Origin of the sequence: Shuttleworthella satelles DSM 14600 (assembly GCF_000160115.1) — a bacterium.
GTDB classification, from domain to species: Bacteria; Bacillota; Clostridia; order Lachnospirales; family Lachnospiraceae; genus Shuttleworthia; species Shuttleworthia satelles.
Genome location: NZ_GG665866.1, coordinates 1,313,868 through 1,371,538 on the forward strand (window position 1 = coordinate 1,313,868; position 57,671 = coordinate 1,371,538).

General features: G+C 52.1%; 47 protein-coding genes, 2 tRNA genes and 1 other annotated feature (2 of these 50 cut by a window edge). Of the genes, 3 read left to right on the forward strand and 46 right to left on the reverse strand.

Annotated features, from left to right (window positions below; all coding sequences use genetic code 11):
- From GCWU000342_RS05930 to GCWU000342_RS06015, 18 genes are all read right to left on the reverse strand, one after another.
- Positions 1–1,615, reverse strand: partial view of an amino acid ABC transporter ATP-binding/permease protein gene (locus GCWU000342_RS05930; protein ID WP_006906421.1) — the 5' portion only. The gene continues 38 nt to the left of window position 1, outside the view; 1,615 of the gene's 1,653 nt are visible here — the first part of the coding sequence; its start codon is at positions 1,613–1,615; its stop codon lies off the left edge, out of view.
- Positions 1,612–3,372, reverse strand: coding sequence for an ABC transporter ATP-binding protein/permease (locus GCWU000342_RS05935; RefSeq protein WP_006906422.1), 1,761 nt, complete (start codon positions 3,370–3,372; stop codon positions 1,612–1,614). Before GCWU000342_RS05935 ends, GCWU000342_RS05930 begins: the two co-directional genes overlap by 4 nt.
- A gap of 6 nt (positions 3,373–3,378) precedes the next feature.
- Entirely contained in the window at positions 3,379–3,864 is a 486-nt protein-coding gene (locus GCWU000342_RS05940; protein ID WP_006906423.1) for a YbaN family protein, read from the reverse strand.
- A 133-nt stretch (positions 3,865–3,997) separates the two neighbouring features.
- Positions 3,998–4,825, reverse strand: coding sequence for an Mrp/NBP35 family ATP-binding protein (locus GCWU000342_RS05945; protein ID WP_334290461.1), 828 nt, complete (start codon positions 4,823–4,825; stop codon positions 3,998–4,000).
- Between the two features lie 91 nt (positions 4,826–4,916).
- Positions 4,917–6,023, reverse strand: a complete 1,107-nt coding sequence (mtnA, locus tag GCWU000342_RS05950) for an S-methyl-5-thioribose-1-phosphate isomerase (RefSeq protein WP_006906426.1) — start codon at positions 6,021–6,023, stop codon at positions 4,917–4,919.
- A 57-nt stretch (positions 6,024–6,080) separates the two neighbouring features.
- Positions 6,081–7,097, reverse strand: coding sequence for a DUF3878 family protein (locus GCWU000342_RS05955; RefSeq protein ID WP_045000390.1), 1,017 nt, complete (start codon positions 7,095–7,097; stop codon positions 6,081–6,083).
- Positions 7,098–7,209: 112 nt separating this feature from the next.
- Entirely contained in the window at positions 7,210–8,271 is a 1,062-nt protein-coding gene (locus GCWU000342_RS05960; protein ID WP_006906428.1) for an electron transfer flavoprotein subunit alpha/FixB family protein, read from the reverse strand.
- 21 nt (positions 8,272–8,292) lie between these two features.
- Entirely contained in the window at positions 8,293–9,075 is a 783-nt protein-coding gene (locus tag GCWU000342_RS05965; RefSeq protein WP_006906429.1) for an electron transfer flavoprotein subunit beta/FixA family protein, read from the reverse strand.
- A 38-nt stretch (positions 9,076–9,113) separates the two neighbouring features.
- A complete protein-coding gene (locus tag GCWU000342_RS05970; protein WP_006906430.1) occupies positions 9,114–10,268 on the reverse strand; it encodes an acyl-CoA dehydrogenase in 1,155 nt (384 codons plus the stop codon).
- Positions 10,269–10,292: 24 nt separating this feature from the next.
- The gene (locus tag GCWU000342_RS05975; protein ID WP_006906431.1) at positions 10,293–11,132 is read right to left on the reverse strand and encodes a 3-hydroxyacyl-CoA dehydrogenase NAD-binding domain-containing protein; all 840 of its coding nucleotides are present in this window, start codon (positions 11,130–11,132) and stop codon (positions 10,293–10,295) included.
- A 215-nt stretch (positions 11,133–11,347) separates the two neighbouring features.
- Positions 11,348–12,547: an acetyl-CoA C-acetyltransferase gene (locus tag GCWU000342_RS05980; RefSeq protein ID WP_045000392.1), complete on the reverse strand. Its 1,200-nt coding sequence runs from the start codon at positions 12,545–12,547 to the stop codon at positions 11,348–11,350.
- A gap of 304 nt (positions 12,548–12,851) precedes the next feature.
- A complete protein-coding gene (locus GCWU000342_RS05985; RefSeq protein ID WP_006906433.1) occupies positions 12,852–14,234 on the reverse strand; it encodes a cell wall hydrolase in 1,383 nt (460 codons plus the stop codon).
- A 36-nt stretch (positions 14,235–14,270) separates the two neighbouring features.
- Positions 14,271–14,786, reverse strand: coding sequence for an acetolactate synthase small subunit (gene ilvN / locus GCWU000342_RS05990; RefSeq protein ID WP_006906434.1), 516 nt, complete (start codon positions 14,784–14,786; stop codon positions 14,271–14,273).
- A gap of 9 nt (positions 14,787–14,795) precedes the next feature.
- Positions 14,796–16,520: a biosynthetic-type acetolactate synthase large subunit gene (ilvB, locus tag GCWU000342_RS05995; RefSeq protein WP_006906435.1), complete on the reverse strand. Its 1,725-nt coding sequence runs from the start codon at positions 16,518–16,520 to the stop codon at positions 14,796–14,798.
- 229 nt (positions 16,521–16,749) lie between these two features.
- A complete protein-coding gene (locus tag GCWU000342_RS06000) occupies positions 16,750–17,241 on the reverse strand; it encodes a dihydrofolate reductase (protein WP_006906436.1) in 492 nt (163 codons plus the stop codon).
- A gap of 168 nt (positions 17,242–17,409) precedes the next feature.
- Positions 17,410–18,276, reverse strand: coding sequence for a thymidylate synthase (gene thyA / locus GCWU000342_RS06005; RefSeq protein ID WP_006906437.1), 867 nt, complete (start codon positions 18,274–18,276; stop codon positions 17,410–17,412).
- Positions 18,277–18,756: 480 nt separating this feature from the next.
- Positions 18,757–18,829: transfer RNA gene (locus tag GCWU000342_RS06010), tRNA-Gly, on the reverse strand.
- A 161-nt stretch (positions 18,830–18,990) separates the two neighbouring features.
- On the reverse strand, positions 18,991–20,373 hold the full coding sequence (locus GCWU000342_RS06015) for a hypothetical protein (RefSeq protein WP_006906438.1): 1,383 nt from the start codon (positions 20,371–20,373) through the stop codon (positions 18,991–18,993).
- A 230-nt stretch (positions 20,374–20,603) separates the two neighbouring features.
- On the opposite strand from GCWU000342_RS06015, the gene GCWU000342_RS06020 reads away from it, so the two are divergent.
- The gene (locus tag GCWU000342_RS06020) at positions 20,604–20,807 is read left to right on the forward strand and encodes a transposase (RefSeq protein WP_006906439.1); all 204 of its coding nucleotides are present in this window, start codon (positions 20,604–20,606) and stop codon (positions 20,805–20,807) included.
- Between the two features lie 94 nt (positions 20,808–20,901).
- Here the strand turns inward: GCWU000342_RS06020 and GCWU000342_RS06025 are convergent, their stop codons facing one another.
- The 3 genes from GCWU000342_RS06025 to GCWU000342_RS06035 are packed head-to-tail and all read right to left on the reverse strand — an operon-like array spanning position 20,902 to position 24,557.
- Positions 20,902–23,208 carry an ABC transporter permease gene (locus GCWU000342_RS06025; RefSeq protein ID WP_006906440.1) on the reverse strand — a complete coding sequence of 769 codons (2,307 nt, stop codon included), beginning with the start codon at positions 23,206–23,208 and terminating at the stop codon, positions 20,902–20,904.
- Complete coding sequence (locus tag GCWU000342_RS06030) at positions 23,208–23,909, reverse strand: ABC transporter ATP-binding protein (RefSeq protein WP_006906441.1); 702 nt, start codon at positions 23,907–23,909, stop codon at positions 23,208–23,210. The genes GCWU000342_RS06025 and GCWU000342_RS06030 overlap by 1 nt, the downstream gene beginning before the upstream one ends.
- A 60-nt stretch (positions 23,910–23,969) precedes the next feature.
- Positions 23,970–24,557, reverse strand: coding sequence for a TetR/AcrR family transcriptional regulator (locus GCWU000342_RS06035; RefSeq protein WP_006906442.1), 588 nt, complete (start codon positions 24,555–24,557; stop codon positions 23,970–23,972).
- A gap of 180 nt (positions 24,558–24,737) precedes the next feature.
- On the opposite strand from GCWU000342_RS06035, the gene GCWU000342_RS06040 reads away from it, so the two are divergent.
- Positions 24,738–25,949: an Mbeg1-like protein gene (locus tag GCWU000342_RS06040; RefSeq protein ID WP_049921580.1), complete on the forward strand. Its 1,212-nt coding sequence runs from the start codon at positions 24,738–24,740 to the stop codon at positions 25,947–25,949.
- Here the strand turns inward: GCWU000342_RS06040 and GCWU000342_RS06045 are convergent.
- The 17 genes from GCWU000342_RS06045 to mraZ form a co-directional block, all read right to left on the reverse strand.
- Complete coding sequence (locus tag GCWU000342_RS06045) at positions 25,946–26,740, reverse strand: ABC transporter ATP-binding protein (RefSeq protein ID WP_006906444.1); 795 nt, start codon at positions 26,738–26,740, stop codon at positions 25,946–25,948. The genes GCWU000342_RS06040 and GCWU000342_RS06045 overlap by 4 nt on opposite strands.
- Before the next feature lie 43 nt (positions 26,741–26,783).
- Complete coding sequence (locus GCWU000342_RS06050; RefSeq protein WP_006906445.1) at positions 26,784–27,845, reverse strand: FecCD family ABC transporter permease; 1,062 nt, start codon at positions 27,843–27,845, stop codon at positions 26,784–26,786.
- A 23-nt stretch (positions 27,846–27,868) separates the two neighbouring features.
- Complete coding sequence (locus GCWU000342_RS06055; protein ID WP_006906446.1) at positions 27,869–28,933, reverse strand: ABC transporter substrate-binding protein; 1,065 nt, start codon at positions 28,931–28,933, stop codon at positions 27,869–27,871.
- A gap of 439 nt (positions 28,934–29,372) precedes the next feature.
- Positions 29,373–29,445, reverse strand: a tRNA-Gly gene (locus GCWU000342_RS06060).
- Positions 29,446–29,520: 75 nt separating this feature from the next.
- The gene (locus GCWU000342_RS06065; protein ID WP_006906447.1) at positions 29,521–29,778 is read right to left on the reverse strand and encodes a hypothetical protein; all 258 of its coding nucleotides are present in this window, start codon (positions 29,776–29,778) and stop codon (positions 29,521–29,523) included.
- Between the two features lie 209 nt (positions 29,779–29,987).
- Complete coding sequence (locus GCWU000342_RS06070; protein ID WP_006906448.1) at positions 29,988–30,440, reverse strand: hypothetical protein; 453 nt, start codon at positions 30,438–30,440, stop codon at positions 29,988–29,990.
- Between the two features lie 12 nt (positions 30,441–30,452).
- Complete coding sequence (locus GCWU000342_RS06075) at positions 30,453–31,955, reverse strand: AAA family ATPase (protein ID WP_006906449.1); 1,503 nt, start codon at positions 31,953–31,955, stop codon at positions 30,453–30,455.
- Between the two features lie 89 nt (positions 31,956–32,044).
- Entirely contained in the window at positions 32,045–32,818 is a 774-nt protein-coding gene (locus GCWU000342_RS06080) for a hypothetical protein (RefSeq protein WP_006906450.1), read from the reverse strand.
- Between the two features lie 61 nt (positions 32,819–32,879).
- A complete protein-coding gene (ftsZ, locus tag GCWU000342_RS06085; RefSeq protein WP_006906451.1) occupies positions 32,880–34,049 on the reverse strand; it encodes a cell division protein FtsZ in 1,170 nt (389 codons plus the stop codon).
- Between the two features lie 168 nt (positions 34,050–34,217).
- Positions 34,218–35,099, reverse strand: a complete 882-nt coding sequence (locus tag GCWU000342_RS06090) for a cell division protein FtsQ/DivIB (RefSeq protein WP_006906453.1) — start codon at positions 35,097–35,099, stop codon at positions 34,218–34,220.
- Between the two features lie 17 nt (positions 35,100–35,116).
- Positions 35,117–36,298 (reverse strand): FtsW/RodA/SpoVE family cell cycle protein, encoded by a 1,182-nt coding sequence (locus GCWU000342_RS06095; RefSeq protein WP_006906454.1) that lies wholly within the window; start codon positions 36,296–36,298, stop codon positions 35,117–35,119.
- A gap of 9 nt (positions 36,299–36,307) precedes the next feature.
- Positions 36,308–37,663: a UDP-N-acetylmuramoyl-L-alanine--D-glutamate ligase gene (gene murD, locus GCWU000342_RS06100; protein ID WP_006906455.1), complete on the reverse strand. Its 1,356-nt coding sequence runs from the start codon at positions 37,661–37,663 to the stop codon at positions 36,308–36,310.
- Positions 37,664–37,718: 55 nt separating this feature from the next.
- Positions 37,719–38,681 (reverse strand): phospho-N-acetylmuramoyl-pentapeptide-transferase, encoded by a 963-nt coding sequence (gene mraY / locus GCWU000342_RS06105; RefSeq protein WP_044958439.1) that lies wholly within the window; start codon positions 38,679–38,681, stop codon positions 37,719–37,721.
- 22 nt (positions 38,682–38,703) lie between these two features.
- Entirely contained in the window at positions 38,704–40,743 is a 2,040-nt protein-coding gene (locus tag GCWU000342_RS06110) for a peptidoglycan D,D-transpeptidase FtsI family protein (protein WP_006906457.1), read from the reverse strand.
- A gap of 80 nt (positions 40,744–40,823) precedes the next feature.
- The gene (locus GCWU000342_RS06115) at positions 40,824–41,285 is read right to left on the reverse strand and encodes a hypothetical protein (RefSeq protein ID WP_006906458.1); all 462 of its coding nucleotides are present in this window, start codon (positions 41,283–41,285) and stop codon (positions 40,824–40,826) included.
- A 12-nt stretch (positions 41,286–41,297) separates the two neighbouring features.
- Complete coding sequence (rsmH, locus tag GCWU000342_RS06120; RefSeq protein WP_006906459.1) at positions 41,298–42,254, reverse strand: 16S rRNA (cytosine(1402)-N(4))-methyltransferase RsmH; 957 nt, start codon at positions 42,252–42,254, stop codon at positions 41,298–41,300.
- Positions 42,255–42,263: 9 nt separating this feature from the next.
- Positions 42,264–42,695, reverse strand: a complete 432-nt coding sequence (gene mraZ / locus GCWU000342_RS06125) for a division/cell wall cluster transcriptional repressor MraZ (protein ID WP_006906460.1) — start codon at positions 42,693–42,695, stop codon at positions 42,264–42,266.
- Between the two features lie 832 nt (positions 42,696–43,527).
- On the opposite strand from mraZ, the gene GCWU000342_RS06130 reads away from it, so the two are divergent.
- On the forward strand, positions 43,528–43,908 hold the full coding sequence (locus GCWU000342_RS06130) for a hypothetical protein (RefSeq protein ID WP_006906462.1): 381 nt from the start codon (positions 43,528–43,530) through the stop codon (positions 43,906–43,908).
- Positions 43,909–44,046: 138 nt separating this feature from the next.
- Here the strand turns inward: GCWU000342_RS06130 and lgt are convergent, their stop codons facing one another.
- The 8 genes from lgt to GCWU000342_RS06165 all read right to left on the reverse strand — a co-directional run.
- Positions 44,047–45,066 carry a prolipoprotein diacylglyceryl transferase gene (gene lgt, locus GCWU000342_RS06135; RefSeq protein WP_083790732.1) on the reverse strand — a complete coding sequence of 340 codons (1,020 nt, stop codon included), beginning with the start codon at positions 45,064–45,066 and terminating at the stop codon, positions 44,047–44,049.
- A gap of 66 nt (positions 45,067–45,132) precedes the next feature.
- The gene (locus GCWU000342_RS06140) at positions 45,133–46,851 is read right to left on the reverse strand and encodes a putative ABC exporter domain-containing protein (RefSeq protein WP_006906465.1); all 1,719 of its coding nucleotides are present in this window, start codon (positions 46,849–46,851) and stop codon (positions 45,133–45,135) included.
- Entirely contained in the window at positions 46,848–47,573 is a 726-nt protein-coding gene (locus GCWU000342_RS06145) for an ABC transporter ATP-binding protein (protein WP_006906466.1), read from the reverse strand. The genes GCWU000342_RS06140 and GCWU000342_RS06145 overlap by 4 nt, the downstream gene beginning before the upstream one ends.
- A 107-nt stretch (positions 47,574–47,680) precedes the next feature.
- Positions 47,681–47,854: a hypothetical protein gene (locus GCWU000342_RS10480; protein WP_006906467.1), complete on the reverse strand. Its 174-nt coding sequence runs from the start codon at positions 47,852–47,854 to the stop codon at positions 47,681–47,683.
- 32 nt (positions 47,855–47,886) lie between these two features.
- Positions 47,887–48,924, reverse strand: coding sequence for a tRNA preQ1(34) S-adenosylmethionine ribosyltransferase-isomerase QueA (gene queA / locus GCWU000342_RS06150; protein WP_006906468.1), 1,038 nt, complete (start codon positions 48,922–48,924; stop codon positions 47,887–47,889).
- A 112-nt stretch (positions 48,925–49,036) separates the two neighbouring features.
- Positions 49,037–51,457, reverse strand: a complete 2,421-nt coding sequence (gene pheT / locus GCWU000342_RS06155; protein ID WP_006906469.1) for a phenylalanine--tRNA ligase subunit beta — start codon at positions 51,455–51,457, stop codon at positions 49,037–49,039.
- Positions 51,458–51,661: 204 nt separating this feature from the next.
- Positions 51,662–52,681 (reverse strand): phenylalanine--tRNA ligase subunit alpha, encoded by a 1,020-nt coding sequence (pheS, locus tag GCWU000342_RS06160; RefSeq protein WP_045000773.1) that lies wholly within the window; start codon positions 52,679–52,681, stop codon positions 51,662–51,664.
- Positions 52,682–52,761: 80 nt separating this feature from the next.
- Positions 52,762–53,043 (reverse strand) — a binding site (T-box leader).
- A 134-nt stretch (positions 53,044–53,177) separates the two neighbouring features.
- On the reverse strand, positions 53,178–57,671 hold the 3' portion of the coding sequence (locus GCWU000342_RS06165; protein WP_006906472.1) for a glycosyl hydrolase family 95 catalytic domain-containing protein. The gene runs 375 nt beyond the window's last position; the window shows 4,494 of its 4,869 coding nt (coding positions 376–4,869); the start codon falls outside the window, past its right edge; its stop codon occupies positions 53,178–53,180.

Below are 57,671 nucleotides of genomic sequence, written 5' to 3' on the forward strand. Positions count from 1 at the left end.
CCGCGATAGCCAGGGTCGACTTGCGATGCGATACCAGAACAAGGGTCCGGCCACTGGCCTTGGCTTCCTCCTCTAAGGCCTTGAGAATCGCCCCTTCGTTGAGGCTGTCCAGGTTGCTGGTCGGCTCATCTAGGAGTAAGAGGGGAGCCCCGTGAAGAAATGCCCTCGCCAGACCGATGCGCTGCCTCTGGCCGCCGGAGAGATTGTCACCGAGCTCCTCGATTTTGCTCTCATAACCCCTGGGCAGGGTCATGATAAAGTCGTGGATGCTGGCCTTTTTGGCCGCCTCCTCAACCTCCGCGTCGCTGGCGTCTACCCGTCCGATGCGGATATTCTCCCGCACACTTGTCGCAAAGAGGTCCGTGTCCTGGACCATGTATGACTCCAGTTTCCTCAAATGATCGGTTTCAATCTCTCCGATATCAAGTCCCGAGACTCTGACCGTCCTCTCCGGTGCCTGCCAGAAGCGCATGATCAGCTTGAGCAGGGTTGACTTGCCGCTCCCGCTTCGCCCGGTGACCGCGACGATCTCACCGGGCGCAAAATCCGCGGACAGATCATGCAGGATTTCCTCCTCACCATAGGCAAAGGTCAAATGCCGGACAGAGGCGCCAGAGAAGTCCGGCCGAGCCCCCTTTGTCACGTCCGGGGTCACAGGCTCTTCCTCCAGAAGGGACAGGACGCGCTCGCCGGAGGCCAGAGTGGAATCCATTGCTGCAGACAGATTGGCCAGGGCTAAAACCGGCCCAAAGGAAGCCGCCAGCATTACTGTTGCCATGACAGTGGAGGCAAAGTCGAGCCGCAGGCAGACAGCTGCCAGAATCATCAGAATGGGCCAGAGCATGACAAGTCCTGCGGACCAGGCGGAGACCGCTCCGGCATGATGGGCGATCTGCATCTGCAGGTCATTGAGTTCCAGGGTCTTCTGACGAATCTCCGCCTCCTTCTTCTCTCCCATTCCAAACTGCAGGACATCACGAATCCCCCGCAGACTCTCGAGAAAGACATTGTTGAGGCTCCCCAGCTTGCTGCGCAGGTCCATGCCTCCTGACCGGCCCATACGGCTGCTGGCGAGCGGAAGGAAGAGCCCCAGGCTCAGATAGGCCGCAAGGGCCAGAAGACCAAGCAGGGGGTGGAAGCCCCCGATCAGCAGGCTCATGATCAGGCTTACAAGAAAGGCGATGCAGACGGGGGCAATGGTGTGGGCATAGAAAACCTCAAGCAATTCAATATCGCCGGTGATCAGAGCGATCAAATCCCCTCGTCCTCTCCCCTCCAGCTTGGCCGGCGCCAGCTTGCGCAGGGCGGCAAAGACCTTGTCCCGAATCACAGCCAATAGCTTAAAGGCGATGTAGTGGCCGCAGGTCTGCTCCCCATAGCGAAGGACGGCCCTGGCCAGGGCAATCACAAGCATAAGGGCGATCGTCGCCCCGAAGGAAATTTTCCAGGGACTCTCGCCGGTCAGCACCAGCAAAAGATGCGCCGCCAATACCGTGATAAAGATCGCGCAGAGATAGCCCAAAACGCCAAGGCTGATACAGGCCAGCATGACATGGGCCAGGGGGGACAGAAGGCGAATCAGGCCAGCCATGATTTTGATCCCGCTTCTTCTCATGCTCTGGCCTCCTCTCTCTGTCTCTTTGTCTTTTGCCCGAAGGTCTCCAGGCTCTCCTGCGCTCTGAAGAGCGCGGCATAGCCGGCGTCAGCTTCCATCAGTCGCGCGTGACTGCCCAGTTCCTTCAGATGGCCCGACTCCAGATAAGCGATGATATCAGAACCCACCACATTGGCCAGGCGATGAGAGATCAAAAGCACCGTGTGGCTGCCGTGCATGCCGTAAATGGCCTGCATGATCGCCTCCTCGCTCTCGGCATCGATGTTGCTGGTCGCCTCGTCAAAGATATAGACGGGGCTGTCCTTGAGCAGGGCCCTGGCCAAAGCCAGCCTCTGCCTCTGTCCTCCGGAGAGGTTCTCTCCCCGCTCTCTGAGCTGAAAGTCCAGGCCTCCCTGGCTCTCAATAAAGTCCCAGAGAGCGACCCGGCGCAGGGCGGCAATCATCTCGGCCTCCGAAGCATCTGCCTTTCCCTCGCGCAGGCTCTCGCGCACACTGCCCGCAAAGAGATAGGCCGCGGAGGGCACGACCGTCACAAGGGCACGCAGACTCTCTCGGCTGGCCCGCCGAAGATCCGTCTGCCCAAAGCGGATATCTCCCTCGTAGCCATCGCGAATTCCGGATAAGAGCGCCGCCAGAGTCGACTTGCCGCAGCCGGACGCGCCGACCAGAGAGACCAGGCTCCCCTTGGGAATCTCAAGACTGATATCAGACAGGGTTTCTTTCTGCCCGTCATAGGAGAAGGTCAGATGCCTGATAGAGATGCCCTCTCCCGCCAGCTCGCTTCCATCCTCCTTTTCCGGCAAATCCAAAAGACGGAAAATGCGCTCAGAAGCGGCGATTCCGTTCATGGCTGTGTGAAAGTAGCTGCCAAGAGCCCGCATGGCCAAAAAGAACTCGGCGGACAGCATGACCATGGCAATCGCCTGGCCGAAGTTGACCCGGCCGGCCCGGTAGGCCAGGGCCGTCAGAATGCAGCCGATCGCGCTGCCCCCGTAGGCCACGAAATCCATTATGGTGACGGAATTGAGCTGCATGGTCAGCACCTTCATGGTCACCTTGCGAAAGCGCTCTGACTCCGCGTTCATCTGCTCATGCCTCCTGGCATCTGCCCCGTAGACCTTGAGCGTTGTCAGGCCCTGCAGATTTTCCAGGAAACTGTCGCCAAGTTCCGCGTAAGCATCCCAGTAGCTGGACAGGAGCTTCTTGGCAAAGCGCTGCACCTTGGCGATCGCCAGAGGGATCAGGGGAACACAGAGAAAGAGAACCAGACCGGTCAGGGGTGACAGGGGCAAAAAGACGAGAAGCAGGGTCAGAGGGGCCAGCATGGCAAAAAAGAACTGGGGAATGTAGTTGCCGAAATAGGACTCCAGCTGCTCGACTCCCTCTCCCGCCAACTGCACCAGTTCCGCGGTCGGAAAAACATCCATATAGGATGGTCCCAGACGTCGTATTTTGGCGTAGATATCTGATCTCAGCTTAACCTTGACGCAGGAGGCCGCCCTCTGTCCCCGGTCCGCGATCCATCCGTTGAAAACAAAGCGCAGAAGGATGCAAAAGAGGGCAATCACAAGCAGAGTCGGCTCAATCGATGAGAGGCCGTTTCCTGTCCCCTTCTCCCGAATCAGCTGCAGCTGCCTTCCCAGGGCAAACCAGAGGACAATTCCGGCGACCAGACTCAACCAGTGACAGATCACCTTTTGTATCATGTATCTTCTGGCCTCGGGCACCAGGGCCAAGAGGCGCTTCTTGGGCATCATCTTTTATCAATCCTCCTGTATGATACTCTCGTTTGCTCTTTTCTCTTCATCCTGATCTGCCGGGCAGGTTCGGATCACCAGTCCAAAGGCAATCAGGTGAGCGACCCAGACCAGGCCCATAACAGAGGCTCCGATCAAGGCTCCCTTGGATCCTTTGATCAGGTAAGCTCGAATCATAAAGAATTCCGCAATTCCCATGATGAGGGTAACGCTTAAGATGATATGGCATTTGGCCGCCCTCGTCATGCCTTCTCCCCTCTTAAGACTCGCTAGATGGCTCTGGTAGAGGCGACTGGATTGGAACCAGGCATTGAGTCGATCTGAACTCCTGGCGAAAAAGAAAGCTGCCAGGAGGAGAAATGGCGTCGTCGGTAAAATAGGCAGGGCAATGCCAATCGCTCCCAGGCCGACGCAAAGGAGTCCCAGGAAGAGAAAAAGCCCCCGCAAGGGCCTTTTCCCCATGATCTTCTCGCTCTTTCGCTCTTGTCTCATATTTCTCTCAACTCTTCAGTAATTCTTCCTTGATTTTCCGTATTCCGTGATTTTTCGTATTCAGCGAGCTTTTCACATTCAGAGATCTTTTTCGTGCAGCTGGCAAAGCCCGTTTCCACACGACAGAAAGTGCTCACTTATCCAATGCCTTCAGCAGTTCTACGCCCTTGTCCAGGAAGTGATTCTGTATAGCAAAGACTCTCCCCTGGTCCACTGTCTCCGCATAGTCCGGATCAAGAGGGAGCTTGCCCAAAACGGGAATATGCAGCTCCTCTGCCACCTCATCGACATGGGACGGACCAAAGAGACTGATCTGCCTGCCGCAGTCAGGGCATTCCAGATAGGAGTAGTTCTCTACCAGACCAAGCACAGGAATCTCCATCATATTGGCCATGTTATAAGCCTTTTTGACAATCATCTGCACCAGCTCCTGGGGCGAAGTGACAATCACAACGCCGTCGACAGGCAGGGACTGAAAGACCGTCAGGGGAACATCTCCCGTTCCCGGAGGCATATCCACGAACAGATAATCAATATCGCCCCAATTGACCCCGGACCAGAACTCCTTGACCGTACCCGCGATGACGGGACCGCGCCAGACCACAGGCGTCTCCTCCTGGTCTAAGAGCAGGTTAACGGACATGATCTTGGTGGAATCCTCCGCCCTGACGGGAATCGTTCCATTATCATCCGCGTAAGCGGGCCCATGGACTCCATACATCTTGGGGATCGAGGGTCCTGTGATATCCGCGTCCAAAATCCCCACCTTGTATCCGGCAAGGTTCATCTGACAGGCGAGAGAAGCGGTGACAAATGATTTGCCGACGCCGCCCTTGCCTGAGATAACGCCGATCACATGCTTAATATGGGAATTGGGGTTGGCGTCCACATGAAAATCGGGCTTCTGGGGCTCCTTCTTATTCCTGGTAAAACGTTCCGTATCAAAATGAGGCTCTTGCATGTCTGCCATCGCTATCTCCTTTCCGCTCACTTAATAGATAGTAACATCATACAACATCTCTCCCACAAAATTGTTGCATGTCCAACTGTTTCTAATTCTGTACGAGGAGATCTCCTCCGCAGGCCTCTTTTCTGGCAAAAATATCCCTGAAGCTCTCCGCGTAAGGAGCCCTCGCGATTCCATACTCTGTGACGATGCCTGCGATCAGGCTGTGGTCTGTCACATCAAATGCCGGATTATAGACCTTGATTCCCTCGGGCGCCATGCGCTCGGAATACCACATCTCAGTGACCTCCTCCGGCTTCCTCTCCTCTATGACAATGTCATCGCCGCTTGCCGTTCGCATATCAATCGTAGAAGTCGGCGCCACGACATACACAGGGATTTTGTATTGCCTGGCTACAGCCGCGAGAACAGAAGTTCCGATCTTGTTGGCTGTATCGCCATTGGCCGCGACGCGATCACAGCCCACAAAAACAGCGTCTACCCAGCCTCTCTTCATGACAGAGGCCGACATATTATCGCAGATCAGTGTCGTATCCACGCCTGCCGCCTGCAGCTCGAAAGCTGTCAGACGTGCCCCCTGCAGGAGGGGACGGGTCTCATCACAGAAGACCCGGTAGTGATTTCCCGCCTCCATGCCCACATAGATGGGCGCTGTAGCTGTCCCATAGCGAACCGCCGCCAGCTTCCCTGCGTTGCAGTGGGTCAGAATTCCGTCCCCGTCCCGGATCAGGCTCATCCCGTATTCGCCCAGTCTGCGGCAGACTGCGATATCCTCCGCGTAGATCTTGAGCGCTTCCTCATGCAGGCAAAAAAGCCATCCTGCCCGATCATCCTCTCCCCCATTAAAGTGATAGATCTCCAGACATCGCTCCATCCTCTCAAGGGCCCAGGACAGGTTCACGGCCGTCGGTCTGGAGGAATTGAGATAATCGGATACCTTCTTTAGCCTGGCCCAGAAGGCCTCATAATCCTCCTCTTTGATCTGCTCCGCGAGAACATAGAGTCCCAGAGCGGCGCAAACTCCGATGGCCGGCGCCCCTCGCACCTGCAGGAGGTAGATCGCCCTCCAGATCTCTTCTGCATTTTTTAGCTCCAGGAATTCAATTTGCCCCGGCAGCCTGGTCTGGTCAATAATAACAACTGCCTTCTTTTTCTCGTCCAGGCGGACGGTATCAACTTCCATGATGTTCATGATTTGCTTCTCTCTTGTACTCTGCTTTCGCTTCCTGTCGATCCAATCCCCTTCTGATCAGCGCTTCTCCGCCAGCTTCCTCACCTTCGTCTTTAAATGTCCCTCTTCGAGTATGGTTTCCTGCTGATAGAAGCGATAGGCCATATCCTTATCGTCTAAAAGTCTCATGGCAAAAGGCATTTCCTCTGTGATGACAATACGGCGCTCGCCGTCCTTACTCTTATAGTGAGGAAATCGGCCGACCAGTCCCTCTTCTCTCAGAGAAATGTCGATGCGCCTGCGCTCCTTCTGGGCCCAGGTCTCAATCCGGTTGGAAAAATGTCTGCTCGCGTAGGGCCTGGAAGCCAGTTCAATCTGACTCTGTAACTCCTGACAGAAGGCAAAGCCCCGATCCGAGGCCAGATAAGCGATCAGATATTCCCTGAGTTCTTTGCTCGGCAGCTTTTCAAAGGAAGACAAAAGCCATCCGAGGCGCTCATCTCTGGAGTCCGCCGCCAGCTTTTGCATTGCCCTGATTCCGCCCAAAGAGCTGACATGCCATTCGACCGGGTTTTCATGGACGGGAGAGAAATGCCTGAGCGGCCCAAACTCCGCCAATTCGACCAGTCCGGCCTCCCTCTCATTGATGGCCTCTCTGCCCAGATAAGTCATTTTCTCATGAATGATCCCCAGCTGATAGACCAGACGACGCAGGTGCTCTTGGCCACTGACCCAGTAGTGGCCCATCCGATGGTATTGGTAGTAGCTGCAGGACTCTCGGGCCTGCGCGATGGCAGTCTCCAGGTCAGTTCCTGCCCCCTCATCTGCCCCTTGAGTTTTCTGACCTCCTCCGAGAGAATCGGCAGGACATATGTCCGACCAGACCAGCAGGTCCTCCTTCAGCCGATCGGCATCTTCGCCGGTATATCGCGCCGGATCCATGTCAAGAATCAGGTAGTCCTCGACCCCATCACTCATCATGTAGGGAATATAGTAGCGGTTGATCCGACCCGGATCCCGCACGGCTTCCAGGGCATCGACCTCAACTAATCTCCTCAGCTTCTCCCTTAGTTTTTCAGCGGTAATTGTCTGCATGAAACTCATTATAACAAAAGAAGTCCCCCGAAACGGAGGACTTCTCAAATTGGCTTATTGCCTGCCATCTTGATCTGACGGTCAAGATGCCCGTTCGTGCTGACGCACTCACTTAGTCTGCCTTCTTGGCCTTTTCCGCCTTGATCGCCTCGGTTAACGCGGGAACAATCTTCTGATAGTCGCCGACGATTCCGTAGCTTGCCACATCAAAGATGGGAGCGTCCGGATCCTTATTGATGGCAATGATCACATCCGACTCCTCCATACCGGCTACGTGCTGGATGGCTCCGGAGATACCGATGGCGAAGTAGAGATTGGGGCGAACGGTCTTACCGGTCTGGCCTACCTGCAGGTCATGGGGCTTCCAACCGGAATCAACAACGGCGCGGGAGCAGGAAACCTCTCCTCCCAGGGCCTTTGCCAGGTCCTCAAGAATCTTGAAGTTCTCGGGAGAGCCGACGCCGCGGCCACCGGATACAAGGATCTTGGCCTGCTGGATATCGACCGTCTGCGCGGTGCTCTTTACGATGTCGAGAATCTCAACGAAGCGATCGTTCTCCTCGATATGTGCATCAAAGGGAATGACCTCCGCCCTGCGCCCGGCCTCAGGAGCAATCTTCTGCATAACGCCGGGACGAACGGTTGCCATCTGCGGACGGTTGTCAGGGCAGGCGATGGTAGCAATCGTATTGCCGCCGAAGGCGGGACGGGTCATAAGAAGCTGATTGTGCTTCTGTTCACCGTTTGCGGGGGGATTGATGGGAAAATCACCAATCTCAAGAGAAGTACAGTCCGCGGTCAGTCCGGTCGCAACACGAGCGGAAACAGTGGGACCAAGGTCACGGCCAATGGCGGTCGCTCCAACCAGAAAGATCTCCGGCTTAAATTCTTTAATCACTGCCGCGAGGGCCTGCGCGTAGGGCTCTGTGCGATAAGTCTCAAGCTTTGGATCATCGACAAGAATTACCTTATCAGCCCCGTACTCGCCCAGTTTATCCGTCAGATCTCCCACATGAGATCCAAGCAGAACTGCGGTGACTTCCTCGTTCAAATCTGCCGCCAGCTTCCTGGCCTCGCCCAGAAGCTCCAGAGAAATATTTGAAATCTTGTTGTCGACCTGCTGAGCGTAGATATATACGCCCTTGTAGGCCTCAATGTTAGCTGTCTTACCCATTTATTTCACCACTTTCTTTGCTTAGATAATGTGCTTTGTTACCAGCTTGTCCATGACATAGTCAACGGAAGCGCTGGGATCCAGCTCAACCTTCTCTCCGGCGCCCTTGCGAACCTTGTCGGAGGCGCGGGCGATCTTGGTGGGAGAACCTGCGAGACCGATATTGGAATCATCCAGATCCTTCAGGTCAGCCCTGCCCCAAGTGGTGATCTCAGCGTCAACAGCGTCCCAGATCCCGGCCGGGGTCATATAACGGGGCTCATTGAGCTCTGAGAGAGCGGTGATGAGAACAGGCATCTTAGCCTTAACCATGTGGTAACGATCCTCATACTGGCGCTTAACAACAACGGCATCACCATCAACCTTAACCTCCTCAGCATAGCTGATGACGGGAAGACCAAGGTGCTCGGCAATCTGAGGACCAACCTGGGCGGTATCGCCATCGATGGCCTGACGACCGGCGAAGATGATATCATAGTCCAGATTGCGAAGGGCAGCCGCCAGGGTGGAAGAAGTCGCCCAGGTATCAGCGCCGCCCAGGCAGCGATCCGTCACCAGAACAGCCTTGTCTGCACCCATGGCCAGGGCCTCGCGAAGGGCGTCCGCCGCCTTGGGAAGGCCCATGGTCAGCACAGTAACCTCAGCGCCGAACTGATCCTTCAGGCGAAGGGCAGCCTCCAGGCCAGCCTTGTCATCCGGATTCATAATGGTCATCATGGCCGCTCTGTTCAAGGTTCCATCGGGATTAAATACGACGCCGCCCTTGGTATCCGGAACCTGCTTAATACATACAACGATTTTCATGTATCTACACTCCTATCTCAATTCTGCAAATGTTCCGCTTATCCGAGCATGCCGGCAGAAATAACCATCCTCTGCACCTCAGACGTACCCTCATAGATCTCGGTGATCTTGGCGTCGCGCATCATGCGCTCGACCTCGTACTCTCTGGTGTAACCGTAACCGCCGTGCAGCTGAACAGCCTTCGTGGTGACATCCATGGCAGCCTCTGCGGCGAAGAGCTTGGCCTCGGCAGCCTCTGCGGAGAATCTTGACTTCTCAGCCTTGGCGCAGGCAGCGCGGTATACCAGATACTTGGCGGCATCCATGCGCGTCTTCATATCAGCCAGCTGGAACTGGGTGTTCTGGAAAGCGCCGATGGGACGGCCGAACTGCTTTCTCTCCATAACGAAGGCAACGGTGCGGTCAATCGCTCCCTCGCCTAAGCCCAGTGCCTGGGCAGCGATACCAATACGGCCGCCGTCTAAGGTGTGCATCGCCTCCTGGAAGCCCTTGCCGCGTCTGCCCAGCAGGTTCTCCTTGGGAATCTTGCAGTCCTGGAAGATCAGCTCGTAGGTGGCGGAGCCACGGATTCCCATCTTCTTCTCCTTAGTGCCGAAGGTGAAGCCGGGCGTTCCCTTCTCTACAATGAATGCGGAGAAAAGCTTCTTGGAGCGGCCGCGCTTATCCTCAACCGTGTCGGTAACAGCGATGATGATGTAAATGTCAGCTTCCTTGCCATTGGTGATGAAGCACTTGGAGCCATTTAAGACCCAGCCGTCCTCAACTTCAACCGCCTTGGTCTGTGCGCCCTGGGCATCCGTACCTGCGCCGGGCTCGGTCAAAGCGAAAGCGCCCAGCTTCTCCCCCTTGGCCAGGGGAACCAAAAACTTCTGCTTCTGCTCCTCGGTCCCGTAGTTTAAGATGGGGTCGCAGCAGAGAGAGGAATGAGCAGACAGGGCAACCGCGGTGGTGCCGCAGACCTTGGCCAATTCCTCAATTGCCATGACATAGGTCAGGGGATCGCAGCCCTGTCCGCCATACTCTCTGGGAACAGCGATTCCAAGGAAGCCAGCCTTGGCCATCTTCTCAATGGTCTCACGGGGGAAACGCTCCTCTTCGTCCACATCCTTGGCCAGAGGCTTTACCTCGTTCTCGGCGAAGTTCTTAAAGAGCTCGCGGGCCATCTCATGTTTCTTATCTAAAGTGAAATCCATGGATACTCTCCTTCATCCTTTATCTTACTTGCTGTAATCGTAGAAACCGATTCCGGTCTTTCTTCCCAGCTTGCCGGCGCGTACCATCTTGCGGAGCAGGACATGTGCCCGGTACTTGGAGTCATGGGTTTCATTGTAGAGAACATCCATGATTGCCAGGCAGACATCCAGACCGATCAGATCGCCCAGAGCCAAAGGACCCATGGGATGGTTGGCGCCCAGCTGCATGGCGGTATCAATATCCTCAACAGAAGCGACTCCGTCCGCATAAATGCTGACCGCCTCGTTAATCATGGGAATTAAGATGCGGTTGACAACGAAGCCCGGTGCCTCATTGACCTGAACCGGAGTCTTACCGATCCTCTTAGCCACATCAACAATGAAATCACGGAGTTCATCCGGCGTATTGCCTCCCTGGATCACCTCAATCAGCTTCATAACAGGAGCCGGATTGAAGAAATGCATCCCGATAACAGGACGGTCCAATCCCTGTCCGATCTCGGTAATGGACAGAGAAGAAGTGTTGGTGGCAAACTTACAGGAAGCGGGGACAATCTCCTGCAGCTCCTTGAAGGTCTGGCGCTTGATCTCCATGTTCTCAATGGCAGCCTCAATGATCAGATCCGCGTCCGTGCAGATATCCTTGGTGCCGGTCGTAATCTTAGCCAGGATCGCGTCTGCCGCCGCCTGGTCCATCTTGCCCTTGGCAACTCTCTTAGACAGGCCCTTCTCAATCTTCGCCTTGCCGCCTGCGGCGAATTCATCATTGATATCCGTCAGATATACTTCGAATCCATCGGTCTGTGCAAATGCCTGCGCAATACCACTTCCCATGGTACCGGCACCAATAACGCCTATTTTCATTTGTCATCCTCCTCAGATAAATCTCAATCTGAAACATCAGTGACTGCGAAATGCCAAGACGAATCGCACTCTATGCCATAGCTGAATTCAAATACATCCGCGGCATATCATTTGTGTCTTTCATTTTCACAGTCACAAGTTATCTTATTTTTGCTGGTCAAGAGACAAGGAGCCGAAAGGACTCATCGCCTCTGCCCTCCCGGCAGAAATTCAGTTCAGGCCTCGTACTTCTTGACGATGGCGGCGCAGCCCATGCCTCCGCCGATGCAAAGGGTTGCCAGTCCGGTCTTGGCATTTGCGTCATGATTCATCTCGTGGAGCAGGGTGACCAGAATTCTGGCGCCGGAAGCCCCTACGGGATGGCCAAGGGCAATCGCGCCGCCGTTGGGGTTCACCTTGGACATGTCAAATCCAAGATCCCTTGCGACTGCAACCGACTGGGCGGCAAAGGCCTCATTGGCCTCGATCATATCCATCTGGTCAACCGTCATGCCGGTTCTCTTCATGACATTCTTAACCGCTGCGACAGGTCCGACACCCATGATGGTCGGATCAACGCCGCCCATAGCGCCGCCGATATACTCTGCCAGAATGTTCTTGACGCCGAGCTCCTTGGCCTTGTCCTCACTCATAACCACGATTGCCGCAGCACCGTCGTTGATGCCGGAGGCATTTCCTGCCGTCACAAGACCACCCTCCTTGCCGGAGCAGCAGCGAAGCTTAGACAGACTCTCTGCGGTTGTGCCGGGACGGGGTCCTTCATCGGTATCGATCACATAATCGCCCTTCTTGCGGTCATGGAGAGTCACAGGAACGATCTCATCCTTGAATGCGCCGTTGGCCATAGCCTTCTCAGCCTTCTGCTGGGACTCGGCCGCAAAGTCGTCCAGCTCCTCGCGGGTCAGGCCCCACTGTTCAGCGACATTCTCAGCGGTAATCATCATGTGATAATGGTTGAAGGCGTCGGTCAGAGCGTCATTGACCATCGTGTCCACCAGAGTTCCATTATTCATGCGATAGCCGAAGCGGGCATTGGGCAGGGCATAGGGGGCCATAGACATATTCTCCATACCTCCGGCAACAACAATATCAGCCTCACCTGCCTTGATCATGTTGGCAGCCTCAACAACGCACTTGAGACCGGAACCGCATACAACGTTCATCGTCAGAGCGGGAACCTCCACGGGGATACCTGCCTTGATGGAAGCCTGACGGGCCACATTCTGTCCCAGGCCGGCCTGAATAACGCATCCCATCTTCACTTCGTCAACCATTTTGGGATCAACGCCAGCTCTCTTTAAAGCCTCTTTGATGACGATGGCTCCCAGATCCACTGCCGAGGTCTTGGCAAAAGCCCCCCCCATCTTGCCGATCGCTGTACGACAAGCACCTGCTAATACAACTTTCTTTGCCATAGTTTTCTCCTTACCTGCATGGGTTTCCAGTCTGCGAGAGCATTCTGCGGGAAGCATTTGGACTTCGTGAGATCCAATGTCCGCCTTGTTATTTTTTTAACAAGAAGGGTTAAAAAAAATAGAAGGTCCTCGCTTACTGTTTGAGGATAACACAAGAAAAATACCCAAACAAGGGGCAATTCCTCTGGCATAAATTATGACAGGTCAGCTGTCTCCCCAAAATAATCGGAAGACGACTGACCTGTCAAAACACTTCTTCTTAAAAACACATTTGTATCAGAAACTTCGCAAAAGTACATCCCCTTCAGGAGTTCTGGACAATACGGCCAAAGAAGACCGTCTTTCCCATGATGACAGATCCGGCCGGTTTTGAATTTGACACCGCCCAGAAGAAGCAGAGATTGGTGTTTCTCTTCCCGTTCAAGACATCCAGGGCCGCCTGCCGACAGGTCTGGTACGCTCTCGACGTTCTCAAGAGCAAATCTCTCCGATCGTAAAAATACTGGAACATAACCTGGCCGTTCCACCTCCCCTTCATCCGGATCCAGGTCGGTTCAAACTGCCCGGAAGCGAAAATAACACTGTGGATGGAATTGGGAAAGTAGCTGCTGCGAACACGGTTGAGAACCACTGAGCCGACACCCAGTTGAACCTGATAGCCCTCTCCCCCAGCTTCACAGAAAATAATATTGGTCAGCTCATCTAAGTCCTGCTGCGAATAGCCCATCGCTTTTACCCAGTATTCTGTTCCCGCCTGTCCCTGGGCATGCGTTGTCTTCCAATCGGTTTTGCCGGAAGAACCTCCCTGATCTGAAGTACCGCCGCTGCTCGAGCCGGAATCCGTATTCTTTTTTCCTCCGGTCTGGCCCTTCTCCTGCTTTTGACCCTCCCTAGCGGCATCAGCCTCTGCCTGACGCGCAATCCGCTCGGCCTCTGCCAGTTTTCTCGCCTCGTTTCTCTTCTGCTCTGCCAGAAGGGCCTCCTGCATATCGGAAACCGCCTTGTTGGCGTCCTCCAATTCCTTCTGTGCCCCGGACAGGTCTGCGTACTTGGCCTTGAGGTCATCGGACGCATTGGCAAGCAGTCCGTTTAATTCGTCACGCTGGCCGGAGAGCCTGGTCTGATTCTCCTGCAGAGCGTCCTGCTGCCCTGAGAGATCCGCCGACTTGGCATCGATCTCCCTCTGAAGGTTCTCCAGTTCCCCAATCATCCTCTGCTCATATTTGGTCAGCTGGGCTGTGTAATTGAATTTGGCCAGAAAATCCGCGAAATTCTCGGAACTAAAGAGGATACTGATCAGCTCGTTGGTATCTCCCAGCTCATACATATAGCGGATCCGCAGCTTCATGGCTGCAAGCCGCTCAGATTTCTGCGCCTGCGCCTGTCCCAGTTCCTCCTGCAGATTGCTGATCTTCTGATTGTTATCATCGATCGTCTGCTGCGTCGAATGCATCTTTTCTGCCAGCGAGGACAGCTGTCCCTCCAGCCCCTGCTTGGATTCGGCCGCCTGATTTGCCTGAGACCTGGCGTCATTTACCTTGTCCTGGGCCTTTTTCTTCTCCTGCTTCAGGTCTTCCAGAGAATTCTCGGCGTGAACCTGTATCCTGACAAGGGGAGCTGAGCTAACCGCAAGTCCGACTGCCAGAAGCATTGCCAGCGTTCTTGTTTTCCAATTGCTGTAAATCATAATCCCTCTCCTGTCATCTGATCCGATTATCAGACATTATACCCTATGTGAATGGGAAATGCTCTCACAGGCCACCGCTCCGCCCCTGACCACATGCAGTCTGCCGCGAAACTTGCTCTTTAAAAGGGCGATCAGCTCATTGTTGCTCTTCTCGGTCAACAGGCATTCCAAAATCAGCGAATCTTCACCAATATCGTTGATGTCCACCTTGAAGACGCGGGCGATCTGAAAGGCCGACTGCATATCCTGAGGACTGAGTTTGATCAGGGTCACATACATGATTTCCTTCATGTGAAGGGGCACATGGGTCAGATCCATGACCTTAATGACCTCAACCATGCTGTTAAACTGCTTCTTGATCTGCTCAAAAGTCACATCGTCAGCCAACACGGAGATGGTCATGCGGGACACATCCTCGTGCTCTGTCGTTCCGACCGTCAGACTCTGCATGTTATAGGACTTGCCCGCCAGAAGTCCCGACACCTTGGCCAGGACCCCGACCTGGTTCTCGACCAGGAGGGCAATCCAGCGCATCTTCATATCTCTTGTCATCTTGTCTCCTCACTTCAGGATCATGTCGGTCATGGGACGCCCCCCCTTGACCATGGGCAGGGCGTTGTACTCTCTGGCGATCACAAATTCAATGACCATCGGCTTCCCATCCTCCTGCGTCTGCCTTGCCTTTTTTAAGGCGGGAAGGATCTCTTCCTCTTTGGTCACCCGGATCGCCTCCACGCCATAGGCCTTTGCCCACCTGACAAAATCCGGCTCATAAGGGCCCCCGTCAGGATCGGCAAGGGTCTCGTCCGCGTGTACCCTGTGATTTAAGTTGACAATTGCGTATCTCTTGCCATAAATGTACTCCTGCTGCTGGCGGACCATGCCGAGATAGCCGTTGTTAAAAATGCACACGATCACAGGGGCGTCCTCTAAAACCGCCGTCGCCATCTCCTGCATATTCATCTGAAAGCCCCCGTCCCCGGTCAGGCAGATGACATTCTGATCAGGGCAGGCAATCCTGGCGCCGATCGCCGCCGGAAAGCCGAAGCCCATGGTCCCCAATCCCCCGGAGGTAAACATGCGCTTCTTCTCATTTAACGCAATGTAGGAATAGGCCCACATCTGATGCTGGCCCACGTCCGCGACAAAAATCCCCTCCGTAAATTCCCTGTTGATAGACTCCATGATGGTCTGGGGAGACATTTTCCCCTCCCGTCTGACAATCTGTAAGGGATGTTCCTGATCCCAGGACCTGATCTGCTCTAACCAGGAATCCGTGGCCAGGGGCTTGGCCCACTCCAAAAGGTGGTCTAAGGCCAGACTCGCGTCTGAAACCACAGGGACATCGACGACAACATTTCTGGAGATGGACGCCGTGTCAATATCGATATGCACAATTTTGGCACTGGGAACGAATTCCTTCAGATTGCCTGTGATCCGGTCGTTAAACCGGGTCCCGATGGAAAAGAGGACATCGCAATTGTAGAGGGCTGTGTTGGAGGCAAAGCTGCCATGCATACCGGCGTCGCCCACATAGAGCTCGTGGCCCGCGGGAAGAGTTCCCTTGCCCATGACCGTTGAGACGACCGGCACCCGCATCTTCTCCGCAAATGCCCGCAGCTTATCCCCGGCTCCGGCAATGTGAACGCCTCCGCCCGCGAGAATCACCGGCTGTTTGGCCCTCTCAAGGAGCTTGAAGGCCTTCTTGAGCTGTCCGATGTGAACCGTGTCATTGATCTTATATCCGCGGATATCCACCGCGTCCGGATACTCATCCGGGCCATAGGCCTGCTGGATATCCTTTGGAATGTCAATCAGGACAGGACCCGGCTTGCCGGAAGCCGCGATCTGAAAGGCCATTTTCAGGATCCTACCCAACTGCCTTCTGTCATGGACAGTAACGCCCCATTTGACGACAGACCGGGTCATGCCGACAATATCAACTTCCTGAAAGGCATCGTTGCCGATCAGACTCTGAGGCACCTGGCCGGTAATGACCACAAGGGGGATGGAGTCATAGTGGGCATCGGCAATCCCTGTGATCGCATTGGTCGCTCCGGGCCCGGAAGTCACCAGACAGACACCCACTCTCCCCTTTGCCCTGGCATAGCCCTCCGCCTCATGAACAAGCGCCTGCTCATGGCGGGGCAGAACCAGTCGAATATTGCCGGACTTATACAGCTCATCCAGAATATCTGTGATCATTCCGCCCGGATAGGCGAAAATGGTATCCACGCCCTCGTGTTCCATGGCTTTGACAAATAGTTTTCTTCCCGTGATATCCATGGTCCAGGATCTCCTTGTATCTCTTATCTTGTCAGGCTTCGCTGCGCTTTCTTTATCATCCGGCCTGTGACAGGCCCTTACGCCGACGTGTCATCCCACTGGCCTTATTCTGCGCGAAACAATCAAAATTATGACCACAGGGGATTATCGGTATGTGGTGATTCCATCGGCCTCGTCCCGCGTGAATCTGTCGTAACTATACCGGCGGATGGATCTGTATTCCTTTCCCTCAGGCTCTGCGGCGATAGCTGGTGAAATAGTACTCCGTGTCATAGTATGTCTGCTCCTCAGAAGCATCCGCGCACTCCCATTCCTCCATCTGATCGAGATTGGGGAAATGCGCGTCCGCGTCGTAGGAATAGTCTATTTTTGTGACATAGGCCAGGTCGCAGAAAGGTTCCAGCTGGCGGTAGACGCTCTCTCCTCCGATGACGTAGACTTCCCGGTCGTCATAATCCTTCAGAACAGACTGCAATTCCGCAATGGAGTGGACAACGATGACCCCCTCCCTGTTAAAACGCGCGTCTCTGGTCAAAACGATATTGACCCGGTCCTTCAGGGGCATACCGTGGGGAAAGGAATCCAGGGTCTTTCTTCCCATGACAACAACCTGATGCAGCGTCGTCCTGCGAAAGAACTTCATATCCTCCGGGATTGAGATCAATAGCTTTCCATTCTTACCGATCCCCCAGTTTCGATCGACGGCGACAATCATTTTCATACGCACACCTCTATTCTCAACGCCCGGATACCTGTTCTGTCAAAACGCTCTCTATCCATGGCCTCCCGGGCCAGATTCGCGTCGCGAGAATCCCTTTTTCCAACAGGGATTTATCCATCGGCGCCGATCCATCCTTTAACACAGAGGAATCCTTTAACACTGATTTCGTCAGACAGCGATCGGAATGTTCTTTATCTGCGGCCCGTACTGATAATCATCCAGACGGATGTCTTCTTCTGTAAACTGATAGAAATCATGAATTTCCGGGTTGAGCCAGAACTTCGGCGCCGGAAACTGCTCTCTGGAAATCAATTCCTGAACCAGGGGGATATGCCGGTCATAGATATGCGCGTCGGCAATGACATGTACCAGTTCTCCCGCCTCCATATGACAGACCTGGGCCAACATATGGAGCAGGACCGCGTACTGGCAGACATTCCAGTTATTGGCCGCAAGGACGTCCTGTGACCGTTGATTCAAGATGGCATTTAAAACCATCCTCCCGCTCTTGGGATTTTTCGTCACATTAAAGGTCATAGAGTAGGCGCAGGGATAGAGATGCATCTCATGCAGATCGTCAAAATTATACATATTGACTATAATCCGGCGGGAGAAGGGATTGTGCCTTAAGTCATAGAGTACGGCGTCGATCTGATCCATATAGACCGGACTTCCATCGGCATCTGTGTGATGCAGGTATTTTTTGCCGATCTGATATCCGTAGGCCTTGCCGATTGAGCCCTCTTCATCCGCCCACTCATCCCAGACCGAAGATTTCAGGTCCCTGATGTTGTTGGACTTCTTCTGCCAGATCCAGAGCATCTCATTGACGCAGGATTTGATCGCCGTGCGGCGCAGGGTGATGGCCGGAAATTCTCTCGATAAATCATAGCGGTTCACCACTCCAAAGCGCTTGATGGTATGCGCGGGCGTACCATCCTCCCAGCGGGGGCGGACTTCCATCCCCTGACTCCCGGTTCCCCGATTGATAATCTCCTCGCACATGTCGACAAAGACGCGATCTGCATAGCTCATAGACAAACCTCCTGGCCATTTGCTTGTTCCTAATTATATGGAGAAGCCGCCCTTCTGACAAGTTTTCAGGCCTCGAACCTTCGAGTGCAAAGTAGGGCAGGCGAGACCTCGAACCTTTGAGTGCAAAGTGCACTCGAATAATGAGAAAGAAGCCGTCCCTAAAGAGACGCCTCCGTCCTACAGGAGCGCGAGACGGCCCGCGGCGTCCGGTGGACGCCATGATCGCGGGCCGACCGAGCCGGCAGGCGAGACCTCGAACCTTCGAGTGCAAAGTGCACTCGAATAATGAGAAAGAAGCCGTCCCTAAAAGGGACGCCTCCGTCCTACAGGAGCGCGAGACGGCCCGCGGCGTCCGGTGGACGCCATGATCGCGGGCCGACCGAGCCGGCAGGCGAGACCTCGAACCTTCGAGCCCTGGCAGGGCTCGTTCATGCAAGAAGGGCATCCTGCGAACGCAGGACACCCTTCTTGCATGAAAAAAGCGCGAGACGGGACTCGAACCCGCGGCCTCGACCTTGGCAAGGTCGCGCTCCACCAACTGAGCCACTCGCGCATATGCCGTCTGATCAACGACAAGTGTTATACTAACGAACTTGCCCATTCAGGTCAAGTCCAAATTTTAAAATGGGAGCGAAAATGGAAGCAGTCAAACGAGAATGCCCTCAACCAGCTTCTCTGGACAGGGCATTCTCGTTTGACATTGTACATGAACTCTTACTGCTGCGCTGTGTACTCTGCAAATCCACTACTCTTCAATTCTGCTTGAATGGACTCCAAATTTGCCCATTGACTACCGACGGATGTATAACCATAGGAATCTGTCTTCAAAATTGCTCTTCCGTCGACAACCTTCATGTTCTCACATCCGAAATAGGTGAAGTAGGTCTTTGTGCTAGAATTATCGCTTAAGAAATACTTAACCGTCTCCGTGACCTTATAGACCGTTCTTGCACTGACAGAACCCTCATCCCCCTTTTCACTCCCTGAATGGGAAGGGGAGAACTTGATGTAGTCTTTCTGCTTCTCCACCTGATAGGTACTGTAAGCGTCGTTTTTCGTTTTTGCCTGCATATAGGTATTCGCTGCGTCAAACATATCTTTCAGTCCGGAAATTTCTGTGACTTCTTTCAGACCGCTCACCTTAACTGTGATCTCATTGGCATCATCCTGAAGCTTTTTTCCCTGCTTGGCCAGATCCCCCAAAGCATCCTTTCGAATTCCGGCCTTTACCACAGTATCATTTGCCAGACTCCCATCCAAATTCGAATTAATATCGTAGACACTGCTGTCATACTGTACGCTGCCAAACTTGTTATAGCCGATAAATTGAATGGGATACTCCTTCTGGAAATCCTCCAGGGATATCTGCTGAAATTCCTTTAATCCCTTCACTGTATACTCTTTTGTTTCACTGACAAAAGCCTTCTTGTCTCCCTCACAGACAACCGTAAATACGATTTTATCTCCATTTTTGAGATGATCCGTCTTGTCAAACCCATAGCTCACATGGTTCCGCATTACTTCTGCAGCGGCAATCTTTAGGTAATTGCCGGATCCGGATTCAAGATGCTTCGCTTGGTTCAGCGGGAGGCCTGCCTTCTTGTAAGACACCTCCATGATCTTTTCATCGAGCTTGCTCTTGTTGTATTTAACCGTTCCATAACCGTCATAGCCCTCAAATTCAACCTTGAGCTCCTTGCTCAGCCTCACGGGTTGGGCGTCGATAAATGATTTCACACCTGCGCCAACAATGAGCACTATAAGGACGGCTATTATCGGAACTATAAATTTCCTGTACTTTCCAAAAAAGGTTTTTCCCTCCTGCGCATCCCTATCTGCCGTCTGATCAAATACAGGAGGTGGCGCCGTCTTAGTCTCCGTCTGATCATCCTCAATCGGCTCTGAGCTTTCGCTTCCTTCCTTATCATCCTCTGCTATCCCAGAGTCAGCCTCCCCTGATTCAGGATTCTCGCCCTCCAACTCAGCATCCTTTGTCGGTTCCGTCTTTTCACTTTCCAACTCGCTGTCAAGCTCAGAGTCACTTGTTTTCTGCTCCGTTACATCCTCCTCAAAAAAATTTTGCTTACCCTCTTCCATATTACAACCCCTTTCCGGTCCCCTCTTGTAAAATCCATGGACCCTAAGATGAAATGTAAATAAGGAGAGTTAGTATGATTTCCCCACTTTTCACTCAAATTTGAAAAATCTCCTTCTCCCCCTCAACTCATGTGTATTTTATCACATTTTGGACATATTTTCACATTCTTTATACCGCCACCCCCTCTCATACCGGGGAGTATCCGATCGGCCAATCCAGTTGGCATTTCATGAGAAATATCCTGGCCCGTATTCCACACCGGCAGAAGAAATCTGTGGCCGGTGGACTAAAGTCCATTTGTCTGGCGCCCGATGACACCGTTGCCAGAGAAAGAGCCGAAGCCTTCATTGAAAAATACCGAAAACGTTTCTCAGAGGCCGTACACTGTCTGGAAGATTCGCTGACAGCACTGTTAAACCAAACCATCGCCTGAAATTCTACATACCTCAATGACGACTTTCGCAAACACTACTTGATACTATGTTCTCAAGGAGTGTTGCACTTAACCTGAGAATCTTACCTCAGATTTACTCAACAGATTTCAGTGACTCCACCATATCAATTTTTGTTGCTTTGCCCGCAACCAATAAATTAATAAGCAGGGAACTTCCAACTGCAATCACTGCAGCAATCAAATATGACTTCCACGAAATATAAGGAGAATATTCTATGGCTGTTGTTGAGACGGTCTTTACATAAATTTTAAGAAAACACCATCCGATTACGGTTCCAAATAACCATCCAATTATGATATGAATAACATTCCCCTTTATAATCAGCGACTTAATTTCCTGATTATAAGAACCCAGCACACGAAGTGTAGCATATTCTCTATAGCGTTCTGTAAAATTCAGCAATCCAAGATTATACAGGATAACCACACTAAGCAATATAGCCGCCGCAATCAGGAGAACAATCACTCCATGAACACTTTCAATAATTTTTTTTGCCTCGGAGTACTGTTCGTCAAGTCGAATTTTCCCATTGACAGCGACCATTTTTTCCACATTTTCGATATTACGGCTTTTACCAGCCAGCAACGTATTCGGCATAAATGAATTTCCCAAAGATTCCCAATAAGTTCTGGACATAAAAATACCCTGTGGACTATTTACATCCTCAATGCTGCTCACCTTCACACACATCTGCTTTCCGCCAGCCAATATACTGATGAACTGATTTGGAGATGTATGCAAATCTTTTGCAGCATTCTGTGAAAGAACAACTCCGTCCCCTGGAAGAGCAATCGCCCCCCCATTTTCAGCACGAAGCGTCATATAATATCCCTTATCTAAAACAACAACATTTTCCAAACAGGTAGCACCTGCATTCCCCGTCTCACAAGACAGTTCTGTAATCCACTGATATTGATTATCCAGTTCGTCTTCTACCTTTGCTTTATCTTTTTCAACCAAAGATGTATCTAATTTAAATTTTTCATAATAAGTATACTGCTGTCTATAAATTTTTCGATTCGTCTCATTAATCGAATCCTGCAAGCCGAAGCTTGCCATCAGAAGTGTTAGACTTCCAAACACTCCTATAATCCCCACCATAGTGCGAATCTTATTATCTCCGGCATCGCGAAGAATCCAGCGCCAATCGAAGCTCAAACTATCCCATAAAAAACGGATATTTTCGAGCCAAACCTTCTTCCAGCTATGACCTTCATCATTTCTCAATAATGCGGCAGGTGCTTCTTTTACAATGGCCCCTGAAGATATCCAGGCCGCTAACGTACAGATCACGGCAAGAAGGATCACCAACCCAATGGACCAGACAGAATTCTGCGCCTTCCATTCAGGCAAACTAAAAAAATCCTTTTGTAAATCCAATAAAACAGGTGTAATGGTATATGGGGCAAGTTCATATCCAAGAATAGCCCCAGAAATACTGACCAGAAATCCATATAAAGCAAAGTGAATTTTTATCTGGATCCCATGAAATCCGAGAGCTTTCAAAGTACCGATCTGCGTCCTCTGTTTTCTCACAATTCTTGTCATTGTTGTGTAAATTGTGAGAAGTGCTAGCAGGAAAAAAATTATCGAAAACATAATTGACATTTTTCTAATCTGCTGAATTTTATTCCTAAACTGGGACACTGTGGCGAATTCGCCTCTGTCATAAGCACCAAGATATTTTCCACTCAATTCCGTATGAATATCTGCCTTCAACTGATGAATGTCCGAACCGGATTTTACTGTTATTTTCATCTGGTTCCACGAACCATTCGAAACAATCTGATCCATTGTATTTTGTGAGACAAACCCAAACGTATACTTTTCATGATCAGGAGCCATAGCCGTTGAGGATCCTGTATAGTAAATAAATTCCGGATCATATCCGATTCCCTTTACCTCGATTTCTTTTTTCCCCTTATCTCCATATAGACAAATCCTGTCACCAATTTTAATGTTCTTCTTTGAAGCATATTCCGCATCCAGCCAAATCCCTTCTGCATCACACTCATATGGTTCTCCCTGTACAATTTGGGGTTGAGAAACCTCGTTGCTCTCATCTGCGGTAAGGCAAATATGTACATCTGACTCCTGATCCAAATAGACGCTTTTTACCGTTGCGAGTTGTACCTGATCGATTGCTTCTAATTCTTGAATTTTTTCTGCGTCTCGTTTCTCGAGACCGGAGACATTCACCCAAATATCAGCCAGTTTACTGCCCGAGAAGTAAGATATTCTCTCCTGCTCCATCCCATTCCAGACACCTTCAATTCCAGAATAAATCAGCATGCCAAGTGCACACATGATAAAAATTGATATAAATTGAGCCTTCATGCGCCACATGTCACGCATCATTTTTTTTAACAGAATCCACATTACCACTTCACCTCATCAACTGTTAACGGTTTTTTATTCTGCTCTATAGACTCTATTTTCCCATCCTTTAAATGAATGACACTGTCCGCACAAAGTGCAATTGATGCATTATGTGTAACAATAATCACTGTCTTTTTATACTTCCTGGCCATTTTGACCATCAATTTCAGAATAGTCTGCCCCGTCATACTATCCAGTGCGCCTGTTGGCTCATCACATAAAAGAATATCTGGATTTTTACAGAGCGCCCTTGCAATAGAAAGCCGTTGCAATTCTCCTCCAGATAATTCACTCGGAAAATATCTGCTTCTCTTTCCAAGACCAACGTCGTTAATCATTTCCTTCGGATCAAAAGACTGATTATTCATTTTCTGAACAATGCTGACATTTTCCAATGCGTTCAGCGATGGAATAAGATTATAAAACTGGAAAACAAAACCTATTTTCTTTCGTCTATATTCAGTTAAAGCGTATTCCGAAAGTTTTGCTATGTTACTCCCGAATACTGTAATTTTTCCCTCAGACGGACGATCCATCCCCCCCATCAGGTTTAACAGTGTGCTTTTCCCAGAACCGCTTGGCCCAAGTACTACCGTAACCTTCTCGCTCTCAATCTCAAAACTCACATCATCCAAAGCATTTACGAAACCGCGTCCAACCTTATATGTTTTAGTCACATGTTCAAACATCAATGCTTTCATCTTCTTTGCTTTCCTTTGCTCTTGTGCGTTCTCTATTTCATAGAGCTAATACTTCCTCATTCACATTTTCACATCAAATAATCGCTTGATAATTTCTTTGATCATCGATGATTCCGATATCATATATTCAATTTTTTGTTCGGGAGCAATCTGGTTTATGTTGCTGAATAGACCTGCAACAAAAAGACGGGAAAAGAAAGCAGGATTCTCACATTTGCATTCACCACTCTGATTTCCCATCTCTATCATCTCTGCCACAAATGGGATCAGCTTTTCCCCAATCTCAATAAAAATCCGAGCGTGAATTTCTCCATTTTTCGCAGTCATCATTTCAAAAAACAACTTTGATTCACGATTTGCAGCTGTAATAAAAACATTGAAAACTGCATCTATTTTTCTCATCAGAGCATCATCTCTATTAACTACTTCTCTGATTGCTCCCATAATCTGATCAGCATACTGTTTCGCAACAGCTTCCATAACTTCCTCTTTAGATTTGAAATAATAGTAAAATAGCCCCTGCGCAACTCCAATCTGACTCACGATATCCTTAATCTGTGTTTCCTTATAACCATTCTGTTCGAACAATCTGCGGGCAGTCGATACTATTTCTGCTTTTCTTTCTTCTGGATCTTTCGTTACTCTCATTTATAATCTTCCTTTTTACTGACTGACTTAAGTCAGTAAAAAATTATTACCTTTCATTCATTCTGTCAAGTCCCCAATTTATTTCCATGCATAAAATGGAATCGATATTATGCCCCAGTTGGCATTTCTTCCAGGTTATCAGATAATAGACGCATCCAAATGCACTGGCAAGGAGGTAACATGGCTGACTTGATTGAATACATCCGCTGGCGGGGGGATTTGACTTTTTCTGAAAGACCCTTTAATGACGTAGACAATCTGGTTCTCTCACAGATTGCCTATCATGCCTTCGACGGCATCATTCCCTCCCCTGGTCAGGGACAGATCTCCCTGCAGGAGGCTGCAGATCTCTTCCTGGAGCATCCGGAGCGGGGTGCCATTCCCGGTCAGGACCAGAGCCAGAACAACCGTTTCCTAAAAGAAGCCGCTTCCTGTCCCCGCTTTGGCCGGGTTCTGGTCAGCGATTTTGTCAACGATATCTCCGACTATTGCAATAACCGAATGCAGTTTTCAGCCCTCTGCTACCATTTACCGGACGACAGTCATTACTGCGCCTTTCGCGGCACTGATGACACTGTCGTTGGCTGGCGGGAGGACTTCATGTTTTCCTATGAGATTACCAACGCCCAGAAAGAGGCGGCCTTCTATCTGGCATCACGCGTTACGGAAAATCCAGATGCTCTCTGGCGGGTCGGCGGTCACTCCAAGGGAGGGACTCTGGCTGTCTACGCAGCCACCAATCTCGTCGCGGACCTCCAGGATCGGATTGACTCTGTCTACTCGAACGACGGCCCGGGAATTCCGGAGGAATTCTCAAATCGAGAGGGACAGGCTCGCATCCAAAAACGCATCCATAAGTTCACGCCCACCTATGGCATGATCGGCATGCTCCTGGAAGATCCGGATACCATACGATATCCTGCCAAAGCACAGGAGGAAGGCTCTCTGACGATCGTCAAAAGTTCTGCCAGGGATATCGTTCAGCACTGGGCACTTTCCTGGCAGGTTGAAGGTGACCACTTCCAGACCGCACTCGATCAGCAGCCCAGGGTTAAACACCTGAACCGCGTCTTTGATCGCTGGATTCGCTCGGCCAGTTTTGAAGAGCGCCAGGCCTTCATCAGAACTCTTTTCGACTCTATGAATGAGGTCGGCTCCAATGTCTCCGACCTTCTCAAGAGCCCGATCCAGGTTGGCAATATTGTCCTCGGACATATGAGAGATGCCGACTCTTTGACACAATCAGCCATTCGAAAGTTCTTCGATAGTCTGGGCCACGAGAACCAGAGGCAGTTGTTGGAGGGCTTGCAGCAGACGCAGAAGAATCTTTTGAAAAGACTTGGCATCACGGGTGGCGACAACAATCTCTCAGATCAGCAGAAAAGCGACTAAATCATTTCCGGCGAATAGAGGATATTATTGCATCCGGTCTTCTCGTTCCAGACCAACTGGCAGTCAATTCCGAAAAGTTCCCTGATGCGATCAGGAAGCAGAGTCTCCTCCGGGCTCCCTGACGCGACGACATGTCCCTGACTCATCAAAATCACCTGATCACAGTAGGTCACCGCGATATTCAGATCATGAATGCTGGAGAGGACGGTCAGCTTCTGCCTCTTTAAGATGTTCATAATCTGATACTGATAGCCGATATCCAGATGGTTGATCGGCTCGTCTAAAATGATAAAGCTGGTCTCCTGCGCCAGTGCCCTGGCAATCAGTGTCCTCTGCTTCTCTCCCCCGGACAGGGACAGAAAATGTCTCTTCTCGTATCCCTTCAGTCCAACCTCATCAATACATTTAAAGACAATTCTCTGATCTTCTGCGGAACTGCCTCCCAGAACTTTCTGGTGGGAGAAACGCCCAAGCAGAACCATTTCATACACTGACAGGTCAAACTCGATATTATTTTCCTGCTGCATGACTGCCATGCTATGGGCCCTCTGCCGATTGGACATCTGATCAACCCTGTGGCCATCCAAATACACGACGCCCCGATCCGCCTCAAGTACCTGGTAGATATTCTTGAGCAGGGTCGACTTTCCACAGCCATTCGGCCCGACAATCCCGACGAAACTTCCCGGCCGAATCCGCAGATCAATATCCTCGATAATCTGCCTTCGATCCATGGAATAGGACAGTCCCTCCACCAGGAGCTTCAAATCCCCATTGTCTGTCTCTCTCATTTCCCTTATCCTCCTATCCAGCTTCCTCGTCTTTCCTTTTTTGCTAGGACTGAGACCTCTTGATCAGGTAGAGGAAAAAGGGCGCTCCAAAGAAGGCGGACACAACACCGATGGGCAATTCTTCCGGACGAATCAGTGTTCTGGAGAGCAGATCCGCCAGAACCATAAAAGAGCCTCCCAGCAAGATGGAAGCCGGAATCAGACGGCTGTGCTTACTTCCCACGACAGATCTGGTCATATGGGGAACCGTCAGACCGACAAAACCGATCACTCCACTGATAGAGACAATCACCCCGGTCAACGCGGTTGCCACAATAATAATCACGCGCTTGATCCGGGCCGTATTCACTCCCAGGGTTGTCGCGGTTTCATCTCCCAGCATCAAAGTATCCAGGCTGCGATGCATCATAAGGATCAGCAGGCAGCAGATGACAAACGCGCACATGGCGTAGGCAAGCCGGATCCAGTTGGCTCCGCTCAAAGATCCCATCAACCAGTACTGTGCTGTCTTCACCTTATCGGACCCGCTCTGGTGGGCATAAATCATCAAATTGGTCAGAGCCCCAAAGAGAGCTGACACGGCAATGCCCGCCAGAATCAGATTCGTCGCCGTAAGGACATTTTTCATCCTGGCAATGCCAAGCGCCAGAAGCATGGCCAAAAGCGCTCCGATGAAAGCACCGCACATAGTTGCATAATAACCCAGGAAGGAGAGATAGCCATACATAATGACGGAGACCGCCCCCGCAGACGCCCCATGTGAAATCCCAAGGACAAAGGGATCTGCCAGAGGGTTTTTCGTCAAGGCCTGCATGACAATCCCACAGAGTGTTAAACCGGCTCCTACAATCCACGCTGTAAAGATGCGCGGCAGACGGATGTTCCAGATAATTGACCTGGTGCTCTCCTCCCATGTGACAGGGACAACTGCATGTCCTGTCAGCTGATTTATGACAACTCCCCGAATGGTCGACGGATCAATAGATACGCTTCCCCACGCAATTGCGATAAAAATGGAAACTGCCAGGAGCAGAAGCATGACAACAATAAAAATCGAAAAAGCCACCCCTCCTTCCAGGGGAAATATCGTTTTTCTCTTGCTCATGATCTCTCCTCAAAATCGGCCTCTCAATGAAACTTGTCCGGATAAAACTGCTTCGCCATAATTCTGACGGCATTTGCGGAGCCAGCAGATCCCTGCATATCCGCACAGCAGGCACTGTATATCCTGCCCTCTTTCACTGCCCGCAGATTCTTAGTGGCCTCATTGGTCTTCAGAAAATTGATCTTCTCCTCGGTATCATGGTTGTAGTCCAAAACCAAAATGACGTCTGGATCGCGCTGTACCACCTCTTCCCAGGAAGGAGTTGCCCAGCCCTTATTAATATCATCAAAGATAGACAGACCTCCAGCCTTCTTGATCATATCGCCCGGAATTCCCTGGCAGGCAGTGAAGGGAGCGTCCTGACCGGAGTCATAGACGAAGACGGAAACCGGCTTCTGATATGCCTCACCTCCCAGACTCGTATGAACCTGGTCGATGGTCTTTTTCATCTCTTCCACACGCTCTTTGGCCTTATCGGACACGCCGAAGACATGTCCCAGAACATCATAATCCTGATAGAGATCTTCCATGGTCGCAGAATCTGAACAGCAATAGGGAAAATAGGGAATGATGTGATTTTGCAGACACCAATCCACTGAGAAATGGTTCTCCGAGAAAAGAGAATCCCAGCCCATCATAAAATCCGGTTTCAGATCCAGAATCTGCTCCTTGGAGGCACTGCTTAAATTGGAGCCATCTTCCAGGACCTTGTTGAGAGAGTCCCTGGCTGGGAACTCGCTGACCGTAGACAGGCAGGCCCCTCTGGTATATCCGGCAATGTGATCCTGAAGCCCCAGATCCAGGAAAATATCGGTCATCTGATCTCCGTCTAAAAGAACCCGTTTTGGGGCGGAAGTAAACGTTTCCTTGATATTCTGCCCGATGCCAGACCTCTCCAGATTCAGAGTGATCGTATAGGGCTCGTACTTGCGATTAGCCTCATCGGTAGAAACGGACTTCTCCTGATCACTGACCTGATAGCTGTCCCCTTTGGATCCGGTCACTGTCTTGCTGCCACTGCCGCAGGCAGAAAACAATAACATACTGCCACAGAGCGCAGTAAGTCCAATCGTCTTCATAACTCTCATCTGATGAATCCCTCCTCATTAGAAATAGCTTTCCCCATTCTAACACAGGAAAGAATCTTTTGCGGAGACCTCGAACCTTCGAGTGCAAAGTGCACTCGAATCATGAAAAAGAAGCCGCCCTAAAGAGACGCCTCCGTCCTACAGGAGCGCGAGACGGCCCGCGGCGTCCGGTGGACGCCACGACTGCGGGCCGACCGAGCCGGCAGGCGAGACCTCGAACCTTCGAGTGCAAAGTGCACTCGAATCATGAAAAAGAAGCCGCCCTAAAGAGACGCCTCCGTCCTACAGGAGCGCGAGACGGCCCGCGGCGTCCGGTGGACGCCACGACTGCGGGCCGACCGAGCCGGCAGGCGAGACCTCGAACCTTCGAGTGCAAAGTGCACTCGAATAATGAGAAAGAAGCCGTCCCTAAAGGGGACGACTTCTTTCTCATTACCCGAGCGCGAGACGGGACTCGAACCCGCGGCCTCGACCTTGGCAAGGTCGCGCTCCACCAACTGAGCCACTCGCGCATATTGCCGCTTCTATCAGCGACAAGAAATATAGTATCCAAGATAGACCGGACTGTCAAGCCGCAATCACAGTCCCTACTTGCTCTCCTGCCCCGCAGTCACACTGGACAGATAATTGCTGATCTCGGACAGGTCAACCACCGTCGACTTCATATGCGTCTTCTGATAGGCCTGATAGCGCTGATAGCCGTAGAAACCGCCGCCGCCGACAAGCGCGAACAGAATCAGGACCGTTGCCAGCAGCCCCAAAATACGCCTGCGCCGCCTGACCTTCAGCGTCTTCTTGATGTTGCGCTTCGCCTCCTTATTGCGATCTACTTTCTCCTGACTCATCTTTCACCCCTGTCATTTGTCATAGCGTCCTGTCTGCCTGAGGAGAGCTCCTCGCACGCTCTTGTCTTCACTCAATGAAACCATTCTAATCCAAAGATTCCTCTCAGACAAGTCCGCTCAAACCCACTCTGTTATATACAGCCCGAATCCTCTTTACTGGACAGGCCGCCCGAATCTATGCTCTTTCATCAGCTTTTCATGCGCCTGCCCTATTTGATCCTCAGAATCCTGACGAGCATAAGAACCAGGGGCAGAGTGATCGCCAGCAGGAAAAGGAAGAGATAGGCTCTCCCGAGAGGCTGCTGTCCGAGAGCTCTGTGAAGCATCCACCAGAGCAGAAGCGTCACCGCTAATTTAATTCCGGACAGAGTCTGCCCGACAATCCGGCCGACATCCGTCTCCTCTGAGGAAAGCCCCTGCTGCATGCGAAAGAGTCTGGGAAAAAGATCCGCCAAAAAAAGAAAGAGTGTCAGGGCCCACATCATAAGGGCAAGAACCAGAAGGGTAGATTTCTTCCCAGGCTCCCCAAGGCTTCCATCCAGGGAATACCTGCTGATGATCTGCGCCGGCAGGCCGCCGTAGCGGATCGCCAGTTCCATCGTTGCCCCCAGAAGACAAATAAAATTGACAAGATTCAAGACTTTTGCAAGTGACCACTTCACGGTCCAGCTCCTTTAATCTCCCAGCAGGGAGGCAATATCCTTTGCGTCAAAGCAAACGGATTTGACCCCCCTTGTCTCAATGCGATAGAGGGCGTTGGCCGCCAGATGCTCCGCCGCCTGCTCCAGGTCACGAACTCCCGGCGCGTTTGCGTAGGCGGCAATGATCCGGTCCACACCTTCATCGCTTACGGTCAGTTCATCCTCTGTCATGGCCATGCGTCTTAAGACCTTTGGAAGGGAAAAATCCCTGAAGATGATCTTCTTCTCCTCCGGCGTGTAGTCGGGAATATCGATCAGGGCGAAACGCGTCATCAGAGGCTCTGAAATCCTGCTCTTATCATTAGCCGTCGCAATCGGATAGACTCCCGTGGTCGGAATCGTGCACTCCATATAATTATCTGTAAAGCCGAGATTGTCCAGGAGGGTCAAAAGGGCGTCCGCCGGATTGCTCCCTCCGCCGGCCTCTGCCTTGTCCAGCTCATTGATGATAAAGACCAGATTGGACGCCTGGGCCTGAGAGAAGGCCTCCATGATGCGGCCGGGCTTGGCGTTGGCATAGACGCGGGGAGAACCGGTTAAAGCCTCCGGGTCGGAAATGGTAGACATATCCAAAGAAGTCCAGGGCAGAGCCAGAATCCGGGCGACTGCATAGGCGATCTGGGATTTGCCGACTCCGGCCGGACCGGCCAGAAGAAGACCGTAGGCGGGCAGGGTATGGGTTCGGTTGATCTGAATGACTGTCTCAATAATTCTCTGCTTGACCCTCTCCATACCGTAGAGATTCTCATCTAAAATAGCTCTGGCCCTGACGGGATCAATGGGCGGAAAATAGTCGCTCTCCCAGCTGATTCCAAGCATAATTGAGAGAGCCCTCTGGGCATGTCGTCTCTCCTCCTGACTGATCGCATGGCTGCGGGTCATGGACAGATTGCGCCAGGCCCAGCCGCGGATATTGACAGGCAAGGCATTGCCGGCAACACGCAGGTAGTTCTCAATTGTAGTCAGATCCGTCAGCCGCGGTTCCTCGGAGATCTCATCGTCCATGTCCGGCCTGGCTTTACAGGGGGGATCCGATGCCAGAAGACGCCCGATCGCCAGCTGAAGGAATGCGTCCTCAGAGGACAATCGATGTCTGCCTGTCGCGTCCACCGCGTGCATCCGATAGACAGCGTATCCCTCTTCGGTCTGCGCCCCGGACAGGCGAACCTGGCTCTTGTTCTCTCCCAGCCACTTAATCAGGTCCTCAAAACGAGAATCCAAGCGCAGGATATCGGCAAAGAGCTGGTCTGAGGACTTGCCGAAGCAAAAGGCCATCCTGCCCTTTGGATTGATGAATATTCCGGATGTGTGATGAACCATGGTCCTGGCCGTATCCCGAAGGAGCATGATGGGATGCTCCGGATCCGCCGATCCACTGTCAGAATCAAAAAGCTGGCAGGTCACAGCAGGCTCATCCGCCGCGGCAGCTTTCTGATCTCTGCCCTCATCTGAGAACTCAAATACTCTGGATGACATATTCCCTCATTTCAGTGCCCGGTCGCACAGCTTAGCTCAGTGCCTGGTCTCATAGCTTGGCTCAGCGCCTGGTCACACAGCTTGGCAGGTCAGCCGCGAGATGCCCTCTCATCTCTCTTTCCCCGAGACCTGGCTCTTCTTAACTTAGGCTTCCTGCGAAAAATCAACCAGGAGGGCCGGGGAAAGCTCCTCTTCTTTGCCACTTCTCCTGCTGACAAACTCCCCTTCAGCTCCAGATAAAGATAGGCGTAATAGGGGATCCGCCGGTCGCGAACCTCGATGCTCTCCTCTGACCCCTCATCCGTGGCAGCTTCCTCTAGCTTTGTCTCCCCGGTTCCCGCGGGGTCTGCCCACTCATTGAAGACAGCTTTCCCATCCTTTGCCTCCCCGGTTCCCGCAGAATCTGTCCTCTGCGTTCCCTGAACCGCCAGCTCATTTCCTCTTCCTTCGGCAGCCTGACCGGGATTTTTCTCCCAGTCAAAGACCCTGTCTTCTCTCAGGCGGATCTGTTTAAATGCTCCCCCTCCCAGAAAGACCTCCATGCGCTTGATGATCTCCCGGTCCTGCCAGCCTTCCACCATCTCTTCATCCGACGTCTTCAGTTCTCCGACAGGTCCGCCGTCCACGAGAACCTGGCCTCCCTGAAGCTGGACATGTTCCCCCCGGACAACAAAGTATTTGCGCAGGTTGCTTCCGGGGACATAGTACTCCCTCACTTCCTCCTCCGGCAGATAGTAATCCTCGTTAATCGCCAGATAGTCATAGAAATGATCCCTGTACCGTTCGAGATCAATCAAATCCAGAATATAAGCACTCTCTGGAGCGGATTCTTCTGGACGCTCTGTTTTCTTTCGTTCAAACATACATCTTCTACCGAAAGAGGGTCTCCCGAAGGAGACCCTCTTCATCATGACAAAACCCGTTTTATTTTCTGCTTCTGAGGAAATCCGGAATCTTGATGTCCTCCTCCTTGACGGTAGGCCTGACCGGGCTGGGCTGGGCCAGTCCGTTCAAGGCGGGAGCCTTTGGAGCCGCTGTCTGTGCCTTGGGCTTGGTAAAGCTCGGGGCCGACAGCTGCTGGGCCTGCGCCGTTGCCGCCTGCTTCTTCCTCTCCTCGCTAAGAGACACTCGGTCATTGGTCTCAGATTCCAGAAGACCGGTTGCGATCACGGTGATCTGACACTCATCCGTCATGGACGAATCAATGCGGGCGCCAAAGATAACATTGGTGTCCTCGCCGGTGAGATCTTCCACATAAGAAGCCGCGTTGGTGGCATCCTGCAGTGTGATATCGCCGCAGATATTGATGATGACATCGGAGGCTCCATCGATCTTGGTCTCGAGCAGGGGAGACTCGACAGCAATGCGAACCGCCTCGAGCGCCTTCTCATCCCCCTTGGCCTGACCAATTCCGATATGGGCCATGCCCTTATTCTCCATAACGGTGCGAACATCGCCGAAGTCCAGATTGATCTCGCCGGGCAGCTTGATCAGATCAGTGATCCCCTGTACTGCCTCCTGCAGGACCTGATCCGCCATCTCCATCGCGTCAGAGAAGGAGGTCTTGTGATCCGTAATCTGGTTGAGCTTCTCATTGGGAATTACGATCAGCGTGTCCACGTTCTCCTGCAGGTTCTCAATGCCGGTGAGCGCTTTCACCATACGGGACTTGGCTTCAAAGAGGAAGGGCTTGGTCACAACTCCGACGGTCAGAATTCCCTGGTCCTTGGCCAGCTTGGCAATCACAGGAGCTGCCCCTGTACCGGTGCCGCCGCCCATACCACAGGTGACAAATACCATGTCGGCGCCCTTGATGGCGTTGGCCAGTTCCTCCGCGGTCTCTTCCGCGGCCTTCTGGCCGATTTCAGGCTTGGCGCCGGCGCCAAGACCCTTGGTCAGCTTCTCTCCAATCTGAATCAGGGTAGGGGCCTGGCAGAGATTCAATGCCTGGCTGTCCGTGTTCACACCGACAAAGTCGACGCCGGTGACGTTGGCGCGAACCATGCGGCTGACTGCATTGTTACCTGCTCCGCCGACACCCACAACAATAATCTTAGCCTTGAACTCAGACTCGTTGGTTGTAATCTCTAACACGGTGTATCCTCCTGTTATATCCCTGTATTTCCCGACTTAAGACTCTTATGGTCCTCTCTGCTCTTTTGCTTCACTCTCTCATCGCCCGGGAATTCGATCTTTCCTCTGCCCAAACGATAAAAACTGACATCATCTATAATACATTTTTTGTCCACACGACACAAGTTTTTAATTGCTCTTCTTGGTCTCTTCCTTCGAATTACCCTCCTTCGAATTCTTCGAATCTGCCTGATCACTCTCCTTCTTCTGCTGCGCCTCCTTTTCCATCTGTGCCTGATCCTTCTCGAAGATGACATCCGTATTATCCGGAGTCCAGTTCTCCAGATGCAGCGTCCCGCTCATATCCTCGATCTTATCCAGCAGATAGGGTACCCTTTTTAGCTTGTCTCGCAGATTGGTCCTGGACCCGAGACTGATGTTCAGGTTCTTGCAGCTGACCTGGACTGTTCCGTTTTCTCCCAGCTTCAGATCGCTGATGGAAATGGATTTGTCCGCGAAAAACTGATAGATCGACAGGACACTCTCCCGGTCCGCCTTATCCTGGATCGGAATGATATCTCCTTTTTTCGCCTTCTCCGCTGAAATCCCGCTGAGAGAGGGCAAACCGTCGACCACAAGTGAAGAGACGTCCGTCACCTGTCCCTTCGCGTTGAAGTAGGCTCGGTTTGTCCCGTCAGGCAAAAGATAATAGCCGGTCATCGGAGTCTGCCTGATCTCAATGGTAATCTGCCCCGCGGAGCGAAAGCGGATTCTGGCCGAGTCAATGAAGGGGATATTCTTTTTTGGAAGCAGGGCATTTTTCAGGAAGGCATAGACCGTGTTCCTGCGACTCAGCTTGTCATCTAAGATGCGGTCGATCGCCTCCTCCTGGCTGTAGATGGCTGTGCCCTCCACACTGACCGAGGTCTCCTTACAGATCAGCGCGATCAGCAGGATTGCCAGGATCAGCAGACCCAGAAGAAGCAGAAGTCCCCTGCGCAGATAAAAGCGGATCAGGTTCTTTTTCTGACGCGCTTTGCGATTGCTCTCTTTGCCCGGATCATGCAGCATTTCCAACACTCCTCACCTCAAACCTGGTCCAGTCCCGGGCCTGTATTCTTCGACACACTCAGGGCAATTCCCATCTCTATCATGGTCATCAGCAGGGCGGATCCTCCGTAGCTGACAAAGGGCAGGGTGACGCCGGTATTTGGCATGCTGTTGGTCACGACCGCGATGTTCATAAGCACCTGCAGGCCCATGTGAACAGCGATGCCGATCACGAGAAAAGACCCGAACAGATCCTTGCAGTACATGGCGATCATGGTCAGGCGCCAGATCAGGACCAGGTAGAGAATGATCAGAATCACCGCGCCGAAGATCCCCAGCTCTTCTGTAATGACAGAGAAGATCATATCGTTTTGGGCCTCAGGGATGAACTGCTTTTGCATGCTCTCTCCCAGCCCCTTGCCGAAGAGTCCCCCCGAGCCGATGGCGTAGAGGGCCTGCATGGTCTGGTATCCCTTGTCGGACGCGTCCAGCTCCGGATGCAGCCAGACCCGGATTCTGGCCAGACGATAGGCTCCGCCGAAGACAACTCCGGCCGTCCCAAGGCCGAGTCCGATCAATCCCGCGTAGAAGAAGGCCCTGCGCTCCCGGCTTGCGATCAGAAGCATGAAAAATACGATCCCGACAACGATAATGGATGTGGACATATTCTCCTTTAGAATCGGTGCCGCCAGAGCCAGCTGGGCCAGGGAGAACAGGACCAGTCCCTTCCACTGATTCACCAGACGAGGATGCAGGGAAATCAGGCCTGCCGTCAGAATAATCACTGCTGTCTTGGCGATCTCAGAGGGCTGAACGCTCACAGGTCCCAGGCGAAGCCAGCGGGTTGATCCGTTAGCGGAGCGGCCGAAGACTAAGAGAAGCAGGGTTCCTCCCCAGGCCAGAATATAGATCGGCCACCTCAGGCCGCAGAGCTTGCGATAATCCATACGGGCCAGAGCAAGCATGGCTGCCAGGCCCAGTATCGCGAAAGAGCCCTGGCGAATCAGATAGTGAAAGGAGTGACCGTAAGTCATATAAGAGCTGTAGGAGGATGTCGAGTAAAGCATGAGAAAGCCAAATCCCATGAGCAGGATCAGAAGCAGAACCAGGGTATAGTCCACATAACTCGACGCCCTTCGCTTCGACAGTTCCCTGCTGATGATCTTATCCTGTTTTCTGAAGAAGCGGCTTCGCTTCCTTTCGGCGGTTCGTGTTGACATGCGGTCTCCTTAATCTGGAAGCTCCCTTACGTATTTCTTGAAGAGTTTTCCTCTCTCCTCATAGCTGTGGAACATATCCCAGCTGGCACAGGCCGGGGACAAGAGCACCTCATCCCCCTCTTTTGCCTTGGTGTAACAGATCTTCACCGCCTCCTCTAAGGTATCAGCGTAGACAAAATCATTGAAGCCATGATCCTGGCAGCACTTGGCGATCTGGGCCCGGGTCTCTCCGATCAGGACCAGAAGCTTAACCTTCCCCTTGAAGGCGTCGATCCAGTCCCCGAAATCCGACTTCTTGTCGTAGCCCCCTCCAATCAGGCAGGTAGGGGAATCCATAGCCTCAATCCCCTTGATGGCGGCGTCGGGATTGGTCCCCTTGGAGTCATTGTAATAGCGAACGCCCCGCTTGGTGCAGACATACTCTATGCGGTGCTCCACCGCGGTAAAAGCCCTGAGTCCCTCTTTAATCTTGTCCATGGGGACTCCCATAGCTCTGCTGATGGCAATGGCTGCCATGGCATTCTCGTAGTTATGGCGACCCACGACCTGAAGCTCCCGCACAGAGAGAATGAACTCTTCCTCCTGCCCCTGACAATAACGGATACTGCGATCCTCCTCACGGTAATAATATCCCTTCTTGAGCCTGCGCTTGCCGGAGAACCAGACCACATGGTTGGGCAGGGTCTTCCCGAATTCCCGCAGGATTGGGTCCTCCAGATTTAAAACCACCGTCTCATCCGCTGTCTGGTTCTCTGTAATCCGCTCCTTGCAGGCGATATAATTCTCCATGGTGTGGTGGCGATTCAGGTGATCCGGCGTGATATTCAAAATAGCTGACACCAAGGGGTGGAAAGTCTCAATCGTCTCCAGTTGAAAGGAGGAGACCTCTGCGACGATACGGGTCTCGTCTTTAGTGTCGGCGGCCACCTCCGTATAGGGTGTTCCGATATTTCCAACCACCTGAACATCGGGGAAACAGGTCCTGAGGATAAGGCCGACCATGGATGTCGTCGTGGTCTTCCCGTTAGTCCCCGTGATCGCCGCCAGATGACCGCGTCCCAGGCGGTAGGCCAGCTCTATTTCTCCCCAGATCCTCTTTCCCCTGGCCTTCAGAGACTCCACCAGAGGGCTGTCCACGGGAACTCCCGGGGAGAGAATCACCGTGTCAAAGTCGTCATAGGCCTCTTCCGGCAGTTCTCCCAGATAGATAGCTACTCCCTCCAGCTGAGGGTGCTTTAAGATCAGTCCCGCCTCATCTAAAGTATCGTTCCCGTCAAAGACACAAACGCTGGCATTTGATTTCTGCAGAAGCGACACGGCGGCGACGCCGCTGACACCGGTTCCGACGACAAGATAAGAATTCATACTCTCTTCTTTCTCAATTAATTCGCAGGGGTTCCGCGCATATCACGGACATTTCTCAGGCGGCCCCCACAAGTCCCAGCATGGCGATCATGGCCAGGATCACGGTTACAATAGTAAAAATCCCCACGACCCTGGTCTCCGACCAGCCTCCCAGTTCAAAATGATGGTGAATCGGAGCCATGCGAAAGATTCTCTTTCCATGGGTGGCCTTGAAATACGTCACCTGAATGATGACGGACAGTACCTCGATCAGATAGATTCCGCCCACAATCGGAATGAAGATGGGCATGTGCAGCATATAGGCGATACCGGCGACGAAGCCGCCCAGAGCCAGAGAGCCTGTATCTCCCATGAATACCCTGGCCGGATACAGATTATAGAGCAAGAAGCCCATGAGGGCTCCGATGACAGCGGCGGCAATCGGCTCCAGGCCGAGACCCAGATAGAGGGAGGCGAAGCCAAAAAACGCCGCGACGACGGCAGTGACGCTGGACGCCAGTCCGTCCAGACCATCTGTGAAATTGACCCCGTTTACCGTTCCGAGAACGACAAAAAATACCAGGGGATAGGACCATACGCCGCTGTCGATCATCCCTGAGCAGAAGGGAATGATCAGGGCCCGAAAATCCGGGTGAAAGGTAATCAGCAGATAGAGGAAAATACCGGTGACCAGAATCTCCAAAAGCAGCTTCTGCCAGGCGATCAATCCATCTGAATTCTTCTTGGCGGTCTTTAGAAAATCATCAATAAAGCCGATGATCCCAAATCCCAGAGTCAGTTCCAGAACAGGCAGAATGCGAGGATAGCTTCTCCCGTATACAATGGACACAACAGTCAGAGCAAGTAAAATCATGATCCCTCCCATGGAGGGGGTTCCGTTCTTGCTCTGATGGCTCTTTAACTCCTCTCTCTCCGTGTTTCCGATTTTCAATCGGAGCAGCATGGGAATTGTGAACGGCCCCATCACTGCCACCATGAGAAAAGCCGCCAAAAGAGGTATCAAAATTTGATTCAACATAATTGCTCCTGCTTCTGCTCCGCTAGCGAACGGCATTGCTTCTGCCATAGCCGGTCCCTGAAGAATTGTCAGATCTTCCGCCTGCGGCGCTCTCGTCCGGATTCAGATTCGGTGTATCCGTTGTCGCTGTATTGGTCTTTCCTCCGGACAGGTCAACCCCTTTCTCCTTGGCCTGCCTGGCCGCCTGATCCGCCGCTGCCTTGGCCTGATCATTGACGGTTGGAACATTCATATAGGGAAGAATCTGTGAGGCAATATTTGAAAAAATCTGTGACGCATAGGAGTTACTGGTCTGATCCTGCGCGTCCGGCTGATCGACAACCACATAGATGACAACCTGCGGATTTTCAATCGGGGCCGCGCCGATGAAGGAGAGCAGATAATTTCCGTTTCCTCTGGGTACCTTCTCCGCGGTTCCCGTCTTACCTCCCACAGAATAGCCTGTCACAGCAGCCTTTTTGCCGGTCCCCTCTTCTACGACCCCCTTCAGGAAGGTCTTTAGGGTATCACTGGTCTCCCTGGACACCGTCTTCTTCATGATAGTCGGCTCAATCGTCTTAACCGTATTGCCCTGCTCGTCCTTAATGGAGCTGACGACATGGGGTTCATAATAGTTTCCCCCGTTGACGACAGAGGAGAAGGCGGATGCCATCTGCATCATATTGACATTATAGTTCTGTCCAAAGGCGTTGGTCGCCAGAGATACCTTGTTGGAAGCCAGCTGGTTTTCGGTGTAGAGCAGGGAGGCGGTAGAGACCTCCCCCGGCAGATCGATGCCGGTCTTCTGGCCCAGATTAAATCTGGCCTGATATTTGGAGAAATTCTCAGGTCCGATCTTGGCGACCATCTGCATCATGCCGACATTACAGGAATTCTGCAGAACCTGCTGCATGGTCTGATGCCCATGGCCCTCATGGTTCCAGCAGTGAATATAGTAATCTCCCACCTGCATTCCGCCGGAGCAGTCATAGGTGTCTGAAGTGGAGACCGTGCCTGTCTCCAGTCCCGCCGCCATGGTCAGAACCTTGGCTGTGGACCCGGGCTCATAGGCGCTGGAGACAGAGAAGTTATTCCATATGTTGTTGAGTACCTGAAGCTGATCCTGCGCTGACATGGCGGATAACTGCTCCGGCGTGTAATAGGAGGATATATCCCTCGGCTTGTTGAGGTCGAAGCCCGGGTAGTTGGCATTGGCGAGAATCTCTCCCGTATTCGGATTCATGACCAGAACCGACGTGTGTAAAGAGCCCTGGGCGGAACCTCCCATGGCCTCCCTGGTCTTAGCCACGCCGCGGGCCTCAATCATCTGGTCGTTAAAGCTCTTGATGGACGACTCCACAATCGACTGGATATTGACGTCGATGGAAGTGACCAGGGTATTCCCGTCCTTTGCCTCCTCCACCGTGTTCTCCACGTTGTTGTCGGAATTGACATAGCCGTAAGAGCGTCCGTTTGTTCCATTCAGGACATCATTATAGGCCCTCTCCAGACCGATGGTTCCGGAATTGCCATCCGAGGCAAAGCCGATCACCGAGGCCGCCAGAGAACCATAGGGATACTGCCTGGTATACTGCTTCTCAAACCAGATTCCGTTTACCTTGCTGTTCTTGCCAGACGTGTCCTTTTGAAAGGCCGTCATCTTCTCATTGGATACCTTTTTGGCCAGGACAATATAGCGTTTGTTTGGATTCTCCTGCAATTCCCTGCGGACCTGATCCTCCTGTATCTCAGAGAAATGCTCTGTCAGCGCCTTGACTGTCTCGTCGACAATTTCCTTGCCCTTGCCGGATCTCTTCTTCTCCGCCAACGCGGATGCGTCCGTCAGCTCCCGCGCGTCCAAGATGACATTATAGACATCGACGGAAGTCGCCAGCACTGTCCCCTTGGCATCGACAATATTGCCTCTCTGAAAGGGGATCACTGTGGAATTGTAATTCTGCTGGGAGAGGACAATCTTCTCATACTTGGCGCCGGAAACGTAGTTGATATACATGAGTCGTCCAATGAGCGCAACAGCAAGAAGGCAGAAGAGGAGGAAGATTGCTCCCAGCCTCTTCTGCATTCGATACAGGATCTTGCTATATAACTTCTTTCTTCGATTATGTCTCGACGCCACGACTCTATTCCCTTACAAGCGGAAGATCAATACTGATCCATGTAATCGGTATCCTCCATAGTATAGTACACAATCTGACTGCTGTCAGCATATACCATACCCAGGGACTTCTGCGCCTTGTCCTTAACCGTCTCCAGGTTAGCTCCGGCATTCATCCGATTCTCCGTCGCGGAATTCTCCGCCTTCAGAGTCGCAATCTGTGACTGAAGATTCGCCAACTCCTTCATCGACGTGGTCACAGAGGACTGCAGGGCAACATATGCCAGGAGGAAAGCTGTCACCGCAAGCAGATACACAGCGACACGCATGGTGTTGTATTTGGCCTGACGTCTGGCCCGAACCTGATTGCGATTCCGCAAGCGGCGCTGTCTGGCCGCCCGCTCCTTCTCCTGCTGGCGGCGAAGCTGATACTCCTGATCGGAGATCAGTTCCCGCGCCGCGCTTCCGTCCGCGCTTCTTGTCCAATAAAGTCTGGAAACCTTAGCCATTGTTCCTACTTCCTACTCTTCTTCTCTAACAACTCTCCGCTCAAAGACGCGCAGCTTGGCGCTTCTGGAGCGATGATTCTCCGCCAGCTCCTCTTTCCCGGGGAGGATTGGCTTTCTTGTGATCACCCTGCCCTTGCTCTTTCGCCCGCAGACGCAGACCGGAAATTCCGGCGGACAGATGCAGGGGTCCTCCGCGGTCTGGAAGGCATTTTTCACAATGCGATCCTCCAGAGAGTGGAAGCTGATGACGGCGAATCGGCCTCCATCAGCCAGCAGATCGATCATCTCATCGATGTGATCTCTCAAAACGTCCAGCTCACGGTTGAGTTCAATACGGATGGCCTGATAGGTTCGTTTGGCCGGATGGCCGCCCGTGACCTGAATCTTCCTGGGGACAGACCTGCGGATTACCTCATTAAGCTCTCCCACCGTCTCAATCGTCTTCTCTTGTCTGGCCAAAACGATGTTCTTGGCAATATTTTTGGCGAAACGATCTTCCCCATAATTTCGAATCATGCGAAAGAGCTCTCTTTCGCTGTATTCATTGACAATATCTCTGGCGGTCCTTGGATTGCGGCAATCCATCCGCATATCCAAAAGCGCCCCCTCATCCATATAGGAAAAGCCCCGCTCCGGCGTATCCAGCTGATAAGAGGAAACGCCCAGATCCAAAAGGATCCCGTTGACAGAAGCAATTCCCAACTCCTCTAAAATCTGGCGCATCCGCTCGTAATTGCTTCGAACGATCGTAACCCGGTCAGAGAAGTCCTTTAGTTTCTCTTTTCCGGCCGCGATGGCATCCGCATCCTGATCGATACAGATCAGACGTCCCCTCCCGGACAAGCGGGACGCGATCTGGCGGGAGTGTCCCGCGCCGCCCATCGTGCCATCCACATAAATGCCATCGGACTTGACAGCAAGGGCATCGATCGTCTCCCGGAGCATGACCGAATAGTGTTTGAATTCCATCTTTGCTCCTTAGATCATGATGCCAAGATCCGCCATGTGCTCAGCCACCTCATCCATATCCTCATAGCTGTTGGTCTCGTCCCAGAGCTTCTTGTCCCAGATCTCGATACGGGTTGAGACTCCGGCCAAAACCACATCCTTGCTCAGCCCGGCATAAGCGCGAAGACTGGGAGGGATCAGCGTACGCCCCTGCTTATCGATCTCGCAGGTGGCGGCGCCGGCGAAGAAGAAACGCATAAACTTGCGGGCATCCTTTGTGGTCATCGGGGTCTCATGAATCTTGGTCTCAAGCTTGTGCCACTCCTCGGCCGAGTATACGAAGAGACAGCCGTCCAGCCCTTTGGTCATCACAAAGCCCTCGCCCAGTTCTTCACGGAACCTGGCGGGAATGATCAGACGTCCCTTGCTGTCCACGCTGTGTTCATACTCTCCCATGAACATATGGCACAAACCTCCTTTCCCTCAGATTTCTCTTGATCCATCGCCTGCAGCAGCGTTTCCTGACCACTGTGGATAACTTTTCATCTCCGTAACTTTTCCACAGAGTTTTCAACTTATCCACCACTTTGTGGCACTTAGTTACCACTTCGTACCACTTGTCCTGTATTTTAACCTGACACGAGAGGCATTTCAATGCGGAAATCCTCTGAAACAGCGGGCTTGTGGGAGCTGGCAACCCGGTGGAGGCAAATCCCATACAATAAATTGTGTTTTTTATTCCTTTAATCTCTATATCTAGTGCAAGAACATATATTTTGTATAATAGTCACAGGATTTCACATTTTCTACACTGATTTTTCAGTACTATTGACCCGTTCTTTTCCGGTGCCTTCATTTCCGCGCGTCTTCTATCCTCATGTCTCCCTGTCCTTTCCCTTAGATCTGCACAAAAAAACCTGCTGACAAATGTCAACAGGTAACTTCCTAAAAATTGAAATTCCGTGTAGCTATAGCTTTTCAAGAAGAGCAACAAGGCCGGTGGATGCTAAATAGCTGAAAAAAAAATTGATTCTATCTCATATACGAGAGTAAAATTATTAAATAAGAGGAGGTGCGTCCATTGTTTTTTCCTTTTACCCCATCTTCATATACATAATAAAAGGAGGTTATTTATGAAAAACATAAAAAGAAGCTTTCTATCTATTCTATTATCGGTCTCTTTGGCTTTACTCTTTTTTCTTCCCTCTTATGGCATGTGACGAGTGGGATGCAGCAGTGAGATATATAAATCTCGATTACGCATATTGGACTGACTACGAAGGGACATTTTTCCATGAATAAGAAAAAACTCCTTATTCTCTGTATCGTTTTTGGGGTTTTTATATGCGTAATTACCGCTTCAAAAAAGTCCGAACCAGATCACAGCCTTTTAATATCCGGGGGCATAGGATCGGCTCTGTTAAAGCAAGAGGCATATATCATCTCCATAGACAACGATAATAAAATCCTTCGGGTCTCCTTGGTAAACAAGAGTGCGGATTCTTTATTCCCTCCCGATCAAAATGAGCTTCTATTAAAATATGACGAGCTAGTACCGCATAATTTGCGTTTGGCTCCGGGTGATCGAATCATTTTTTATTTCTTTTATTCAGAAATAGGCAAGTCGCCTATGTGCACGTCTTCTATCAAAGCCGCTCAAAAAGCTGCTCATTAGGGAAATGTTTCAGATGAAAAGCGGTTTTGACCAGTGCCTGTAAGGCCAGCCAAAACCGCTTTTCGTCTCTCTGTCGAAAGTCCTGTAACGTTAATTCTTCGATCGGGGGAGACAATCCCCACATATCAAATGGTATTTCTATTTCTCTTCTTCTGATTTCTGACCTTCTTGTCCGAATCCAGTTTCCCTTTCGACATCATCCGACTCATCATTTAAATCCAGCAGCTGAACTTCCCCGGGTCGGTTTGTTCCGGCCGTCTGCAGAGCCTTCTTCTTTTCTGGCTCTCTTTCCCTTAAAGGATGTTTTCTAGATCTGATCAGCCCGATCAGCAGGACAAGGAAGCCCAGCAGGGCAAGAATCCCTGCCAGAAGCTGACTGACCGGAATCCAAGTATTCCAGAGATAGAGCTGGTCTGTGCGGACGCCCTCAATCCAAAAGCGTCCGATTCCATATCCCAGCATATAGGTCCAGAACTGCTGCCCCCGGAATCGAATATGCTTTCGCAGCAGCATGAGAATAACAAAAAGGGCAAGGTTCCAAAGGGATTCATACAAAAATGTGGGGGCCACCTGGATGAAGGTCTCTCCACCGATGGTCACCATGTGCTGAGCCATAGTCGACGAAATTTCGGAACTGGTTCGTATGGCGGAGACAGGCAGCTGCATGGCCAGGAGATTATTGGTGTACTCCCCGAAGACCTCTCGATTGAAGAAGTTGCCCCAGCGTCCCAGAACCTGACCGATTACCAGACCGAGAACAACCGTATCTGCCACCTGCCAGAAAGAAATCTTCTTGACCAGCTTGGTCAGGATTCCAATCATAAGAACCGCCCCGATGATTCCCCCGTAGATCGCCAGGCCTCCTGCCCGCAGGTCAAAGATCTCTAAGAGATTGTCCCGGTAGTCGTCCCAGCGAAAGGCCACATAATAGATACGACATCCGACCACAGCGGCAATCAGGCCCCAGATGCACAGATCCAGATAGTCGTCTTCCTTCTGTCCGGTTCGCTTGGCCTCCCGCAAGATCAGATTGACACCAATCAGCATGCCAATGGCAATAATGATCCCGTAGTAGGCAATGGTAAAGCCTCCGATACTAATATTGCGGCCCACATGTAAGGTCAGATGGAGATTTGGAAAAATAATAGTATCTGTCAATTTCAATTCCTTTCACTGCATGCAGACCCTGTAAGACAAGACCGGGCGGGCACTGTATTTGCGCTCCTAGCTTCTCCCCCGCTCGATAATGAAGGGACCGGGTAAGAAAGCCAATATTCCGGCCACAGTCTCTGCAGCTCCGACCGCAACCATCGCTCCCCAAAAGCCACTAATCATCGCCCCAACAATTGCGCTTACCAGGATAATAATCATGGAAAAGCTGTAAATCACCATCGTCATCATGCGTTTTACCATAGCCGCCAGCCGGTCCGGAATCACCAGCTTGGTCAAAACACTCTGTCCCGCGACATAGAGGCCCGTGGTTACAAGTAAAAGCAGCCCTGCCAGGTTCATCGAAAGGTCCGGTCTGACCAGAAGGTTGAAAATGATCCAGCCGGGCAGAATATCCATCAGATCGCAGACCAGATCAGAGAGCACAGTAAAGGCAAGCTTCTTCCAGACCGGTTCCGGCACCAGAAAAATAAAGTCACGCTCCAGTTCCTGATTCAAATGCGTCCCGGCAGACATCATGAAGATGAAGATGATCATTGCCGCGAAGTAAACAGCCAGAAGCCGATTTGGATCTGTCAGGCCCAGCCGGTCGTTCACCAGATAGCTGCCGATTCCTATCGCCAGATTGATCAGGGCATTGCGGCTGATGATCCCTCGCACCGCTTCTGACCGCCAGCTGTGCAGCGCCTTAAAGAAGAAAGCATTTGCCCCCAGGCCGCGCCCCATCTGCCCAGCGTCATAGCGAAAATACCCGGCGATTTTAGATCGTTTCTTATTGCTCTCCAGAGGCTTTCCCTTAGCCCTGGAAGCCTCCATCATCTTCTGCCGCTTCTCTGCCTGGGGCAGGGCATCCTCATAGAAGAAGACCGGAATCTTCCAGATAATCAGAGCCAGAACGACCATTCCCAAGACAAAAGCCCCCATCCAAAGGGCAGCGCCTCCCATATCTCCTGCCGTCATGGACCAGGAGAAAGCGGCCAGCCAACCCAGATATGGCACAAAGCGGATCTGATCCGATGTCGCGATCTCAATCAGGGCCATCAGCGGACTGCTGCCGCTGGTCTTGACATAGTAGAGTAAAGCAAATGCCAGCAAACCAAGCATAACATAGACAATATAATGACTGAGGTTTCGATATCTTCCCTCTCTGAGAGAGAGCAGACTGTAAACAACAATGCTCACAAACTGAATGAAGATCAACAGAAGTGCCCAGACTGTCACCAGGGAGATCGCCCCCATCAGTCCCATGCCCATATTGATGAAATTAGGAATCTGAAAGGACATCCAGATCGCCGAGACAAAGAGGAGAATCGTCTGCATCATCGTTCGGAAAGCCAGAATGGATTGGGGCCGCATAGACGAAGTAAAGAGCAGATTGACATCTGCCATCTGAAAGATTGCCGAACCGTTCTTCCCTGCCGAGTAGAGGGCAAAGAGCAGAACCAAAAACCCCACCAGAAAGGGAAGCGCCATACCGATCTGTCTCCCGCTCACCCCCTGAATCCCCAGGACGGCCGCAAGGGGATACTCCTGACTCTGCGCCTGATTCTTTGCCCGGGAGTCCTTCCCACCATCTCCCCGGTCATAGCTCTCCTCCTGCCTGATCTCCTCTTTCTTCCCGCCTTCGGAGAGGTGGGAGGCAGAATAGCCGATCAGGCCTCCGACAACTGCCATAAGGATTATGAAGACAATATAAATGGCGACCCAGGTTCGAAAGATCTTTCGAATGCTGTTTTTGAAACTGTGCGCGAGATAATAGCCAAAGACTCTCATAATCGCGCCTCCTCTGCCTCAGCTTCTTTTCCCTCCGTCAGCTGAAAGTAGAGATCTTCCAGAGAGGTATTCTGCTCGGCCAGAGACTGCCTGGTCACGCTGGCAAGAATTTGCCCCTGCTTTAAGATGAGAGCTTCATCCCAGAGGTCCTCAACCGAATCAATGATATGGGTTGAAATCATAACAGATTTGCCCTCCTCACGCAGTTCAAGAATCATCTTCTTTAATTCACGAATCGCATGCGGATCCAGACCGATCATGGGCTCATCAAAGATAAGCAGTTTCGGTCTTGGCAGAAATCCGCAGCAGATGGATAATTTCTGCTGCATTCCCTTGGAGAGTTCATCCCCAAATTTCTTCCGCTTGTCTGCCAGCTCCATCCGGCTTAAGAGTTCTTCCTTATAGGCTTTATAATCCTTGAGTCGATAGGCCCTGGCAATAAATTCCAGATGTTCGTCTACCGTCAGATTGGGATAGAGAGCCGGCATCTCTGGAACATAACCCAGGTAGCGTCTGGCCTCCGCCTTGCCTGTAGGCATCCCGTCCATATGAACCCATCCCTCGTGGCGCAAAAGACCCATAATTGATTTGATCGCCGTTGATTTCCCAGCCCCGTTTGGACCCATCATAATCAGGATCTCTCCATCTGAAACCCGAAAACTCAAATCATGATTCGCGTAATATTTTCCGTATTTCTTGGATAAATGGGAAACTTCCAGCATAGGTCCTCCTTCTTGTGTCGGCAAACACGTCTATTTTAGTATAAGGCTTTTTTGATTGCTTCGGCTGAAAATATCCTTTTGTTTTTCTTAATTTCCTTAACCCTATCTTAATTCTCCTGATCCTCTGTCACCGCCTTGAGAAAGGCCAGCAGATCCTCGCTCTCAATCGAGGCGAACCGGTCCAGGCCCTTGTTGAATTTCCCTGCAATATTCTCCTCCTCTGACTGCATCATCGTCAGCTCCTGCATTGCCTTTAATTTCTCAGACTCACTTCTTGCCATTTTTCCTCCTCATAAACAGGAATGCTCTGATCTCATTTTTCTCTCGGTTTGATAAACATCGCGTCCCCAAAGGAGAAAAAGCGATACTTCTCCTCCACTGCCTCGCGGTAGGCCTTCAGGATATGGTCTCGTCCGGCCAGAGCCGACACCAGCATCAGCAGAGTGGACTGGGGCAGGTGAAAGTTGGTGATCAATCCGTCGATTGCCTTAAACTGATAGCCCGGATAGATAAAGATCTTCGTCCAGCCGGACTTGACAGGAATCGTCCCATCCGCTTCCGCGACAGATTCCAGGGTCCTGGTCGAGGTGGTCCCAACCGCAATAATCCGGCCTCCATTGGCCCTGGCGCGATTGATCGTGTCCGCCGCCTCCTGACCTACCACATAGTATTCCGAGTGCATGTCATGATCCTCGACCCGGTCCGCCTTGACAGGGCGAAAGGTTCCAAGCCCCACATGCAGAGTCACCTCCGCGATCTCCACGCCGCTCTTTCTGATCTCCTCTAAAAGCTCCGGTGTGAAATGCAGACCGGCCGTCGGAGCCGCCGCCGACCCGTCATGCTTGGCGTAAACGGTCTGATAGCGGTTCTTGTCCGCAAGCTGGTGATGAATGTAAGGGGGCAGGGGCATTTGTCCCAGCCGGTCTAAGACCTCTTCCCAGATTCCCTGATAGGAGAAGTGGATCATTCGGTTCCCATCCTCTAGAACCTTCGTCACCTGTCCGACCAGAAGGCCCTCTCCGAAGCTGATCCTGGCTCCTTCCCGGCACTTGCGGCCGGGCTTCACCAGAGTCTCCCAATTGTCTCCACCATGATTGATCAACAGGAGAACCTCTACCTTGGCCCCGGTCTCTTCCTTTGCCCCGAGCAGACGGGCGGGGATGACTCTGGTATTGTTGATGACCAGGCAGTCACCTGCCCTCAGATAATCCCTGATATCATAAAAATGTCTGTGCTCCATGGCCCCGGTCTCAGGATCCAGAACCAAAAGGCGGGACTGATCCCTCTTTAAGAGGGGATCCTGCGCAATCAGCTCCTCTGGCAGCTCATAGTCGAAATCCTTGACGTCCATTATTGATCTTTCCTCTCTGATCTTCTTTTCCCCCGGCGGATCACTCCCGAAGCCGGATTCATTTTTCCCCGGCGAATTACTCCCGAAGCCGAATCCCCTTTTCCTAGGCGGATCACTCCCGAAGCCGGATCCCCTTTTCCTTCAGCGCCTTCAATATGGAATCCATAGACTGATTCACATCCTCATCAGAGAGGTTCCTGTCCTTCGCGCGGAAGGTCAGAGTGTAGGCCATGGACTTGTAGCCGGACAGAATCTGCGCGCCCTCGTAGATATCAAAGAGCTCATAGGACTCCAGGATCCGGCCCCCGCAAGAGGCGAAGATATCCTCAATGTCTCCCGCGAGAATCTCCCTGGGCACAACCATGGAGAGATCTCTTCTGGAGGCCGGGAAGTTGGCAATTCCCTCATATTTGACAGCAAAGTTAGCATGACAAACCAGCTCCCCGACATCGAGGACCGCGACATAGACCGGATCCTTGATCCCGTAGTTGCCAGCCGCGCTCGGATGCATCTGACCGATATATCCGATCTCCTGTCCCTCATAGTGGATATTGGCCTGGCGACCGGGATGCAGGAAGGGATATCCGCTCCCGGGATCATAGCTGACCCGGTCTCTCATATCCAGCTTGGCCAAAATCTCCTCAACAGCTCCCTTCATCTGATAGAAATCGATCGCTCCATAGCCGCCCAGCGTCAGCTTAAGACGCTCCTCGGGGAGCTCTGTCAGGGGCAGGGACTTGGCCAGGTATACATTTCCCATCTCGTAGAGCCAAACATCCGCGTTGCGCCGGCTGTAATTGGTTCCAAGAGAGGTCAGAATTCCGTTTAAAGAGCAGGTTCTCATAATGGAGAAGTCCTCTCCCAGGGGATTTGAAATACGAATGGCCTTGCGCAGGGGATCTTCCGCGGGCAGCAGAAGCTTGTCAAAGACCCTGGGACTTTCGAAGGAATAGCACATAGCCTGCGAGAATCCGCAGAATTCGGCCGTATCACGAATCAGGCCCTCGATCCTCTGTTTCCTGCTCAGACCGCCGGCATAAGATCCTCCCGGCAGGCTGGTCGGAATATTGGCATAGCCATAGAAGCGGGCGATCTCCTCCGCAATATCCGCGTCACAGTGCAGGTCCTGCCGGTAGGTCGGGATCTGCAGCTGCTCCTTTTCTCTGTCATATCCGATCCCCAGAGGCTTCAGGTATTCGATCATCTGCTCCGGACTGATCTGCGTCCCCAGTAAGTGATTATAGGCATCCGCCTGGAAGGGCAGAGTCCAGGGATTAACCCTCTCGGGGTAAATGTCAATCACCCCGCCGACCACCTCTCCGGCGCCCAGCTCTTCTATCAGCTGGCAGGCCCGGTTCATCCCCTCAATGGCGAGATTGGGATCCAGTCCCTTCTCGAACTTGGCGGAGGCGTCTGTGCGCAGACCGGCTCTGCGGGAGGACAGGCGGATATTGGTCCCATCGAAGGTGGCCGCCTCAAAGAGCATGGTATGGACGTCATCCGTGATCATGGAATTTGCCCCGCCCATAATTCCGGCCAGGCCGATCGGCTTGTCTTTGTCACAGATCATCAGCATGGACGCGTCCAGCGTGTGCTCCTGCCCATCCAGGCTTGTAAACTTCTCTCCCTCGGCGGCATTTCTGACCACAATCCTCTGATCGGCAATCCGGTCTAAATCATAGGCGTGCATGGGCTGGCCATACTCCTCCATGACATAGTTGGTAATATCCACAATGTTGTTGATGGGGCGAATCCCCTGCGCCATCAGGCGGCGCTGCATCCACTTGGGAGAGGGCGCGATTTTGACATTCTTGACAAGACGGGCCGTATAGCGGGCGCACAGGTCATGATTCTTCACCTCCACAGAGACATAGTCCCTGACATCCTCCCGGTTTCCGGTCTCTGTTACCGGATCAGGACAAAAATCTCTGCCGAAGGTCGCTGCGGCCTCTCTGGCCAGACCCAAAACAGAGAAGCAGTCGACGCGGTTGGAAGTGATTTCATACTCGACGACAACATCATCCAATCCCAGAGCCCTGACCACATCATCACCGGGCATAAGGTCCGCGTCCTCTTCAAAGACATAAATGCCGTACTCGGGCGCCTCCGGGTACATATCCCGGCTGCTTCCCAGCTCTTCAATAGAACACATCATGCCCTCGGAGGAAACGCCGCGGAGCTTTCCGGCCTTGATTCGGATTCCCCCTTCCGTCTTGCTTCCGTCATGGCCTCCCGCCACACGACCACCGTCCAGTGCGACAGGCACCAGCTGTCCTTCTCTGATATTTGGAGCTCCGGTCACAATCTGTATGGTCTTGGTTCCCACATCCACCTGGCAGATCAGCAGGTGATCAGAATCCTCATGAGGCCGGATGGAAAGAATCCTTCCGACCACGATTTTGTCCAGATCCGCTGCCAGATCCGTGTAGTACTCGACCTTATTGCCCGCCAAAGTCATGGCATCCGCGAACTCCTGGGGCGTCACATCCAGGCCCGGAACCAGGGCCTTAATCCACTTGAGAGATGTTCTCATGCTTTTTCTCCTTATCTAGCGCCTTGCCTTCTGTCATCCATCCGGCAGACCGATCATTTTTGCTTTCCTTCTGCCGGATGCTCTTGACCGAAAGCCTATCTTTTTCGCTTTCTCATTGCCGGACGCTTTCAATCGAAAATCCGTCTTCTTCGTTTTTCCTCTGCCGGATGCTCTTGATCGAAAACCTATCCTCTTCGCTTTCCCTTAAAACTGGGACAGGAAACGATCGTCATTCTCATAGAGAAGGCGCATATCATCAATCTCATACTTGAGCAGAGAAATGCGCTCGAGACCGACGCCGAAGGCAAATCCCTGGTATTCTTCCGGGTCAATACCGCTCATGCGCAGGACATCCGGGTGGACCATGCCGCAGCCGAGGATCTCAATCCAGCCCTCTCCCTTACAGAATCGGCAGCCCTTGCCTCCGCACTTAAAGCAGGAGACATCCACCTCGGCGGATGGCTCTGTGAAGGGGAAATGGTGGGGACGGAACTTAAGCCTGACGTTCTCCCCAAACATCTTATGGGCAAACTCCAGAAGGGTTCCCTTGAGATCTGCCATTGTGATGTTCTTATCAATCACCATTCCCTCGATCTGGTGGAAGGAGGGACTGTGGGTCGCGTCAACTTCATCCGCGCGGAAGACGCGGCCGGGTGCAATCATGCGAATGGGAAGCTTCCCCTTCTCCATCACGCGGACCTGTACCGGTGAGGTCTGGGTGCGCAGAAGAATGTCCTTATTGATATAGAAGGTGTCCTGCTCATCCTTGGCCGGATGGTTGGCGGGAATGTTGAGGGCCTCAAAGTTATAGTAGTCATATTCGATTTCAGGTCCCTCGACCACCTCATAGCCCATGCCGATAAAGATCCGCTCCACCTCGTCCAAGACTCTGGTATTGGGGTGGCGGTGACCCAGCTTGATCTTTTTGGCCGGCAGAGTGACGTCGATTGTCTCAGAGGCCAGCTTCCTGTTCAGAAGCTCCTCTTCCATCTTGCTCTTTCGGTCTGCCAGCTCCTGCTCGACCATCTGACGGACGTCATTGACCAGCTGGCCGAACTTGGGGCGCTCTTCCGCTGAGAGCTCCCGCATCCCCTTCATCAGCTCTTTGAGTTCTCCCCTCTTGCCTAAGACGGTCAGGCGAACCTCATTGAGCTCCTCCAGATTTCCGGCCCTGGCAATATTCTCAAGGGTCCTCCGCCGAATTTCTTCCAGTTTTTCATTCACTGCCATGGTCTTTCTCCTCCTGAAACAACCGCATGATTGCAGAGCCCGCATTCGATCATTACGAAAAAAGTCTCCGTCCCCGAAGGGACGAAGACATAACTCCGCGGTACCACCCTGATTTCTGCGTAAATACAGACTCTCCATGCGCCTAACGCGCGCCAACGTCATCACCTACTCGGCTATGCTCTCTCCTCGGATTGTCTTTTCAAATCCGCCCGAAAACGGATTCGGAGCATTTGCCTTTCAGAAATGCGGCTCCAACCTGAATTTCATCTGCTGTCTCCGTCGCCCCTCTCTCAACCGCGAAAGGGCTCTCTGTCACGGATTCACAGCGGCTTACTGTGGGTCTTCACTGCCTTTTTCCATATCGTGCTCAATCTTAGCATAGAAGAGAGCCGGGTTCAAGGCGGGCTGATCGCAGGAAAGCCCATGAAAATGACCTGCATCTGCCAACCCACCCGGTTTTCCCTGTTCCCCGCAGAAAAATCGGCCGGGATTACCTTCTGATTTTCTGATTCCCCCTTCTCTTCTTCAGCAGCAGGGCGATTGCTGACAGGGACAGAACCAGGCCGACAGCCTCCGGAATCATTGGCGCCAGATCTCCTGTCTTCGCCGCTTTCGCACTGACTCCAGCCGTCCGTCCGGCTTTCTTCGACGGATCGGCTGTCAACCGCTTTTGCCCGCTGGAGAGATTGCCCTGATTCTGACCTGATCCCCCATCGCCTCCTTGCTTTGACGGATCCGATGCTTTTGCCTCTTCCTTCTGAAGAGCTTCCATTGCCTTTTGCAAATCGAGGACTGCCGCGTCAATGAGAGGCTGATCGTAAAGGGAGATCTCCTCATTTGCCATGAGAGCCTCCGCCTTCGAGAGAGCGCTTTGCAGCTCATTTATATTTTCCTGTCTGTATCCCGACAGATCTACTGCCTTCGCTTTTTCGATGGTCTCCTTCAGAATCGCCTTGTCCGCCTTGGGCTGAAGCCTGATCATCGCCTCCGCGAGAGCCTGTCTCGCCTGGTCGACATCTTCCTGCCTTGCCGACGGGTCTGCGAGCATCCTCTTTGCCGCATGGACCGCCTCCTCAAAGGCGTTCCATCCCGCGCTGAGATAGTTCTCTTTTTTGTAAGAGGCAGTCGCGTCCGTCAGTGCCGCAAGCGCTGTCTTGTCTCCCTTCTTGACCAGAGCTTTTGCCGCGTCGAGAAGTGCCTGATCCGCTTTCAGGACATCTGCCTCTTGCGCGTCCTCATCCTCAATGACCTTTTTGGCATTCGCAAGAGCCTCTGAAAAGGCATCTTTTTCTCTTCCATCGATATACAGATCCAGATCCAGCGCCCTGTATAAGCTATCGTGATTTCTGAGCTTTGTCTTATCGCCTGCCTTGAGGCCCAGCCTCTGAATTTCCTCAATCAAAGCGGCTGTCGTATGATCGATGGTATCCTGACTGGACTGAATATTGGAGCTCACAGATTTCGCATAGGCAAATACCTGCTGAAAACTCTTCTGTACACTCGGAATTGCCTTGCTGACATCTTTATTATCCACACTCTTTTGGGCCACAGAAATGACCTGGTCGAGTCCGGCCCTGTTTGTGGTCACCTTGTCCTTCAGATAGAAGAGACGGAAGGCGTCGACGCCGATCATTCCATAATAATCATATTGCCATGCCTTGTTGATCTTGAGTCTTACCTTGTCAGACTCGAATTCATCAAACGAAAAGACCTTGGACTGAGCCCCTAAAGAGGCCCCCTTGACTGCCGCAACCCACTCGCTTCCATTCCAGTATTCAATATCCATGTCCGCGATATCATAGTAATTCTTATAGAACCAATCCAGCGCCACTTCTGCTGTGTTCACTTTCACCGGTTGATCAAACTGAAGCTCCAGAAGAGTCGGGAAGTTTGTCGGGTACCATGCACTGCCATTCTTCCCATCCAGCGCCTTCTCCAGGCCTGCCGAATCGCCTGACGTCCCCTTGTCCGTAACAGAGCTGTGGTTCTGCTCAATACCCTCCGCCGTGTTCAGGGCCTCCTGGCTCAGATACTCCGCCGTATAGACCTTACTCATCTGACGTCTTCCCAGGAAGAGAGCGGCCTTTACCGTCTCTTTGGACCTTGTAACCGGGAAGGCTTCCCTGTACTCATCAGAGAACCACATCGGATCATTTCCGTCCGTCGTGTATCTGATCTGAAGATCGTCAAACTCGCTGGAGATCTCAATCTTATCATCGGAGCTGAGCGTGAGCTTGTTCTCCGGGCCTATTCGCAGGGTCAGTCTGTCCCACAGACCCAAAAGAGCATCCTTGGCGTGGTTGACGCTTTCCTGCATCAGCTCCAGTTGACTGACGCCGCACTCTTTGTCTTTCAAGAGCGCCTCAGCCGCATCCGTCTGCTTCTTCAGATCAGCGGCTGTCTTGATATAGCTTGCCCATTCCTCCTTTACATCTCTTTGATCGTAGACTTTTCTCGCCTCGTCATAGGCATCCCGCAGGGACATGGCGGCCTCGCCGACACGGATCGCCTTGCTTAAGCTCTGTGACTGCTTTTCATAGTCCTCCGCTTTTCCTTCCGCGATCACCTTCTCTGCTTCCTGAATCAGTTCATCCAGATGGGTCTTCTGTTCTGAAAGGAGCTGGCCCTTCATCTTCTCGGAGAGCTCCCTGGCCCTGTCGATGACACTTTTCAGCTTGTCGGGTGACGCATTGTAATCGATGGTATAGGTCTCTCCCGCCTCCGTCGCAAAGGAAATCTTATCGTTCGAAAGGACCTGGGGCGTCAGCTTGGAGCCGTCCGATTTTCTGATGCTGCAAGCGGCGATATCTTTATATTCTCCTGTAAATATGCCCCCGTTTCTCGATGTGATCTCAAAGCGGTCCGCTTTTCCGTTGGACCAGTCCATATTGATCTCAAAGTTGCCTCTTGCGACAATGCCCTTGACATGTCCTGTGCTCCACTGATCCGGAAGCGCGGGCAAGAACTGCACATATCCCAGCTGACTCTGAAGCAGCATTTCATTGACGCCGGCCGTATAGCCGAAGTTTCCGTCGATCTGGAAGATCGGTTTTTCCTTATAATTCGCTCCGCTTCCGTGGGAACAGAAGAGGTTTGTCAGGAATCCGGAATTTCCGCCTCCAACATCTGACTGCACGAGCTTAAAGGCCTCTTCGGCATGCCCTGTACGGGCCCACAGATTCAGCTTATGGGCCTTTGACCAGCCTGTCGCGTCCAGTCCTCTCTCTTTCAGCGATACGATTGCCGCGTTCATATATTCCGGCTTGTCTTTGCTGATCAGATTACAGGGATATAACGCCATCAGATGCGACAGGTGACGATGCGGCGGCTGCACTCCCGAGTTCTGCGCGCCGAGACTCTGTCTCCACTGAGGAATATCAATTTCCGGAAGATTTCCCGCCTGCGCTTTACCGAAAGAGGTCTCTTCAAACCACTCCTTGACCTGTCCGCTCTTACCAACGATAACCGGATCCAGCTTGGACTGCTTTTCTTTCCACTCCGCTACCAGATCGCCGTCAAGCCCCAATGTCTCCGCCGCGTGAATGGTATTCTCCAGATGCTGCCAGATAAACTGCTGATCATAGGACGCCCCATTGACAATCGGCCCGTTTTCCGGGGAATAAGAGGGGGCGGATACGTAGCGCTGCTGATACTCACTCCAGTAGAGAGCCTTGTTCCAGAAATTAGCGACCTCTTTCATCGAGGGATATAACTGCCGCAAATACTGAGTATCTCCGGTATACAGATAATATTCATAAGAATTGAGGAGAGCCCAGGCTGAGCCGATCGGATTCCATCCCGCCGCGTTATTCTTCTGTCCCAGGGCCGAGAACATATAGGGTGTACTGAAGCATCCCACGAGCCATCCGTTTTCTTCTCCTTCCCGGCTCTTGATCCCATAGGAAGCTGCCGCCGCATTGCGTCCCGCCTCCTTGAGAACATTCAGAAAGTCATTGTAGGGCTTCATGCATTCACCCAGATTACTTGCCATGGTCGGCCAGTAATTCATCTGAACATTGATGTTGAAGTGATAGTCCCCATACCATGTGAAGAAGCCTTCTCCCCAGACGCCCTGAAGGTTTGTCGGAAGAGATCCCTCTCTGGATCCGGCTATGGTCAGATAGCGTCCGAACTGATAGCACATCACCTCCAGCGCTCTCTGCTCTGCCGACATCGGAATCTGTCCTCCATTGTTTTCCACCATGTTGCGGTATCTGCGGATCAGTTCATCCGTGGGAATCTGCGGGATTTCTTCATCAAATCCCAATTCCATGCGGGAAAAGAGCGCGGAATGATCCTCCACATGATCCTTTTTCAGGACCTGATATCCCTTTTTCGCCGCGGCCTGAATTCTCTTTTTCACTGCCTTGTGCGGATCCTCTCCGCGGAAATTTGGCAGCTCCATCTTGTAGTCTGTGCCGCAAGCGAAAATCAATGTGACCGCGTTTGCCCCGGATACACGGATTGCCGGCTTCCCATCGTTTTCATCGCTGGAGATGCTTCCTCCCTCGTTGATGACCTTCAGCTGCGCTTCCGCTTTCAGTCCGTTTCCTCTCAGGGCATCGCGCATTGTAATTGTGTCGCCACGAACAACATTTGTATAGGCGTCTCCCCCGATCAAATTCTCAAGATTGGTCTTAAAGCTGATTTTCCCATCCTTATCCGCGCTCAGACGCACGGCCATGATGTTGTCCGGATAGCTGTTAAAATACTCTCTGCAGTAGTGAACCCCCTCATAATCGTAGCTCACGGTCGCCAGGGCAGTTCGCATATCCAGATCTCTGACATAATTCGTCACCTTGGAAGGATCCTGGTCATTTGAAATATACAGATTGGCATAATCTGTCGGGGCGTCATAGCCCTTCAGATCTCCCATCAGCTTATTCAGCGCGTCCATTGCCTCCCCTTTTGTATCGGTTCCGCTCGCCTGATAGGAGTTTTCGTCAAATCCGAAGACATGCTCAGACTTATCATCCAATTTCTG

Excerpts from the sequence above, each read along its gene's own strand:
- GCWU000342_RS05935 (WP_006906422.1), bottom strand. The coding sequence starts at position 3,372 with ATGATGCCCAAGAAGCGCCTCTTGGCCCTGGTGCCCGAGGCCAGAAGA.
- GCWU000342_RS05940 (WP_006906423.1), bottom strand. The coding sequence starts at position 3,864 with ATGAGACAAGAGCGAAAGAGCGAGAAGATCATGGGGAAAAGGCCCTTG.
- GCWU000342_RS05945 (WP_334290461.1), bottom strand. The coding sequence starts at position 4,825 with ATGCAAGAGCCTCATTTTGATACGGAACGTTTTACCAGGAATAAGAAG.
- mtnA (WP_006906426.1), bottom strand. The coding sequence starts at position 6,023 with ATGAACATCATGGAAGTTGATACCGTCCGCCTGGACGAGAAAAAGAAG.
- GCWU000342_RS05955 (WP_045000390.1), bottom strand. The coding sequence starts at position 7,097 with ATGCAGACAATTACCGCTGAAAAACTAAGGGAGAAGCTGAGGAGATTA.
- GCWU000342_RS05960 (WP_006906428.1), bottom strand. The coding sequence starts at position 8,271 with ATGGGTAAGACAGCTAACATTGAGGCCTACAAGGGCGTATATATCTAC.
- GCWU000342_RS05965 (WP_006906429.1), bottom strand. The coding sequence starts at position 9,075 with ATGAAAATCGTTGTATGTATTAAGCAGGTTCCGGATACCAAGGGCGGC.
- GCWU000342_RS05970 (WP_006906430.1), bottom strand. The coding sequence starts at position 10,268 with ATGGATTTCACTTTAGATAAGAAACATGAGATGGCCCGCGAGCTCTTT.
- GCWU000342_RS05975 (WP_006906431.1), bottom strand. The coding sequence starts at position 11,132 with ATGAAAATAGGCGTTATTGGTGCCGGTACCATGGGAAGTGGTATTGCG.
- GCWU000342_RS05980 (WP_045000392.1), bottom strand. The coding sequence starts at position 12,547 with ATGGCAAAGAAAGTTGTATTAGCAGGTGCTTGTCGTACAGCGATCGGC.
- GCWU000342_RS05985 (WP_006906433.1), bottom strand. The coding sequence starts at position 14,234 with ATGATTTACAGCAATTGGAAAACAAGAACGCTGGCAATGCTTCTGGCA.
- ilvN (WP_006906434.1), bottom strand. The coding sequence starts at position 14,786 with ATGACAAGAGATATGAAGATGCGCTGGATTGCCCTCCTGGTCGAGAAC.
- ilvB (WP_006906435.1), bottom strand. The coding sequence starts at position 16,520 with ATGGATATCACGGGAAGAAAACTATTTGTCAAAGCCATGGAACACGAG.
- GCWU000342_RS06000 (WP_006906436.1), bottom strand. The coding sequence starts at position 17,241 with ATGAAAATGATTGTCGCCGTCGATCGAAACTGGGGGATCGGTAAGAAT.
- thyA (WP_006906437.1), bottom strand. The coding sequence starts at position 18,276 with ATGAGCTATGCAGATCGCGTCTTTGTCGACATGTGCGAGGAGATTATC.
- GCWU000342_RS06015 (WP_006906438.1), bottom strand. The coding sequence starts at position 20,373 with ATGGAAGAGGGTAAGCAAAATTTTTTTGAGGAGGATGTAACGGAGCAG.
- GCWU000342_RS06020 (WP_006906439.1), top strand. The coding sequence starts at position 20,604 with ATGAGAAATATCCTGGCCCGTATTCCACACCGGCAGAAGAAATCTGTG.
- GCWU000342_RS06025 (WP_006906440.1), bottom strand. The coding sequence starts at position 23,208 with ATGTGGATTCTGTTAAAAAAAATGATGCGTGACATGTGGCGCATGAAG.
- GCWU000342_RS06030 (WP_006906441.1), bottom strand. The coding sequence starts at position 23,909 with ATGAAAGCATTGATGTTTGAACATGTGACTAAAACATATAAGGTTGGA.
- GCWU000342_RS06035 (WP_006906442.1), bottom strand. The coding sequence starts at position 24,557 with ATGAGAGTAACGAAAGATCCAGAAGAAAGAAAAGCAGAAATAGTATCG.
- GCWU000342_RS06040 (WP_049921580.1), top strand. The coding sequence starts at position 24,738 with ATGGCTGACTTGATTGAATACATCCGCTGGCGGGGGGATTTGACTTTT.
- GCWU000342_RS06045 (WP_006906444.1), bottom strand. The coding sequence starts at position 26,740 with ATGAGAGAGACAGACAATGGGGATTTGAAGCTCCTGGTGGAGGGACTG.
- GCWU000342_RS06050 (WP_006906445.1), bottom strand. The coding sequence starts at position 27,845 with ATGAGCAAGAGAAAAACGATATTTCCCCTGGAAGGAGGGGTGGCTTTT.
- GCWU000342_RS06055 (WP_006906446.1), bottom strand. The coding sequence starts at position 28,933 with ATGAGAGTTATGAAGACGATTGGACTTACTGCGCTCTGTGGCAGTATG.
- GCWU000342_RS06065 (WP_006906447.1), bottom strand. The coding sequence starts at position 29,778 with ATGAGTCAGGAGAAAGTAGATCGCAATAAGGAGGCGAAGCGCAACATC.
- GCWU000342_RS06075 (WP_006906449.1), bottom strand. The coding sequence starts at position 31,955 with ATGTCATCCAGAGTATTTGAGTTCTCAGATGAGGGCAGAGATCAGAAA.
- GCWU000342_RS06080 (WP_006906450.1), bottom strand. The coding sequence starts at position 32,818 with ATGTTTGAACGAAAGAAAACAGAGCGTCCAGAAGAATCCGCTCCAGAG.
- GCWU000342_RS06090 (WP_006906453.1), bottom strand. The coding sequence starts at position 35,099 with ATGCTGCATGATCCGGGCAAAGAGAGCAATCGCAAAGCGCGTCAGAAA.
- GCWU000342_RS06095 (WP_006906454.1), bottom strand. The coding sequence starts at position 36,298 with ATGTCAACACGAACCGCCGAAAGGAAGCGAAGCCGCTTCTTCAGAAAA.
- murD (WP_006906455.1), bottom strand. The coding sequence starts at position 37,663 with ATGAATTCTTATCTTGTCGTCGGAACCGGTGTCAGCGGCGTCGCCGCC.
- mraY (WP_044958439.1), bottom strand. The coding sequence starts at position 38,681 with ATGTTGAATCAAATTTTGATACCTCTTTTGGCGGCTTTTCTCATGGTG.
- GCWU000342_RS06110 (WP_006906457.1), bottom strand. The coding sequence starts at position 40,743 with ATGCAGAAGAGGCTGGGAGCAATCTTCCTCCTCTTCTGCCTTCTTGCT.
- GCWU000342_RS06115 (WP_006906458.1), bottom strand. The coding sequence starts at position 41,285 with ATGGCTAAGGTTTCCAGACTTTATTGGACAAGAAGCGCGGACGGAAGC.
- rsmH (WP_006906459.1), bottom strand. The coding sequence starts at position 42,254 with ATGGAATTCAAACACTATTCGGTCATGCTCCGGGAGACGATCGATGCC.
- mraZ (WP_006906460.1), bottom strand. The coding sequence starts at position 42,695 with ATGTTCATGGGAGAGTATGAACACAGCGTGGACAGCAAGGGACGTCTG.
- GCWU000342_RS06130 (WP_006906462.1), top strand. The coding sequence starts at position 43,528 with ATGAATAAGAAAAAACTCCTTATTCTCTGTATCGTTTTTGGGGTTTTT.
- GCWU000342_RS06140 (WP_006906465.1), bottom strand. The coding sequence starts at position 46,851 with ATGAGAGTCTTTGGCTATTATCTCGCGCACAGTTTCAAAAACAGCATT.
- GCWU000342_RS06145 (WP_006906466.1), bottom strand. The coding sequence starts at position 47,573 with ATGCTGGAAGTTTCCCATTTATCCAAGAAATACGGAAAATATTACGCG.
- GCWU000342_RS10480 (WP_006906467.1), bottom strand. The coding sequence starts at position 47,854 with ATGGCAAGAAGTGAGTCTGAGAAATTAAAGGCAATGCAGGAGCTGACG.
- queA (WP_006906468.1), bottom strand. The coding sequence starts at position 48,924 with ATGGACGTCAAGGATTTCGACTATGAGCTGCCAGAGGAGCTGATTGCG.
- pheT (WP_006906469.1), bottom strand. The coding sequence starts at position 51,457 with ATGAGAACATCTCTCAAGTGGATTAAGGCCCTGGTTCCGGGCCTGGAT.